This window comes from Myroides sp. N17-2 (assembly GCF_002286775.1).
Taxonomy (GTDB): domain Bacteria; phylum Bacteroidota; class Bacteroidia; order Flavobacteriales; family Flavobacteriaceae; genus Flavobacterium.
This window is the reverse complement of sequence record NZ_NSGJ01000009.1, coordinates 57,672-115,342: the sequence shown is the minus strand read 5'-3', so window position 1 is coordinate 115,342 and position 57,671 is coordinate 57,672. Positions and strand designations below refer to the sequence as shown.

50 protein-coding genes (1 of these 50 only partly in view) are annotated in these 57,671 nt (G+C 35.9%); 28 read left to right on the top strand and 22 right to left on the bottom strand.

What is annotated here, in order from left to right; translation table 11 throughout:
• From CF599_RS06395 to CF599_RS06315, 16 genes are all read left to right on the top strand, one after another.
• Positions 1-61 carry the 3' portion of a P-loop NTPase fold protein gene (locus CF599_RS06395; RefSeq protein ID WP_121965212.1) on the top strand. The gene continues 1,796 nt to the left of window position 1, outside the view, so the window shows 61 of its 1,857 coding nt (coding positions 1,797-1,857); the start codon falls outside the window, past its left edge; the stop codon is at positions 59-61.
• Positions 62-79: 18 nt separating this feature from the next.
• Positions 80-757, top strand: coding sequence for an HNH endonuclease (locus tag CF599_RS19710; RefSeq protein ID WP_216821867.1), 678 nt, complete (start codon positions 80-82; stop codon positions 755-757).
• Between the two features lie 95 nt (positions 758-852).
• Complete coding sequence (locus tag CF599_RS06385) at positions 853-1,341, top strand: PaaI family thioesterase (RefSeq protein ID WP_121965211.1); 489 nt, start codon at positions 853-855, stop codon at positions 1,339-1,341.
• 115 nt (positions 1,342-1,456) lie between these two features.
• A complete protein-coding gene (locus tag CF599_RS06380; protein ID WP_121965210.1) occupies positions 1,457-2,041 on the top strand; it encodes a DNA alkylation repair protein in 585 nt (194 codons plus the stop codon).
• Positions 2,042-2,841: 800 nt separating this feature from the next.
• Positions 2,842-3,477, top strand: coding sequence for a LysE family translocator (locus CF599_RS06375; RefSeq protein WP_121965209.1), 636 nt, complete (start codon positions 2,842-2,844; stop codon positions 3,475-3,477).
• Positions 3,478-3,693: 216 nt separating this feature from the next.
• The gene (locus CF599_RS06370) at positions 3,694-4,200 is read left to right on the top strand and encodes a hypothetical protein (protein WP_143824799.1); all 507 of its coding nucleotides are present in this window, start codon (positions 3,694-3,696) and stop codon (positions 4,198-4,200) included.
• Positions 4,201-4,624: 424 nt separating this feature from the next.
• Entirely contained in the window at positions 4,625-6,694 is a 2,070-nt protein-coding gene (locus tag CF599_RS06360) for a S41 family peptidase (RefSeq protein WP_121965207.1), read from the top strand.
• Between the two features lie 669 nt (positions 6,695-7,363).
• Complete coding sequence (ilvD, locus tag CF599_RS06355) at positions 7,364-9,049, top strand: dihydroxy-acid dehydratase (protein WP_121965206.1); 1,686 nt, start codon at positions 7,364-7,366, stop codon at positions 9,047-9,049.
• A 158-nt stretch (positions 9,050-9,207) separates the two neighbouring features.
• Positions 9,208-10,902, top strand: coding sequence for a biosynthetic-type acetolactate synthase large subunit (gene ilvB, locus CF599_RS06350; RefSeq protein ID WP_121965205.1), 1,695 nt, complete (start codon positions 9,208-9,210; stop codon positions 10,900-10,902).
• Positions 10,903-10,943: 41 nt separating this feature from the next.
• Positions 10,944-11,444, top strand: coding sequence for an acetolactate synthase small subunit (gene ilvN, locus CF599_RS06345; RefSeq protein ID WP_121965204.1), 501 nt, complete (start codon positions 10,944-10,946; stop codon positions 11,442-11,444).
• A 394-nt stretch (positions 11,445-11,838) separates the two neighbouring features.
• A complete protein-coding gene (gene ilvC, locus CF599_RS06340; protein WP_121965203.1) occupies positions 11,839-12,885 on the top strand; it encodes a ketol-acid reductoisomerase in 1,047 nt (348 codons plus the stop codon).
• Positions 12,882-14,126, top strand: a complete 1,245-nt coding sequence (gene ilvA / locus CF599_RS06335) for a threonine ammonia-lyase IlvA (protein ID WP_121965202.1) — start codon at positions 12,882-12,884, stop codon at positions 14,124-14,126. Before ilvC ends, ilvA begins: the two co-directional genes overlap by 4 nt.
• 731 nt (positions 14,127-14,857) lie before the next feature.
• The gene (locus tag CF599_RS06330; RefSeq protein WP_121965201.1) at positions 14,858-15,589 is read left to right on the top strand and encodes an isocitrate lyase/phosphoenolpyruvate mutase family protein; all 732 of its coding nucleotides are present in this window, start codon (positions 14,858-14,860) and stop codon (positions 15,587-15,589) included.
• Between the two features lie 34 nt (positions 15,590-15,623).
• Positions 15,624-16,697 carry a bifunctional transcriptional activator/DNA repair enzyme AdaA gene (locus tag CF599_RS06325; RefSeq protein ID WP_173835518.1) on the top strand — a complete coding sequence of 358 codons (1,074 nt, stop codon included), beginning with the start codon at positions 15,624-15,626 and terminating at the stop codon, positions 16,695-16,697.
• Positions 16,698-16,922: 225 nt separating this feature from the next.
• On the top strand, positions 16,923-17,693 hold the full coding sequence (locus tag CF599_RS06320; RefSeq protein WP_121965200.1) for a hypothetical protein: 771 nt from the start codon (positions 16,923-16,925) through the stop codon (positions 17,691-17,693).
• A 98-nt stretch (positions 17,694-17,791) separates the two neighbouring features.
• Positions 17,792-18,400, top strand: a complete 609-nt coding sequence (locus CF599_RS06315) for a Type 1 glutamine amidotransferase-like domain-containing protein (protein ID WP_121965224.1) — start codon at positions 17,792-17,794, stop codon at positions 18,398-18,400.
• 263 nt (positions 18,401-18,663) lie between these two features.
• Here CF599_RS06315 and CF599_RS06310 read toward each other — a convergent pair whose 3' ends face one another.
• Complete coding sequence (locus tag CF599_RS06310; protein ID WP_121965199.1) at positions 18,664-19,377, bottom strand: LytTR family DNA-binding domain-containing protein; 714 nt, start codon at positions 19,375-19,377, stop codon at positions 18,664-18,666.
• Entirely contained in the window at positions 19,374-20,414 is a 1,041-nt protein-coding gene (locus CF599_RS06305) for a sensor histidine kinase (protein ID WP_121965198.1), read from the bottom strand. The genes CF599_RS06310 and CF599_RS06305 overlap by 4 nt, the downstream gene beginning before the upstream one ends.
• Before the next feature lie 157 nt (positions 20,415-20,571).
• On the opposite strand from CF599_RS06305, the gene CF599_RS06300 reads away from it, so the two are divergent.
• Entirely contained in the window at positions 20,572-21,396 is an 825-nt protein-coding gene (locus tag CF599_RS06300) for a DUF5694 domain-containing protein (RefSeq protein WP_121965197.1), read from the top strand.
• 258 nt (positions 21,397-21,654) lie between these two features.
• On the opposite strand, the gene CF599_RS06290 is transcribed toward CF599_RS06300, so the two are convergent.
• Genes CF599_RS06290 through CF599_RS06265 form a run of 6 tightly spaced genes read right to left on the bottom strand, consistent with a single transcriptional unit; the run spans position 21,655 to position 27,831 of the window.
• The gene (locus tag CF599_RS06290; RefSeq protein ID WP_121965195.1) at positions 21,655-23,361 is read right to left on the bottom strand and encodes a bifunctional alpha/beta hydrolase/class I SAM-dependent methyltransferase; all 1,707 of its coding nucleotides are present in this window, start codon (positions 23,359-23,361) and stop codon (positions 21,655-21,657) included.
• 27 nt (positions 23,362-23,388) lie between these two features.
• Positions 23,389-24,678: a phosphatase PAP2 family protein gene (locus CF599_RS06285; protein ID WP_121965194.1), complete on the bottom strand. Its 1,290-nt coding sequence runs from the start codon at positions 24,676-24,678 to the stop codon at positions 23,389-23,391.
• Positions 24,660-25,415 (bottom strand): SDR family oxidoreductase, encoded by a 756-nt coding sequence (locus CF599_RS06280; protein WP_121965193.1) that lies wholly within the window; start codon positions 25,413-25,415, stop codon positions 24,660-24,662. The genes CF599_RS06285 and CF599_RS06280 overlap by 19 nt, the downstream gene beginning before the upstream one ends.
• Complete coding sequence (locus tag CF599_RS06275; RefSeq protein ID WP_121965192.1) at positions 25,412-26,446, bottom strand: patatin-like phospholipase family protein; 1,035 nt, start codon at positions 26,444-26,446, stop codon at positions 25,412-25,414. The genes CF599_RS06280 and CF599_RS06275 overlap by 4 nt, the downstream gene beginning before the upstream one ends.
• Entirely contained in the window at positions 26,434-27,225 is a 792-nt protein-coding gene (locus CF599_RS06270; RefSeq protein ID WP_121965191.1) for a phosphatidate cytidylyltransferase, read from the bottom strand. The genes CF599_RS06275 and CF599_RS06270 overlap by 13 nt, the downstream gene beginning before the upstream one ends.
• Complete coding sequence (locus CF599_RS06265; protein ID WP_121965190.1) at positions 27,226-27,831, bottom strand: CDP-alcohol phosphatidyltransferase family protein; 606 nt, start codon at positions 27,829-27,831, stop codon at positions 27,226-27,228.
• Positions 27,832-28,386: 555 nt separating this feature from the next.
• On the opposite strand from CF599_RS06265, the gene CF599_RS06260 reads away from it, so the two are divergent.
• Entirely contained in the window at positions 28,387-29,862 is a 1,476-nt protein-coding gene (locus tag CF599_RS06260) for an anion permease (protein ID WP_121965189.1), read from the top strand.
• An 89-nt stretch (positions 29,863-29,951) separates the two neighbouring features.
• Here CF599_RS06260 and CF599_RS06255 read toward each other — a convergent pair whose 3' ends face one another.
• From CF599_RS06255 to CF599_RS06240, 4 genes are all read right to left on the bottom strand, one after another.
• Positions 29,952-32,075, bottom strand: coding sequence for a TonB-dependent receptor domain-containing protein (locus tag CF599_RS06255; RefSeq protein WP_121965188.1), 2,124 nt, complete (start codon positions 32,073-32,075; stop codon positions 29,952-29,954).
• 168 nt (positions 32,076-32,243) lie between these two features.
• Positions 32,244-33,452, bottom strand: coding sequence for a PepSY domain-containing protein (locus tag CF599_RS06250; RefSeq protein ID WP_121965187.1), 1,209 nt, complete (start codon positions 33,450-33,452; stop codon positions 32,244-32,246).
• A 250-nt stretch (positions 33,453-33,702) separates the two neighbouring features.
• Positions 33,703-34,095, bottom strand: coding sequence for a RidA family protein (locus CF599_RS06245; RefSeq protein ID WP_121965186.1), 393 nt, complete (start codon positions 34,093-34,095; stop codon positions 33,703-33,705).
• Between the two features lie 124 nt (positions 34,096-34,219).
• On the bottom strand, positions 34,220-35,074 hold the full coding sequence (locus tag CF599_RS06240) for an AraC family transcriptional regulator (RefSeq protein ID WP_121965223.1): 855 nt from the start codon (positions 35,072-35,074) through the stop codon (positions 34,220-34,222).
• Between the two features lie 81 nt (positions 35,075-35,155).
• Between CF599_RS06240 and CF599_RS06235 the strand changes: the two genes are divergently transcribed.
• Positions 35,156-36,517 (top strand): MFS transporter, encoded by a 1,362-nt coding sequence (locus tag CF599_RS06235; RefSeq protein WP_121965185.1) that lies wholly within the window; start codon positions 35,156-35,158, stop codon positions 36,515-36,517.
• Positions 36,518-36,733: 216 nt separating this feature from the next.
• Entirely contained in the window at positions 36,734-37,126 is a 393-nt protein-coding gene (locus CF599_RS06230) for a hypothetical protein (protein WP_121965184.1), read from the top strand.
• Positions 37,127-37,283: 157 nt separating this feature from the next.
• Here CF599_RS06230 and CF599_RS06225 read toward each other — a convergent pair whose 3' ends face one another.
• Complete coding sequence (locus CF599_RS06225; RefSeq protein WP_158221769.1) at positions 37,284-37,793, bottom strand: DinB family protein; 510 nt, start codon at positions 37,791-37,793, stop codon at positions 37,284-37,286.
• Between the two features lie 110 nt (positions 37,794-37,903).
• Between CF599_RS06225 and CF599_RS06220 the strand changes: the two genes are divergently transcribed.
• A complete protein-coding gene (locus tag CF599_RS06220) occupies positions 37,904-39,148 on the top strand; it encodes a transposase (protein ID WP_143824798.1) in 1,245 nt (414 codons plus the stop codon).
• Positions 39,149-39,257: 109 nt separating this feature from the next.
• On the opposite strand, the gene CF599_RS06215 is transcribed toward CF599_RS06220, so the two are convergent.
• Positions 39,258-39,902 (bottom strand): suppressor of fused domain protein, encoded by a 645-nt coding sequence (locus CF599_RS06215; protein ID WP_121965181.1) that lies wholly within the window; start codon positions 39,900-39,902, stop codon positions 39,258-39,260.
• 615 nt (positions 39,903-40,517) lie between these two features.
• Here CF599_RS06215 and bshA point away from each other — a divergent pair.
• Positions 40,518-41,654, top strand: coding sequence for an N-acetyl-alpha-D-glucosaminyl L-malate synthase BshA (gene bshA / locus CF599_RS06210; RefSeq protein ID WP_121965180.1), 1,137 nt, complete (start codon positions 40,518-40,520; stop codon positions 41,652-41,654).
• Positions 41,655-41,818: 164 nt separating this feature from the next.
• Positions 41,819-42,475, top strand: a complete 657-nt coding sequence (locus CF599_RS06205; RefSeq protein ID WP_143824797.1) for a hypothetical protein — start codon at positions 41,819-41,821, stop codon at positions 42,473-42,475.
• A gap of 108 nt (positions 42,476-42,583) precedes the next feature.
• Here CF599_RS06205 and CF599_RS06200 read toward each other — a convergent pair whose 3' ends face one another.
• A complete protein-coding gene (locus CF599_RS06200) occupies positions 42,584-43,234 on the bottom strand; it encodes a DUF6266 family protein (protein WP_121965178.1) in 651 nt (216 codons plus the stop codon).
• A gap of 331 nt (positions 43,235-43,565) precedes the next feature.
• On the bottom strand, positions 43,566-44,417 hold the full coding sequence (locus CF599_RS06195; RefSeq protein WP_121965177.1) for a DMT family transporter: 852 nt from the start codon (positions 44,415-44,417) through the stop codon (positions 43,566-43,568).
• 876 nt (positions 44,418-45,293) lie between these two features.
• On the opposite strand from CF599_RS06195, the gene CF599_RS06180 reads away from it, so the two are divergent.
• From CF599_RS06180 to CF599_RS06170, 3 genes are all read left to right on the top strand, one after another.
• A complete protein-coding gene (locus CF599_RS06180) occupies positions 45,294-46,166 on the top strand; it encodes an AraC family transcriptional regulator (RefSeq protein ID WP_121965175.1) in 873 nt (290 codons plus the stop codon).
• A gap of 77 nt (positions 46,167-46,243) precedes the next feature.
• Entirely contained in the window at positions 46,244-46,948 is a 705-nt protein-coding gene (locus CF599_RS06175) for an ankyrin repeat domain-containing protein (RefSeq protein WP_121965174.1), read from the top strand.
• A gap of 20 nt (positions 46,949-46,968) precedes the next feature.
• A complete protein-coding gene (locus CF599_RS06170) occupies positions 46,969-48,306 on the top strand; it encodes an amidohydrolase (RefSeq protein WP_121965173.1) in 1,338 nt (445 codons plus the stop codon).
• Positions 48,307-48,628: 322 nt separating this feature from the next.
• Here the strand turns inward: CF599_RS06170 and CF599_RS06165 are convergent, their stop codons facing one another.
• The 4 genes from CF599_RS06165 to CF599_RS06150 form a co-directional block, all read right to left on the bottom strand.
• Positions 48,629-48,976, bottom strand: a complete 348-nt coding sequence (locus tag CF599_RS06165) for a DUF2853 family protein (protein WP_121965172.1) — start codon at positions 48,974-48,976, stop codon at positions 48,629-48,631.
• A gap of 67 nt (positions 48,977-49,043) precedes the next feature.
• Positions 49,044-50,699 (bottom strand): 2-succinyl-5-enolpyruvyl-6-hydroxy-3-cyclohexene-1-carboxylic-acid synthase, encoded by a 1,656-nt coding sequence (menD, locus tag CF599_RS06160; RefSeq protein WP_121965171.1) that lies wholly within the window; start codon positions 50,697-50,699, stop codon positions 49,044-49,046.
• A gap of 60 nt (positions 50,700-50,759) precedes the next feature.
• On the bottom strand, positions 50,760-51,356 hold the full coding sequence (locus tag CF599_RS06155) for a glutathione peroxidase (protein WP_121965170.1): 597 nt from the start codon (positions 51,354-51,356) through the stop codon (positions 50,760-50,762).
• A gap of 70 nt (positions 51,357-51,426) precedes the next feature.
• Positions 51,427-51,873, bottom strand: a complete 447-nt coding sequence (locus CF599_RS06150) for a GNAT family N-acetyltransferase (RefSeq protein ID WP_121965169.1) — start codon at positions 51,871-51,873, stop codon at positions 51,427-51,429.
• A gap of 464 nt (positions 51,874-52,337) precedes the next feature.
• On the opposite strand from CF599_RS06150, the gene CF599_RS06145 reads away from it, so the two are divergent.
• The gene (locus CF599_RS06145; protein WP_121965168.1) at positions 52,338-53,177 is read left to right on the top strand and encodes a prephenate dehydratase; all 840 of its coding nucleotides are present in this window, start codon (positions 52,338-52,340) and stop codon (positions 53,175-53,177) included.
• Positions 53,178-53,228: 51 nt separating this feature from the next.
• Here the strand turns inward: CF599_RS06145 and CF599_RS06140 are convergent, their stop codons facing one another.
• On the bottom strand, positions 53,229-53,813 hold the full coding sequence (locus CF599_RS06140; RefSeq protein ID WP_121965167.1) for an O-methyltransferase: 585 nt from the start codon (positions 53,811-53,813) through the stop codon (positions 53,229-53,231).
• A gap of 138 nt (positions 53,814-53,951) precedes the next feature.
• Here CF599_RS06140 and CF599_RS06135 point away from each other — a divergent pair, with 138 nt between their 5' ends.
• Positions 53,952-55,874, top strand: coding sequence for an OmpA family protein (locus CF599_RS06135; RefSeq protein ID WP_121965166.1), 1,923 nt, complete (start codon positions 53,952-53,954; stop codon positions 55,872-55,874).
• A 1,245-nt stretch (positions 55,875-57,119) separates the two neighbouring features.
• Here CF599_RS06135 and CF599_RS06125 read toward each other — a convergent pair.
• Complete coding sequence (locus tag CF599_RS06125; RefSeq protein WP_121965165.1) at positions 57,120-57,662, bottom strand: NADPH-dependent FMN reductase; 543 nt, start codon at positions 57,660-57,662, stop codon at positions 57,120-57,122.
• Positions 57,663-57,671: the final 9 nt, after the last annotated feature.

Here is a 57,671-nt window from a genome sequence, read left to right as displayed (position 1 = left end):
TAATAATGAAATTAGTAAAATAAAAAGATTTGTTTTAGGGAAATTACATAAAGTTTTATAAAATAGTAGAATTCAGGAAATGACAGAATCAGAATATTATAAAGTTAGTAAGGATAATAAATGTTCAATGCGTTGTCCTATATTAAATTATTGCGCTAGACGCGCATATACTATATATTTCTATTCAGATTATAGTAAGGAGGATTATAATAATAATGTAATTACTACATTACAAAAAGATGGAGTTATACCGTTGGATTTTAATGAACATAGAATTTCTTTACAAGGCGAAGCACCTGAATGGAGTAAATCAGCTGATAATAGTAGTTTGTATTTTGAAAATATGTGCCCTGAAGTAAATTTGTTTGATAGTGGTAATTGGTTACCCTTTTCAAGGGGAATTGCTAGTACTTCAGGAATGTATGATAAGGAAGAAAAAGTGAAGCATAGAATATATAGAACTAAACATTTTTCGGAATGTCAAGAATATTCATACGTGAATTTTAATAGAATATTACAGAAATCAACTGTTGGAAGAAAAAAGGCTGTTAGAAAAAACCTACCTGCAACTATACGTTTTGCTGTTTTAGAAAGAGATAAATATCATTGTAAATATTGTGGAAGAGGAGTTGAAGATGGTGTGAAATTGCATGTTGATCATATTTTAGCTGTATCTAATGGAGGAAGTGATAGTTTGAGTAATTTAGTTACTTCATGTCAAGATTGCAATTTAGGGAAAAGTAATAATAGATATTAGTGGATAGAGAGTTGTGATTTGTGTTTTTTAAAGAGTTAGTGTATTATCTCTCTAGTTTCCCTACCTTGTAATCTTATTAATAAACCAACCAAATTATGACTACAAATAGAACACGTACCTTCTCTTGGGAGGATCCTATAAAAGCATTAGAAGAAGCGAAGAAGTTAAATGGATATGACTACCTAATGAATGTACTCGAGGGTAATCTACCGATGGCACCTATTCAAAAGACTATATCATCACGACTAGTCTCTGTGGAAAAGGGGCAAGTAGTATTCGAATTAAGAGGAGAGGAGTTTCACTATAATCAGATAGGAACTGTACACGGCGGGACTATCAGTACAATACTAGACTCAGCCATCGGCTGTTCATTATTAAGTACCTTAGAAGTAGGGGAGAGCTTTACGTCTCTAGACTTGAAAGTAAACTTCTTGCGTAAGATAACTGCTGAGTCACCTGCTTTAAAGACTAAAACGAAGATTATTCACAAAGGTAAAACTACTGCTTACTTAGAATGTGAGTTAGTAGATGAAGAAGGTAAGCTATATGCGCACGCAGTTTCAAACTGTATGATCTTTAGATAATATAATAGCCCACTCCTCACTGAGTGGGCTATTTTTTTGCACTAATAATTCGCAATCAAAAGAACGCTGAATAACAAAAAATAAAATACCTTTCGATCTGTAAATTGCTAACGCTATGAAAGATATATTAAATGATGTTCGACAGACTTTACAGGATCATATAGAACCTGAGAGAGTGCTTATCTCTGACCGATTCTTTAAAGAGAACGAAAAGGCGAAGGTCTATGGTGTGTCTAAAGAGATCCTTAGTAAGATCGGTAGAGAGCTGTATAACGACCTTAAAGGGCAACCGAAGGAGGAAGTATATGCGCTGTGTAATGAGTTGTGGAAATCGCTTTATTTCGAAGAAGGGTATATCGCGTGTATATTGACAAAGAAACTACTGAAGCAGTATGAAGCAAAGGATATCAAACACTTCCGTCTTTGGTTAGAGAAGTATGTACAGAATTGGGCGAGTTGTGATACGCTGTGTTGTTCTACTATAGGACCTTTATTGATCAAGTTTCCAAGTGAGGTATATCAACTTACACAATGGGCAAGTTCTACTAACCGATGGATGCTAAAAGAAGCGTGTAGACTACATCAGGAAGAGGTGTATGACTTCATTATGGAACATAAAGTAGTGATGCCTCGTACTACACTGCGTTATGCTATCGAAAAGATGCCATTTGACCTAAAGGCTAATGCGATGAAGAGGTAGGGATTTATAAGCTTATTAATGCTATCAATGTATAGAATATCCAGTAGAGACACAATACTTTGTGTGTCACATCATACATATCACCTTATACATCGAAGTGCTTATTAGGAGGGTACTTTACCTTAGTTCTTTGTAAGGGTATTAGGTTGAAGTAGGTCGTGTTATACGCTACGCGGCTTCTTCTTTTACTTTTTTGCTTGATCAAAAAAGTAAACAAAAAAATCAAGGCTTTAACTCCTAAGCGGTCAATTACGGCACAAATTCCGAAACAAAATGAACTCCCTTCGGTCACTTATAAGATTTTAAAACCTTTAAAAAATATTAAGTTTTAAATCGTTAATCACTGAACACCAATAAAAAAATAACAACTCGGTGAAGTAAACAGAATTTTGTTTCTAGGAATTAGCACCTATTGACACTCGTTGACTAGCTTAGGCCGTTAGGGACTTCGTAAGAATACTTTCGGTTATATAGTCTACTCCATAAATCACTTCGTAAGGTTATTAAGCTTTTAACCGCAGTCTAAAACCGTTAACTGTACACCGCCAACCGTCCACCATTACTCCTATAATATTTTAAAAACAAAATTTATCTTTTCTAATTTTAGAACTACATTTGATATACCTTAAATTTGTAAACAACGTTTAAACGAGAATTAATTGTACAAAGCAGAGTAAGATTAGTGATTGAAGCGCACTGTAGTGTGGTTTTAGAGCTAATTGAAACTATGTGAAGTAGAATTTATTCGCAGTAAATGGTAGTTGCAGATTTAAGGATATAGACTAAACCAATCCTTATTTATGATTCCAATACAAGATTTACTGTTATTCGCTATGGCAGCTATAGTGCTAGCGATAACACCAGGACCTAATATGCTTTACCTGATCTCTAGAACGCTATCTCAAGGCAAGAAAGCAGGGCTTATCTCACTGATGGGAGTGATGAGTGGGTTCTTGTTTCACATTGTGTTAGTGTCTTTTGGGTTGACAGCTATTTTATTTACCATTCCATATGCCTATGCTATTTTAAAGTGGACAGGTGCCTTGTACTTGGTGTATTTAGCGTTCCAAGCCTTAAAACCAAACAGCAAAAATATGTTTGATGTAGAACAAACTATCAAGACTGATTCTCCACGTAAACTGTTCTCTATCGGTTTTTTGACTAATGTATTAAACCCTAAAGTAGCAGTGTTTTACTTGTCGCTATTCCCTCAGTTTATAAAGCCTGTATATGGTTCTATCTTCTTACAAAGTTTGACATTGGGGACAACGCAATTGGTAGTGAGCTTTATCAATAACCTATTGATTATATTATTTGCAGCGAGGATGGCAGCATTCTTTCAAAGACAACCGCTATGGGTAAAGATCCAGAAGTGGTTTATGGGAAGTGTATTGTTATTCTTAGCCTTTAAAATGGCTATTTCAAAAGGGAAGTAAGAGAGTTTATTTGATTAAAATATTAAGCCTATCTATGTATTAGATGGGCTTTTTTTATTGTTTAACATAATTTTATTAAATTATAATCATTTTGTATATTTGTCTTGTCTTTGTATGAGTTTTAATATAAGTTGAATAACACGCTATTAAAATCCATTACTTGCCTTTGACAGGTTAAGACTAATAAAATATTATAATTTATAAATCAAAATTAGTATGATAGTACCAATGAGTACATATTACATCATCATAGGTGTAATAGTAGCAATAGCAGGTATACTTTATCTGTTATTTAAAAGACGAAATAAGGGAGGAATAAGCAGTGTAATTATGATCGGAACAATTATCTTATTAGTTGTTATCAATCTTAATGTACCGAGGTGCTTAACAGTAGAAGCTTGTGAACAGTATACAGAAGAAGTAATCTTGTTTCCTACTACCTTAGGTGATGCAAAAACGAGTTATGGTAAATTTACTTATATCGTTAATAATTCGGAGCAACCACTAGGGCTTGAGTATGTATATTACGGTTCGAATGTAGCTAAAGATGATGAGGAAGACGTATTGATTATGCCTAAAGAAGTACAGAGAGTTAAGGGAATTACTATAGATTACTTATTTACTGAACCCGAAAATACAGTCAGTACAAAATCAGACGGAGTTACTAAAACACATCTTTTATGTTTGAGCTTAGAGGATTTTATGGAAGAGTCTGAAGAATAATTAGACAATCTTATACACAAAAAGGACACTTTCACGAGTGTCCTTTTTGCATTTTTAGTGAAGTAGTATTTGTAAAGTTCTGTTAATGTTTAAGTTCACTTAGCTTAGTAAGGTGAATGCTTAAATAGTTGATGTTCTTTGTTTAAACAGTTTGATTGACTATAACTGTCATGTTTTGTTGTGTTTAGCCTTTTTTGAAAGATATACTTTAAGTGAATTTGTCGGGTTAGTATTAAACCCAGGTTAGGCAATAGACATATAAACGAAAAGTAATTATACAAAATAGGTCTGAAGTAGTGATAAAAGCATACTGTAGTATGGTTTTAGAGCTAATGAAAGAGCTATGAAGTAGAATTGCTTTGTAGTATTTGGCTAATGCGTAATGTGGGTTAAAACAATTTAACCACAACAAAACTTTATAATTATGATGAAAAGAGTGAGTATAGTAGCCTTATTACTATCTGCATTCAGTTATGCACAACAACCCTTAAACTTAGGATTTGAAGAAGTGATTCATGGAACTAGCCAACCATTGGATTGGAAAGTTAAAACAGGAAACGATGAAAACTATAAAATCAGAGTTGATAGTGACGCTAAAAAAGGTAAGAACTCTTTACTGATAGAATCAAAAGAAGGTAGTCAAGAATATGCTACTGTTCAATACCATATTCCCAATAGGTACAATGGTAAAAAAATGGTAGTTACAGGTTTTATCAAAAGTAAGAATGTGAAGGGGAAAGCAGGGATAGCATATAGTCTGAATAGACAAGATAGAATGCTTACTTATTCTGCTATGATAGATAATGCTGTTAGTGGAACGACTGAATGGACTGAATATCAATTAGAATTAGATCTACATCCCAAAGCAGAAGCGATAGTATTAGAGTTAGCGCTGTATGGTGAAGGACAAGTATGGTATGATGATCTTAAGGTGTTTATCGATGGAAAGAACATTGAGGAGTTAGAACCTAACGCACTCCCAAGAGCAGTAACTGACAAAGAATTTGATAATAGCTCTAACTTTAAAGTAAACAGTTTAAGCCCTAAAGAAATAGATAATTTAGTGGCGCTAGGCAAGGCTTGGGGGAAGCTAAAATATAGCAACCTCAAGATAGGTAATGGTGAGTATAATTGGGACTATGAGCTATTTAGAGCTTTGCCTTTAATACGTGATAAGAACTTTGATAAAAAACTAAAACAGTGGAAAGAGAGTTATGGAGAAGAAAGCAACTCAATACCTGAATACCATTACTATGTTGATTTTTTAAAAGGAAGTAATGCTTTTTTGATTAATGAGAAAACGTATGAAGATAGTAGTTATGACGATCAAGGATATCGTTTGTTAACCTTATTTCGCTATTGGAATGCCGTAGAGTATTTCTTTGCCTATAAAGATTTGCTTAAAAGGGATTGGGATGAGGTATTAAAAGAGTTTATACCACGCTTTTTGTTTGCAAAAGATGAGGTAGCCTATAAGTTAGAAATAAAAAGGATGGGAGTAGAGTTAGAGGATAGTCACGCTATTTTTGTGGATAAAACTGATGCTCTTTCAGGAAAATTGTATGGACCTAACACAGTGCCAATAAAAGTTGCGTTTATAGATGATAAACTAGTAGTAACTGAGGTATTTGATAGCTTGTCTAAAAGTTCAACTATTCAAATAGGAGATGAGATAATAGAGATAGATGGAAGGCAATTAGCTGATGTAGTTGAAGAGAGGATTAAGAATGTCGTAGGGTCTAATAGGTCTTATAGACTAGCTATTCTAACGTATTCTATCTTAGTAACTACTAAAGACAACTTGCCTTTAGTATTAAAAGGGAAACAAGGTACCTTCTCAGAAAATACGAGTACAGTAGCTAGTACAAGTATTAATCTTGCTGATAAGCCTAGGTATAAGTCAATGCAAGAGTTTAATGGTGATATTGGCTATATTCATTTAGAACAACTAGAGAAAGAGGATTTAGATACTATTAAATCTAACTTTATGAGTAAAAAGGGGATAGTTATAGACTTACGTGGTTATCCAGCAGATTTAGCCTTAAATAGAACCTTAGTTCCTTACTTTCTATCTCATAAAGAACCATTCGTAAAGTTTACGGCACCTATTACAAGCGAATTAGGTAAGTTCGAATTAAATGAAAACGTATATGTAGGATCTGATAATCCCAACTATTTTAAAGGAAAAGCTGCGTTGTTAGTTAATCATAGAACTATGAGTCATGGTGAGTTTATGACTATGGCATTTCAAGTACTACCTAATGTTAAAACCTTCGGGACTCAGACAGCAGGTGCAGATGGTAATGTGGTACTCCTAGATTTGCTTAAAGGTGTTCAAGTGTATTTTACAGGAATAGGTACTTTTTACCCTGATGGAAGACAGACCCAACAGGTAGGAATACATATAGATGAAGTAGTTAAACCAACTATTGAAGATATACGAAGTGGTAGAGATACTAGTTTAGAACGAGCTTTAGAGTATTTAAGAGAGTAATTAGACAATCTTATACACAAAAAGGACACTTTCACGAGTGCCCTTTTTGCATTTTAGAACTATTCAGTAAAATTATTTTTACTTTTTTTAGTAATATTTATAAATAGACCTTAATGTTTGTTTTTTGAAATAAATCGAAGTGATTTAAGGCTGTTTTGAGTCAAAATAAGCTTAAATAGATACTTTTTTGACTGTTAGGTAAAGTTGAGGCAAATCGAGTATAGCACTAGCTTCAGCCTAATGACGTGCTCTTGATAGGAAGGTGATTAGAGTTGTAAATGTTAAAAATATTTTAGACTGATGTTAGGTGTATTGATATTTTTATATTTTATACTGTATTTGTTTGGTTTTTATTGTGATAAAATGGTTGTTATTTGATTAAAATGTAAGTTGTTGTGTATTTTTTGTTTGGTAATGTTAAATCAATTTATATCTTTGACCTATAATTCCGAAAGTAAAATGAGAAATTTAGTAAGCATTTTAGTGGTCCTAATTATTGTGATTGTGGTAAACACATTTGCACGGGAGCTGCTATGCTAATTTTTTCTATCTAGAGATAAAGAATATTTGAAGCCTCCCATAACGGGAGGCTTTTTTTGTTTATAGTATTAACCTCTATAGCATTGAATATCAAATAGGTCGAAGAGAACATAACCAAAAACTAGAAATATGAATGTTTTAAACAAATACAGCCGTGTAATCACACAAGATCAAACACAACCTGCCGCACAAGCTATGCTCTATGGTATCGGGCTTACGGAGGAAGATCTAGATAAAGCACAGGTCGGTATCGTTAGTATGGGGTATGAGGGCAACACGTGTAATATGCACTTAAACGACCTAGCTAAGCAGGTGAAACAAGGGGTGAAACACAGTGATCTAGTAGGGCTAATCTTTAATACCATCGGTGTAAGTGACGGAATATCGAATGGTACAGAGGGGATGAAGTTCTCATTGGTATCTCGTGATATTATCGCTGATTCTATTGAGACTGTAGTGAGTGCACAGTGGTATGATGCTGTTATCGCTATCCCGGGTTGTGATAAGAATATGCCAGGGGCTATTATAGCGATGGGAAGGCTTAACAGACCGTCTATTATGGTCTATGGAGGAAGCATCCACTCAGGTAAGTACAAGGGAGAATCACTAAACATTGTCTCTGCTTTTGAAGCATTAGGCAAGAAGTTTAGCAACTCTATTTCGGATGAAGATTATAAGGGGGTGATTAAGAATGCTTGCCCAGGAGCAGGAGCTTGTGGTGGGATGTACACCGCTAATACGATGGCATCAGCGATAGAAGCATTGGGAATGAGCTTGCCTTACAGTTCTTCTTATCCTGCCTTGAGTACAGAGAAGAAAGAGGAGTGTCTACACGCAGGAGAAGCCCTAAAGAACTTGTTAGAGAAAGACATAAAGCCAAAAGATATTATGACACTAGAGGCTTTTGAGAATGCGATGACGATGGTTATAGCACTTGGTGGTTCTACTAACGCTGTACTACACTTGATCGCAATGGCTCATTCAGTAGATCTAGAGATTACGCTGCTTGACTTTCAGAAGATTAGTGATCGAGTACCTGTATTGGCAGATTTAAAACCAAGTGGAAAATACCTAATGGAAGACTTGCATAAGATAGGTGGTGTACCTGCCATTATGAAGTATTTGTTAGAGCAGGGGTTACTACACGGAGATTGTTTAACAGTTACAGGCAAGATTGTTAGAGAGAATCTAAGTGATGCAAAAGACTTAACTGCAGGGCAAGACGTGATAGTGGATTTGACTACTCCGATTAAGGAAAGCGGACACTTACAGTTCCTATATGGAAATCTTGCTGAGCGCGGCAGTGTAGCGAAGATAAGTGGTAAGGAGGGGACGTTCTTTAAGGGACCAGCCAGAGTGTTTGATGATGAGTATGCAGTGATCACAAGTGTCTCTGCTAAGGAAGTACAGCCAGGAGAGGTAATCGTGATACGCTATTGTGGCCCTAAAGGAGGCCCGGGAATGCCCGAGATGCTTAAACCCACTTCAGCTATTATGGGTGCGGGTCTAGGAAATAGCGTAGCCCTAATCACGGATGGTCGTTTCTCAGGAGGAACACACGGCTTCGTCGTGGGACACGTCACACCTGAAGCTTATGATGGAGGAGCTATTGCCTTAGTGGAGAATGGCGATATGATCAGTATTGATGTAGAGAATAGGAGGCTTGATTTACTAGTGGATGCAGAGGTATTAGAAGCTCGTAAAGCAAAATGGCAAAGACCTGAACTAAAGTTTAAAAAAGGGGTATTGTATAAATATCTAAATAGTGTAGCAGACGCATCAGAAGGATGCATTACAGATAAAATTAAGAATTAAGAATGAACGTCACGGATTACAAATCCGCGCCAGCGTGATTACGTGTTTGTGACGCCATAACGGTAGGGGCGTATTACTATACGCCCACCTACAACATCTTTAGATGTTTTCATCATATCACGACATCACGACATCACAACATCACAAAAAAACAAATTATGCAACAAGAACAAATAACAGGAGCACAGGCGGTAATATCTTCTTTGTTGTGTGAAGAAGTTCAGACAATATTTGGGTATCCGGGAGGAGCTATTATGCCTATCTATGACGCACTTTATGACAAGATGAATGAGTTAGAACACATCTTAGTGCGTCACGAACAAGGAGCAATACACGCAGCACAAGGCTTTGCACGAGCATCAGGTACGGTAGGAGTAGTATTTGCTACTTCAGGACCAGGAGCCACTAATCTGATCACAGGACTAGCAGATGCTTATATTGATTCTACTCCTGTAGTATGTATCATAGGGCAGGTCGCCTCTAAGTTATTAGGGACAGATGCTTTCCAAGAGACAGATGTGATTGGTATTTCTATGCCGATTACCAAGTGGAGTTATCAAGTGACGAAAGCCTCTGAGATTGCACCGACTATCGCTAAGGCATTTTATCTAGCTAGGTCAGGAAGACCAGGACCAGTGGTTATTGATATCACGAAGGATGCGCAGTTCGAGCTGACTACTTTTAAGTACGAGAAGTGTGTTGGGGTGAGAAGTTATAACCCGCAACCACAACCAGATTTGGCACAACTAATCAAAGCATCTGACTTAATTAATAATGCGAAGAAGCCATACTTGTTAATCGGGCAAGGAATACTATTAGGTCACGCAGAGCAAGAGTTAAAGGAGTTCGTAGAGAAGACAGGTATTCCCACTGCATCGACATTATTGGGATTAGGAGCATTGCCTAGTAACCATCCTAATTTCTGTGGTATGCTAGGTATGCACGGAGACTACGCTGCGAATATTAAGACCAATGAGTGTGATGTACTAATCGCTATTGGGATGAGGTTTGATGATCGGGTGACGGGTGATGTGTCTAAATACGCTACACAGGCTAAGGTCATCCATATTGATATCGATGCGGCAGAGTTAAATAAGATTATCAAAGCGGAACTACCCATACAGAGTGATGCCAAGGAAGCTTTGAGAACGTTGATCGGTTTAGTAGAGTCAACTACACACACTGCTTGGCTAGGAGAATTTAAACAAGGCAAAGTGTATGAACAAGAACAATTAGCCAAACACAGACAGGAAATAGATACAGATAAAATACTGATGGAGGATGTGGTGCAACTGTTGACGGAGATGACTAATGGTGAGGCAATAGTGGTAACAGATGTAGGGCAACACCAAATGATTACAGCTCGAAATAATAAGTATAATACTGCCAAAACGAATATTACATCCGGTGGATTGGGAACTATGGGGTTTGCACTACCTGCTGCGATGGGTGCCAAACTAGGTAATCCTAAACAAACAGTAGTTGCAATAGCAGGGGATGGTGGTTTTCAGATGAATATACAAGAGTTAGGGACGATTATGCAAAGTGATATTGCGGTGAAGATCATCATCCTAAATAATAGTTTCTTAGGGATGGTAAGACAGTGGCAGCAGATGTTCTTTGAGAAGAGATATAGCTTCACTGAAATGAACAATCCAAACTTCGTAGGTATAGCGCAATCCTATAATATAGAAGGCAAAAAAGTAACTCAGTCTAGTGATTTAAGACAGGCCTTAGAAGAGCTATTAACTCATCCGAAGGCATATTTATTAGAAGTAGTGGTAGAGAAAGAAGAGAACGTATTCCCAATGATTCCTACAGGAGCGAGTGTATCTGAGGTGTTATTAAGTTAAAATATGGGATAGATTGACAATTGTATAAACCAAAAGAAACTATGAAAGAAGAATTCACATTATCAGTATTTACAGAGAATAGCATCGGTATGCTTACGAGGATAGCTAATGTATTTACCCGCAGGCATATTAACTTAGATAGCTTGACTGTATCAGAGTCAGAAATAAAGCAAGTGTTTAAGTACACTGTTGTCTTTAAAAGCACGCAAGAGCAAGTCAATAAACTAATCGGACAACTCGAACGACTAGTAGAAGTTTTTAAAGTGTGTGCTTATATGAATGACGATATTATTTATCAGGAGCTAGCATTATATAAAGTCAAGACAGAGCTGATGTCTAATAAGGAAGTCGAACAGATTATTAGAGAGAGCCAAGCGAGAATATTATCTGTAGATAAGGAGTTTATCGCTATCGAAAAGACAGGGTATGTTGAAGAAATAGAGAGTCTATTCACGCAACTATCTAGCTTCGGGATACTAGAGTTCACCCGATCAGGCAGAGTAGCGATTACCAAGCCTATGAACTGTGAATTTAGAATTTAAATAGGGGGAACAGGAAACAGGGAACAGAAAACAGGGAACAGGGAACGGGAAACAGGGAGCAGGAAACAGGGAACAGGAACAGGGACAGGGAACGGGAACAGGGAACAGAAAACAGGGAACAGAAAAACAGGGAACAGAAAAACGGGGAACAGGAAACAGGGAGCAGGAAATAGACCATCTAGATAAGGTACAGACGCAATATTTTGCGTGTCACACAAAACAAGAAACAGCAAACGGGGAAACGGGGAACAGGAACAGGAACAGGGAACAGGAAACAGGGAACAGGAAACGGAGATGTTTAGGTAATTCGTTACGGTGTCTCGACATCACGACATCACATCATCACGACATCACAAAAAAACAAAAAATAAAAATCATAAAAAAAACTATAAAAATGGGACAAATCAATTTCGGAGGAACATTAGAAAATGTTGTAACAAGAGAAGAATTCACACTTGAACAAGCAAGAGAAGTATTAAAGAATGAGGTACTAGCTGTAATCGGTTATGGAGTACAAGGGCCAGGTCAAGCTCAGAACCTTAGAGATAATAAGATAAATGTAATCGTAGGTCAACGCAAGGACTCTGATAGTTGGAATAAAGCAGTTGCAGATGGATGGGTAGAAGGCAAAGACTTATTTGATATCGAGACAGCGTGTCAGAAAGGGACTATCGTGATGAACCTGTTGTCTGATGCAGGACAGATTCACACTTGGGATGCAGTGAAGGCAAATCTAACAGCGGGTAAAGCACTGTATTTTTCACACGGTTTTGGTGTTGCATTTCACGAGAAGACGAATATCATTCCACCTGCAGATGTAGATGTGTTCTTAGTAGCACCTAAAGGGTCAGGTACATCACTGCGTACGTTGTTTTTAAAGGGGTGTGGGTTAAACTCTAGCTATGCCATCTTTCAAGATGCAACAGGCAAAGCACAGGAGCGCGCCTTAGCAGTAGGTATTGCTATCGGTTCGGGTTATATGTTTGAGACGACTTTTGAGAAAGAAGCGTATAGTGATTTGACAGGAGAGAGAGGAGTATTAATGGGGGCTATCGCAGGTATCTTTGAAGCGCAGTATAACGTATTAAGAGCTAAAGGACATACACCTAGCGAGGCATTTAATGAGACAGTAGAAGAGTTGACACAGAGTTTAATGCCTTTAGTAGCCGATAACGGAATGGATTGGATGTATTCTAATTGTTCTACTACTGCTCAGCGAGGAGCTTTAGATTGGAAAGACAAGTTTAGAGATGCCACTACACCTGTATTTACAGAGTTATATGAGAGTGTAGCTTCAGGACGTGAAGCCGAAATCGTAATCACTGCCAATAGCAAGAAAGATTACAGAGCTAAATTAGAAGAGGAATTAAAAGAATTAAGAGAAAGTGAACTGTGGCAAACAGGTGTTGCAGTGCGTAAACTAAGACCATCCAAAGCATGAATCTATTAACGAAAGTATATCAAGCACAACAAAACATAGCGCGAGTCGTCGTGCAGACTCCTCTTATCAAGAATCTCAATCTAAGTGCGCTTTATCAAGCTGATATTTATCTGAAGAGAGAGGACTTACAACCCGTAAGGTCTTATAAATTAAGAGGAGCCTATAATAAAATCACCACACTTACTCCGGATCAAAAGTCCGGAGGAGTAGTGTGTGCTAGTGCGGGTAATCACGCGCAGGGAGTAGCCTTCGCTTGTCAGCAACTAGACATACACGCGACTATATTTATGCCTATTACAACTCCAAAACAGAAGATAAATCAGGTCAGATTATTCGGAAAGGACAAGGTGGAGATTGTGCTAAAAGGAGATACTTTTGACGCTTGTTTTGCTGAGGCAAGCCAATATTGCAAAGAGCATCAGGCTGTATTTATACATCCTTTTGACGATGAGGAAGTCATAGCAGGTCAGGGAACAGTGGCTTTGGAGATATTGCAGGCTGTGAAAGAGCCCATTGACTATGTATTCGTCCCTATCGGTGGTGGAGGTTTAGCCTCAGGTGTGAGTACTGTATTTAAACACCTTAGCCCTTATACTAAGATTATCGGGGTAGAACCTGTAGGTGCCGCATCGATGCACAAGTCAATACAAGCGAATGAGAACACGGCGCTAGATACAGTAGATACGTTCGTAGATGGAGCTGCTGTAAAGAGAGTAGGTGATTTGACTTTCGCTATCTGTAAGGAGAATTTGCACGAAGTGATTACAGTTGCTGAAGGGAAAGTGTGTACGACTATTCTCAAGCTTTATAATGAAGAGGCGCTAGTAGTAGAACCTGCAGGAGCTTTGAGTATCGCTGCCCTAGACCTTTATAAGGATAAGTTAGTAGGGAAGAAAGTAGTCTGTGTAGTTAGTGGAAGTAATAATGATATAACGAGAACGGAAGAAATCAAAGAGCGTTCGCTATTATACGAGGGATTAAAGCATTACTTTATTATCAACTTTCCACAACGACCGGGAGCACTTAAAGAGTTTTTGAATGAAGTATTAGGGGAGTGTGATGATATCACTTACTTTCAGTTTTCGAAGAAGAACAATCGAGAACGCGGACCTGCTGTGGTAGGCATAGAGTTAGCGGATAGATTAGATTATGATCTCTTAGTGGAGAAGCTAGAGAAACGCAAGTTTAGTTATCAATATTTAAACGATAACGAAGCACTGTTTACACATCTTGTTGGGTAGTCAATGTCTTAAAAAAAAAAAGGTTTTACATCGTTGTAAAACCTTTTTTTATGAATTGATGGTATCTCGTATACTTGTTTTATGAATTGATGGTATCTCGTATACTTGTTTTATAAGAAATGTATCTCGTAACCTGTTTAGTAAAGAGGAGAATGGATTAGAGTTCATTTTGAGTTGTTTGTAATTGATATTTTCATTTTGAGAATGATTGTAAAACGGTTTTTTATAAAAAAAAACAGCATATTGGTATTTATTACTTATTGTTAAAATTTTAACAAACAACTGTTTTTTGATGATTTTGTAAGTGCTGTAAACCTAGTGATAGCGTGACTTGCGAGGGGTTTGTTTGAGAGTTGTTCGGGGATTGTTCGGAGCTTCTTCGGAAAATAGGTGTTTTTTCCGAACAAGCCCCGAACAAACCACAAGTGAGACTGTATGAATGCTAGGTTTTAACTGTTTTTAGTGTGTTAAAATAGTTGTTAAAAAAATAAATAGAAATTTTTGTTGTTTGACTTTTTTACCTCTTTGATTGAAGTTGCTAGAGGTTTTTATTTGCTAAAGAATGTGCAAATTTTGAGAATACATATACAATGTAAGTATTTGTATAAAGGACAAATATACGGATTATAATGATAAGTTTATAGAGGGTGTATTGATGTGAAAAATACTTGTTAAGTTTTCGGTTGTATGTGGAGCATTGTGCCTATTAGATTTGTAGAAAATAACTAGAGATGACAGATTACATAAAATTTAAAGAATTGCATTATAGAGAGACACCTTTAATGCTTGGCAATGTTTGGAATGTACAGAGTGCACGAGTTTTTGAACAATTAGGATTTAAAGCGATAGGTACTTCTAGTGCTGCGATGGCTCATTCATTAGGTTATACTGACGGAGAGCATATGCCTTTTAAGGATTTATTATTCCTAGTTAGTCGTATTCGAAGCTGTGTATCCTTGCCTTTGACAGTTGATATTGAAGGAGGTTATGGCAATACGGTAGAAGAAGTGTTTTGTAATATCCGAGCGTTATCTCTTTTGGGAGTTGATGGGATTAATATAGAAGATTCTTATGTAGATAACAATACTCGTATACAAAAAGGAAAAGATGATTTTACAGTATTTCTAAGGGGTGTTCTCAATAGAATTAAAGAAGAAGGAATTGAACTCTTTGTCAATGTGAGATGTGATTCATTCTTGTTACAATCTTCTGCTTTAGAGGATGCTATTACTAGGATAAAAAGCTATCAATTATTAGGTGTGGATGGAATGTTTTTGCCTGGATTAACTAGTATAGAGGATATTAAAAAAATAAAAGAGGTATTAAAGATTCCTCTAAATATAATGGTTCTTCCTAATTTGCCTAGTTTAGCTACGCTAAGTAATGTAGGGAGAGTAAGTATGGGTAATTTTCAAAATGATTATATTATACCGTTTTATCTGAGCTTAATACTGAGATATTAAACAAACAATCTTTTAAAATGCTATTTGATAAAGAATGAATTTGACTAAAGAGATTATGTATAAGGCTATCGTTGAGAAAGATACTTGTTTTGAAGGCGTGTTTTTTACAGCTGTGATAACCACAGGTATATTCTGTCGCCCTTCTTGTACTGCTCGCAAACCAAAGATAGAGAATGTAGAGTTCTTCCCCTCAGTAAAACAGTGTATGGATGAGGGGTATCGTCCTTGTAAAGTATGTAAACCACTAAGCTATTTAAATGAAACTCCTGATGAGATTAGAGTCATCTTAGAAGAGCTGCGTCAAGATTCGTCCTTAAAGTTAAAAGATGTAGACTTAAAGAAACGTGGTATAGAGCCTAGTCAGATAAGAAGATGGTTCTTAAAGAATCACGGAGTTACCTTTCATACTTATCAGCGTACAATGCGTATTAACTTTGCCTATAAGAAGATAAAAGAAGGAGAACGTGTTGGAAATACAGCCTATGATATGGGATATGAGTCACTAAGTGGATTTAATGAATCATTTAAGAATGCATTTGGCGTATCTCCTAAATATGGTAAAGATCAGCAAGTAATAGACTTACAGCATTTAGAAACTCCATTAGGAACGATAGTAGTCTGCGCTACAGCTAAGGGAATTTGCCTTTTAGAGTTTGCAGATATTACAGGATTAGAAAAAGAGTTTAGTAGGCTTAGTAAACAGAAGCAAGCTGTAATATTACAAGGAGATAATAGTCATATCACTCACCTTCAAAAAGAGTTGGCAGTTTATTTTAGTGGAGCGTGTACTGTATTTACAGTTGCTCTAGATCTTATAGGGACTGAGTTTCAGCAGAAAGTGTGGTATGGACTTCTCTCTGTTCCCTATGGAGAGACGAGAACATATAAAGAGCAATCGGAATATCTAAAAATTCCTAAGAGTATCCGCGCAGTAGCCAATGCTAATGGGATGAACAGAATAGCTATATTAATCCCTTGCCATCGAATTATAGGTGCAGATAGTGGTCTGACAGGATATAGAGGAGGAATATGGAGAAAGAAGTATCTATTAGACTTAGAAAATAGAGATAGTAATATGAACCATCAATTAGTCTTAAACTTAGAGTAACTAAGTTAGTGTTTTACTATATCTATAAAAGGGTTTAAACTACCTTTTGTTGATTGATTACCTTAAATAATTAGCGAATTTAGCGATTATGTAATTGGTAACTAAACCCTTTGTTTGTCTAGTGTTAAAAGAAAGTTGAGTAGCCTAATATGTCTTGATTTTACTAGCTAAATGAGGTTTGTTATTTTATATTAGAGCCTTGTTAATTTTGTTAAAATAGAAGAGATGAAGAATTTATACTTTTTGTTTGTAAGTAGTTTGTTATTAATAGGGTGTGGTACTGCTGTTAGTGTTAAGAGAGCAGGGGCTAAACAAACACCTATCGCTAAAGCCCAAGAGGTAAGTGTATATTTAATGAAGGATTCTATACCTAAGGGATCTATTTTTATTGGTTCTGTTAATGTGGGAGATTCTGGTTTAACGAATGTATATGCTTGTGATTATCAGTCAGTCTTAGTAGATGCTCAGGTACAGGCTGCTAAAATGGGAGGTAATATGCTACAAGTAACTGAAGTAAAGATGCCTACAACCTTTGGAAGTAATTGTTATAGAATTAAAACGAATGTTTATCGCAATGAAAACTTAGTAGCACAACAAGTAAATGGAGATAGCAAGAGGGTAGATCACTTCTCTAATAAGAGATATTTAGGAGATAATGTAGACTGTGCTTATATTACTTTTTATAGAGGTAAAGGGTCTTATTCGGCTGATTCAGAGAAAGTATTTGATGGAATGGGGAATGATGTAGCGACCATAAAGAGTAATGACTATTACTCTTATCAGATAAAAGATTATGGTATGCATCGATACATCGCTGATACAAGAGGGCGTGTGTGGACAGAGTTACAAGTAGAGAAAGGGTATGAGTATTTTATGAGAATTAAGGTGCAGAATACAGGGACTAGTATTTTTACAAGATTAGCGATAATGCCTGTTGATATTGCAGAACAAGAGATCGAAATTATAAAGGAATACAACCGCTCTAAGAAGAAATAGACTTCGTCTATAACTGTAAAATAGCTATAATTATTAGCTAAAAGGTATCTGTAAGAATTGTAATTTAGGCACTATATAATTTGAGTAGTATGATAAAGATGTTTTTAAGTTCATCGTTCTGCGATGTGGTTAGTTTGTTCAAGGATTTTGCAGGGGAAGAGGTAGCAGGTAAAAAGGTGACTTTTATCCCTACTGCAAGTATCGTAGAGGAGTATGTAGGGCACGTAGAGAATGATAAGAAGGCTTTTGAGAGTCTAGGTATTATAGTAGATGTATTAGAATTAAGCACCGCGAGTAATGAAGATATTAAAGAGAAGATTACGTCTAATGACTATATCTTCGTTTCGGGAGGTAATTCGTTTTATCTGCTTCAGGTACTACAAGAAACAGGTGCAGATCTATTGATAAAAGAACAGGTCTCTAATGGGAAGTTATATATCGGTACTTCGGCAGGTAGTGTAGTGATGTCTCCTAATATACAGTATGTAGAGCTGATGGATGACAAGTCATTTGCTCCTAAGTTAGCAGATTATCAAGCGATGGGGATGACTGATCAGTACCCATTAGTGCATTACAGTAGTGAGCCTTTTGCGTCAGTAGCAGAAGAAGTGTACCAAGAATATAAGGATAAGTTGCCTTTAGTGTTGCTTAGTAATTACCAAGTTATGATTGTCCAAAATCAGGAAGTAAGTGTGTTATCTGTATAATTCAAAGGTTGTAAATAGAAGAAATAATATTAATCTTTGATATTGGTTAGTTTTTCTGGTTTTGTAATTGGTTAATAATTAATAGATTGCAAGTGTCAAAAAACTAAATATTAAGAAAAGTTGATGAAGTGCACAAAACTTATTTTTGTTGATTTTTTGTTATACATTGACCTTCATTGAGAGAGAATGGTTAATACTAAAGTGTTAGAAAAGTAAAAAGGCTACAGTTTATGTAGCCTTTTTTGTATGAAGTAGTGAGGCAGTTACTCCTTAAGTAACTGTCCTAATACTGTCTTTTTATATGTATCACCTATCGGGATAATCGCTTTGTCAATGTAGAGTCTATTTCGCTCTATGGTGTCGAGGTGTTGTTTGTTGATAATGTATGATTTATGTACGCGTATAAACTGTTGGTTTGGAAGTTTATCTTCCATTTCTTTTAGTGTACTTAGCGTGATAAGACGTTCGTTCTTTAGATGAAGTACAAGGTAATCTTTTAGCCCTTCTACGTACTTCAGATCATCAAATAGTACTTTGATGTGCTTGCCATCCGATTTAATGAATAAGTGGTTCTCTTGCTCTGTTTTGACAGCAGGAGTTAGTGGTACATTATTTTGTTCTACGATAGGCATTGCTTTTTGTATACTCTTAAAGAATCGCTCATACGTAATAGGCTTTAAGAGATAGTCGATGACATTATGCTCATAGCCCTCTAAGGCGTATTGATTATAGGCTGAGGTAATGATAAAGTATGTTTTTCTGCCTAGTAGGTTCATAATCTGTAATCCTGTCAATTCAGGCATCTGTATATCGATAAAGCACAAGTCTACTTCTAACTGCTGTAAATCCGCTAAAGCGGTTAGGGCAGAGGTAGAACTACCTACTAACTCTAGCTGGGGAGACTTCTGTACATAGTCACTTAATAGAGCTACTGCTAGTGGCTCGTCATCTAAGATATAGCATCGGATAGACTTCATAATTCGATCGATAATTTACACGTAAAGATATTCTCTTCTTCTGTAATAGTCAAGTTGTGTTTAGTAGGAAACTGCAAGTCTAATCGCTTGCGGATATTGGTCAAACCGATACCACTAGTCTTATCTTTATTATACTTGTTTGATTTGTTTTGAGTATATAACTCTAGGCGATTTCCCTTTTGTGTAATTAGTATTGTAAAGGGATGTTCTGTTTCTGTTAATAGCCCGTGTTTAAAGCCATTCTCTATGAAGGGCAGTAATAACAAAGGAGGAATTAGTAGATTGGGATTCTCTATGTCAATGGCTAGTTTTAGTTGTACCTCTCCTGCGATACGCATTTTCTCTAAGTCAATAAAGTCTTGGATATAGTTGATTTCCTTTTGAAGTTCAACGTTATTATGTTCTGTTTCGTAAGTCATATAACGCATTAGTTGACTTAGTTTATCTATAGCAGGGAGTGCTTTATCTGATTTTCGGTAGACTAGCGAGTAAATATTATTTAGTGTATTAAAGATAAAGTGAGGGTTTATTTGAGATTTTAAGAAACGCAATTCAGCATCATTCTTTTGCTCCTGTATGATTTTGTTTAATTGTAAGCTGCGTATTAAGTGGATGATAATATAGGTGATCGTAGCCATAGCGATAGGTATCATACTAAAGTAGATATTATCAGTTATATAAAACCACGCTGGTGTACCTGGGAAATAGTTTTGAAGCCCCCATATCCATACTGTGATTACTTGTTCTATTATAGCTCTTATTAGCGTAAAGAATACATAAGCGGCTAGTAATCCTAAAAACACTCTTTTCCACGTGAACTTCTGCATTACTCTAGGCATAATACACAGATAATGGAAGTAAAAGACAGTGACAAAGATTATCACAAAGGTGTTGTTAAATAAAGAAAAGTCTGTAAACGTTACCAAATAAGGAGCATTATAATCTAAGTGAACATAGCGTGCATAGATTAAGAATAACCATAGGAATGCGTGTAAACGCACTTCTTCTTTTGTTGATAATACTTCTATAGGCTTCATAAATAATGTTTTTGTAAAGCTATTAAAACTTCGCTTTCTATTAAAGGGTGTTGGTCGGATAAAATAAGGTGTTGGTCGAAAAAGAAAAAAGAGTAAGTATGAAGTACCGCATCTTTGTCCTGTAATCAAAACAACATCACAAAAAAACAAACCAATTATGAAAACTAAATTATTCAGCTTACTTGCAATGTGTTTAATGGGAGGGCAAATTGCCAATGCTCAAATAAACGAGGACTTAAGATTAAATAAGCGTATCCCTGTGCTTAATATGGGAACGTTCCATATGGGATATACCTCGGATACCAATAAGACAGAGTTCGATGAGAACAACGCTAAGAATAAGGCAATGGTTCACGAAGTGGCAAAAGCGATAGCGGAGTTTAAACCTACAGTAATCGTATTAGAGCAAAAAGCGAATACGATGGAAACTTTAAATGCACTATATCAAGCTTATCTAAAAGACCCTAATATAAAAATAGTTGATCCTAATGAAGTTCACTTGTTGGGATTCGAATTAGGGAGATTAGCAGGAGTGAAGAAATTATACGGTATAGATTATAGCAAAGGATATAACTATATGGTGAATAAGAATATCCCTGAGTATAATGACAAAGCAATATATGAGGATTATATGAATGTTGTGTTAAGACAATTAAGAGCTAGTGATGAAGCAGGGGATGTAAGAAAAATGCTATATAACACCAATACAAAGAAATCATTAGATGCCTATATCAATCTAAATGCGGATATGCTGACTCACGTATCTTCTCCTGGTAAATCTGAAGGAGCAGATGAGACGGCTAAGTACTATCACAGAAACCTGATTATGTACTCTAACTTAAATCAGATACCATTAACAGAGAACGATAGAGTATTTATCTTAATGGGGTCATCTCATACAGCTTTCTTTAATATGTGGTTAGAGCGCAGTCCTAAATATGAACTAGTGAATACGTTAGATTATTTAAAAAAGTTTAAGTAAACAAGGGACAGGGAACAGGGAAACAAGGGACAGTGAACAGGGAAACAAGGGAACAGGAAACAGGAAACAGGGAACAGGGAACAGGGAACAAGGGAACAGGAAACAGGAAACAGCGATTTCACGACATCACAACATCACAAAAAAAACAAAAAAGGGACATCACAAAAAGAGTTGATAAAAATACGTTAGGCTACTCGGAGCAATCTGAGTGGTAATAAAGAAGCCCTCAGAGATGAGGGCTTTTTGCTTTTATGTTATTTATGACTTAACGATCTTAGCGACTGATACAGTAAAGATACCATAGTTGTCGATTAGCATATTTTGTTTAAATACGCTATTGTAAGCAAATAGTTTATCTAACTCATACTGAGAGCGACGACGCATCACCCAATCAGTATCTCTGTGACTCTTTAGAACAAAGGCAATCGTCTTAAGTTGAGGATGCCAAGGCTGTCCTGTATAGACGATGCTACTGTTATTCATTGCTATAGAGCTGATTCCCTTAATGGTGTTACAGATCATATCATTGTCTTCAAATAATTCGAAGATACCAGAGATAATTGTGATATTCGGTTCGAAGTTGAATAGTGGATACGTATTCGGGTCAAAACAATCATAGTTAGTAAAGCGAATACCTGTAAGATTATGCTCTTTAATATACGCTTCACCGACCTCAATATTAGAGCGTTTAAAGTCGTTAATCACTATCTCTGCATCGGGATACTTAGCTTTTATATCAAATAGATAGTTACCTGTACCACCTGCTACGTCTAATATTCTGATAGGTAGTCCTTGCTCTTGTAGTAATAGTATCTGTTTGTCTATCTGCTGTAATAAATGTACTTTTCGTTGGCGTATACCTGCCCATCCTATAGCATTTAGATAGTTCTTATCCATCATCTTACCAAAGCCTAGTCTACCTTGTGGGGTATTCTTATAAACATAGTCAAGAGATATCCCCGAGTCAAAGCCATATAACAGACCTAGACGCATTCCTTCAGATAGAGGACCGATAATACCTAATAGACTCTTCTGTATCTTATACGATAGAAGTTCGACAGTAGGGTATAGTCCAAACATCATTTTATAATATTCGTCAGTGGTAAACTTATCTGCTTTTAAGTTTATTTTGACCTTAGGAGCAGTGAAACTCTTATTCATAAACTTGGCAATATCTCGGTAAACTTGTTCACGTCCTTTCTCAAATAGAATACCGTGGAAGCTACCTTTAAGCATTTTGAACTCTCTCAAATCACTGCTTAGATTATGGAAAAAGCGCTGTTGCGTTTTGTTTTTCACAACATAGTCTTTCTCAGCGGCAAATAAGATAGTTGGGATAGTGATCGCTGAAGCATCCTCTACGATACGCTTTCCTGCATCAAGAAGATCAACAAGCATACGCCCATTAATAGACTTGGTAATTAACGGATCACTATCATAAGCTACTTGCTGATCTTTCTCGTGTGTTAGCACTTTAGATTTGACATAGCTTGTAACGATCATCTCGGGTTTTAACTTCGTTCCTAGTGCAATCATTTCTTTTGCAAAAGGCACATATAGTTTAATCTCAAAAGCAGGGGCTAATAACGCCATACCTGCGATAGGAATAGCAAAATCGTGTACCCAAGCACTTAGGATCACACCTGCGATACTATTAGCTACGACGAACGTATCGTGATAGTGTATTTGGTATTTATCGTTTAGATAATGTGCAAAGGCATCTAAGTCACGGACGTAATCCATAAAGTTAGGCGATACCTCTTGCTTGGTGTATCCGTGTCCTCTAAAGTCAAAACTAAATACGTTGTAATTAGCAAATGGTGCACTCTGAGCAAACTCAGCTAAACGCGCTGAGTGTTCGTGACCGCGGTGAAGGACAATTATCGTCTTCTGTCCTTCTTTGTAATTCCAAGCTCGATAAAATATTGACGCATCATCAAAGCTAGTGAATGTTCCTTCTATCATAGGTGTTTTTTGTTTTATAGCAATTTATTATAGTTTAAAGATAGCATTTTGATTAATAGATTGTATATATATCTGTGCTTCTTTTTTAGTGCACTGTGCACATTGTGAGTAAACTAATGCAGATACAGCCATACTTCTAGACAGCCCCATCGCACAGTGTATATAGATTAAGGTATCTGTATTTCTTGTATTATAAGTAGTGATAATATGTTGTACTATTTGAGCTAAGTACTCCTCATTTGCCTGTCCGATGTCTAGCAAGGGAAAGAAATAATAGGTAGCCTGACTTCGTATATAGGTATTCTCTGTCATTTCTGCAGACAGGTCATAAACGATGATATTCTTGTCTTGTGCCAAGTGTTTTTTAGCCTCCTCAGTAGACAGTAATGCCCCGATATATAGTTGAGGTAGCATTTCAGCAAAAGGAACAGGATTATAACGTCGATTCAACTTTCTTAGTATAACATACGTCAGTAGGTAAGGAAATAATAAGATGTATTTCCACCAAGCTATTTTACCCTCTTTATTCTTGATGAAGTAAACGTTGTTTTGGATATATGCTTTGCCTATGTAAATGAGGTTAAAACTTATCCACAGTAGAATTGCCGTAAAGGGATTAAACCAAATAAACGCAATCAGGATGAATAATGAAGCTAGGATAAAGTATACTAATCCCTTTTTGATATTGAGATACAGTCTATTCTCTTTGTTAGGCACAAAAAAGAAAATGAGCAAGCATACTATCACAGCTGTAAGTACATCGATACTGTGATGTTGATAGACAAATACCGTAGATAGCGCAACTAAAGTTAACCATAGATACAGTAGCACCTTTGTAAAATTGCTGAATCGGGTAGTCTGTTCTACTACTGTCATAAAGATTACAGCATAGGCTACGTGTAGAGAGGGAGCCTGATTATAATGAGTATCCCAAGCACTGATAAAATCAAAGAACACATCAAATATTCCAATCGTATGTGGAGGTCTATCAAGTGTAAACTGTATAGGAAAGGCTATAAACCCAATAAAGGCAACTAGTGTAACGAGTAGCATTCTCTTGGTAAGTACTCTTAGTTGCTCCATGGTGTCGACCCAATAAAACACCAATAAAAAGAATGGTGCGCTAGTGGCATAAGGGATAATCATCCACTCTACAAAAGGGATGTGCTTATCTATCGGCAGCACACATGACCAATCTAATGCTCGGAATACAGCATAGTATTGGGCAGTCATATAAGCGGTGATAAATACTATATAACATAGTATCATCGAGGTAGTACGTTGTTTAAAAGTGGGGGTTATTTGTTCTTCTGCCATTTTGCTTTTTTATGCATAATACGTTGTAGTAGTCCCTTTGGCAAGATTTGCAAGAAGCGGATAAGTCTGTACATATTCTTAGGGAATACGATAAGTTGTTTGCCTTTAGCGAGGTCAGTATAGATAATATCAGCCGCCTCACTTGGACTGATTACATATTGCTTTTTAGATAAGTCATCTTTGTTAAGAGCTAATAATCGAGGAGTAGCGACATAACCGGGATGTACAGTGACTATATGTATTCCTTTGTCTCTATAAGCGCGTTGATATGCTTTAGCTACAGCTACTACGGCTTGCTTACATCGGGTGTATATCGTAGCTTCTGTATAGTCTAAAAAGGTCGAAATAGAAGCAATGCACACTACTTTCCCTCCTTTATTCTTCATTAATTCTCTTGCTACTTCTAGCGAGTTAAGCGTAGCTTTGATATTGTTATCTATCATTGCATTTGTTTCTTGCCAAGAGATAGTCTCTAATGCACTGTCAGTATAGTTACCCGCCGCGGCGATGAAGAGATCTAATTGTCCTTGACTGAACTCTCGGGCAGCTTCATATAAACTGATAAAGTCAGTGGCATCTACTGTATATACAGATAAGTTGGCGTAGGTATTAAAGTGATGATCCTCTTTATATGGCATACGACTGCCTATCCCTACACGATAACCTTCCTGTAAGTAACGCTGTGCTAATGCCCATCCTATACCTGATGTACCACCTGTTATAAATACTGTTTTCATTGTTTTAAAGCATTTAAGACTACTTGATAGCCGTAGTCAAATTGTCTTAATATCTGTGTTTTACAGTCTTCTTTAGACACGGGAAGCTGTATCTCTAAGGCAAACTTTCTCCAATTAATCTTGCGACTTAAATAACCTCCTGCAAGCTTACTTCTCATATCACTAGTATCTAGTCTATTTGCCGTCACAGTAGCCGCTGTGTTTAATCGTGCATTACCACTATATCCAAATACTGCTCTTACTAACCCCTCTTCCATAGCTGAGTATGGAGCCTTGTGTTCTATCCATAACTCGTTACCTAATGTAGAGGCTAGTTCTGTTGGGATTAAGTCTATCGCTCCACCTAGATAGTGCTTCTCTTTATAAAAAGCAGGTGCCATATAGAACATATCTGATGTACTAATACGCATCGCTCTTAAAGGTTCTACATCTAGTAATAAGGAAGTGTCAGGGGCTACAGCGCTATTTGCATCCTCTTTATAGGTGTCGATATACTGATTTAAATATGCTACAGGTACTTGTCCTAAGGGAATAAGTGCTTTTCTAAAAGCTTTCTCTCCATTTCTCTTTTTGCCTGTCTTATCCGGAGTATAACATATTTCCGAACCTATCGTGATCATATCAGGAGATTCAGGTAGTGCCTTTATAAGCGACGGAAACTTACTGTCTAGATTCTGTGGTTGATCTACAAAGTACTTGCTAAACAAGTCAAGTAGGTAAGGAGCGTTCTCTTTCTTCTTACTGTGTTTGATACAGTAGTATGGCAGACGGTCTAAGCGAGTTTGATTAGTCAAGAATGTATTCATTGCTGCTGTAAGAAACTCGTCTGATACAAGGTATTCTCTTATCGCCTCCGGAGTATTAAAACTTCGGATAATAGAGACAGAGATACTCGCTCCACAAGTAGAGATGATTAAGTCAGGACGGATGTTATGCTCTACCATCGCGACATACATACCACAGTACATCACAAAACGACTTCCGCCACCTGAGAATACTGCTACGCGATTATAAGGTTTTACTTCAGCCATATTAGTGTTATATAAAATAGGGGTGTGGTGTAAAGTAGACTATCTACTCGATCTAATAAACCTCCGTGTCCGGGAAGTAAGGTGCCTGTATCTTTTACATTAGCTCTTCGCTTGACTAAGGAGAACGTTAGATCGCCTAAGAAACCAAGTAGACTAAGTGCCATGGCAAGTAGTATTGTCTTGGTTGTTATGGCTTCACTAAATAGTAAGTAGTACATCAGATTAAAGATAATAGTCGTCATCACCACTCCACCTATAACGCCTTCTACTGTCTTATTAGGGCTGATATTAGGGGTTATTTTAGTCTTGCCAAATAGTTTGCCTGACAAATACTGACTCACATCATTTAGTTCCATAGGGACTACTAATAAGATGAGGTATTTATACCCTTGTGCTTGTATGCCTATATAAAATAAGATAGAGATTGACAGCAGGTATAGCGTCATTATTACTAGATAAAACAGATACTGTCTATACTTAAGATATATAAAAGAATACATGATCATACACAATCCAAGTACTGTTAATAGATGCTCCTGAATAGGTAATTTATAAAGACTCAGCGCGATGATAACAGTCGTCAGAATAGAGAAGATACTTTTTAGTTTTCCTATAGGGATAGCGATAGTATAGAGTTCTCGTTGACCCCAATAGAGTAAGAAGAGTGTGAAAATAAGCAGATTAATCGGATGCAATAAGGCTATGGCAAATACCACAATGATATAACCCCACGTTTTGACGCGAAGTGGTACATCGGCAAACTTTCCTTCTTTAGTCATCTATTGTGCGTTTTTAAGTGCTTTGCGACACCTTGTTATAGTACTTAAAAGTAATAATAAATTAACAATGATAAATAGGTAAAGAGAAACTCCACTCATATTAACGTGTAGAAACATCAGTAAACCATATATTCCAAGGACTAATGCTCTGTCACTTTTGCCCATCGGTCCATCATAGCGTCTTTCTCTGCCTAGTACCTTGCCCATTAAACCTGCAAACTCATTGATAATACTCAGCCCAATAAATATGACGATTAGGTAAAGACTCTCACTTTGAAATTTCAATAAGGGAATGAATAATATAAAGTCAGAAAAGATATCACCTACTTCGTTTAGCAGTTCGCCTTTTTTAGAGGTTTGATTAAACAGTCTAGCCATCATTCCATCAAGCGCATTAAGTGCCATTCTAATTAATAGCCCTATTGGTAATAGCAAAAAGAAGATGTGATATAAATCTGCATACCAAAATAAGATGGCTAGAACTATAGAAAAGAGTATAGCGAATACTGTTATCTGATTAGCTGTAATATTTCTTCTGTGTAATGCATTAAGTATGGGCATTAGCGACTTCTGAAAGTATGGTTTTATTTTATAAACGGATATCATAAGCTCAGTGTTTTTAAAGTTTAGTTTTTTTTATAAAAAATGATATATGTTTGTTTTTTGTTGAAAATTACGTTGTATTTTATATGTTATTGATATGAGTAATATTATATTTTTTGCAAAAAAGTGATTTAAAAACAAATATTCTCTTTGATTATTTACTATCTTTAAACTGTAAAAGATTTTAAGTCTACAATGATTACTTACTGCAAATAGATGTATTGAATATAGCTTTAGTTAATTTTAAATCATACTACGGTGTGCTTTTCTCACTAATGTCTCTCCATTTAGTTTAATTTGTTTTTGTTTAGATAATTTCTGTGAACTTAAAAGACTATCAAAAATAAGGAACATATATTCTAATAACGCTTATTGCGAATAATTTGTTTACATAAATTATGAAAAATAATAGGTTAAAGAAACGTGTTTGGCATTTTTGTTGATTTTACATTAAAAAATAAAAGTAGTAGATGTTATCCTTCGAATACCTTTAAAAGATTAGTAAGAGCAGAGGCATAGTGAGGACAGCATAATTACTGCAGTAATAAAATTACTCGTATGGCAAGTAAATTAGAACCTATCAAACCCGTACCAGCGTTAATCGCGGTCGCAATCACATTAATTATTTGGTTTGTTATCCCTGTTCCAGAAGGCGTTAGTCCTAATGCGTGGCAGTTGTTAGCATTATTCGTTGGAACTATCGCCGCTATTATCGGTAAAGCTCTTCCTATCGGGGGAGTATCCATTATAGCTATTGCTTTAGTTGCTATCACAGGAGTTACTAATCCAGGTGACTCTAAAGCTGCTTTAGCAGATGCACTAAGTGGTTTTTCAAATGATCTTATTTGGCTTATTGGTATAGCCGTGATGATCTCTATCAGTTTAAAGAAGACCGGTTTAGGCTCTCGTATAGGATATTTCCTTATCTCTCTTTTTGGTAAGCGAACTATCGGTATTGCCTATGCGTTATCTTTTGCGGAGACTATTCTAGCTCCTGTGACTCCAAGTAATACAGCGCGTGGAGGAGGGATTATTCACCCTATTATGCGTTCTATTGCTAGTAGTTTCGGATCAAAGCCTGAGAGAGGCTCTACAGAGAAAATAGGACGTTACTTAGCGCTAGTAAACTATAATACCAACCCTATCACATCAGCGATGTTTATCACTGCTACAGCGCCTAATCCACTAATCGTGAGTTTGATTGTAGCAGGAACAGCGACAGGTGTGACAATAACGTGGGGAATGTGGGCATTAGCCGCTTTAGTACCTGCTTTAGTAGCGCTATTAGTTATGCCCTTAGTTATATATATGATCTATCCACCCGAAATTAAGAAGACTCCGGATGCTCCTAAGTTTGCAAAAGCACAACTAGAAGAATTAGGACCTATCTCTAAGCCTGAATATATCACGATGGGAGTATTCTCTATCTTGTTATTCTTATGGGCAGGTGTACCCGCTATGTTTTTTGGAGATGAGTTCGCAGTACAGCCTACTGCAGCAGCCTTCTTAGGGTTAGCTATTCTGATTATCACAGGAGTACTTACATGGGATGATATTCTTAAGAATACAGGAGCTTGGGATACTATAGTATGGTTTGCCGCTTTAGTAATGATGGCAGGTTTCTTAGGTAAGCTTGGTCTAGTAGGTTGGTTAGCAACTACAGTAGGTGGAGGTATAGCAGGATTGGGATTATCATGGATACCAGCTACTATATTACTGTTGTTAGTATATGTTTATTCACATTATTTCTTTGCGAGTACTACAGCGCATATTACTGCTATGTATGGAGCTTTCTTTGCAGCAGGATTAGCCTTGGGAGCACCAGTTATGCTATGGGCACTATTACTTGGTTTCTCATCATCTATTATGATGTCATTGACACATTATGGTACAGGTACAGCACCTATTATATTTGGGTCAGGTTATACAACATTAGGAGAATGGTGGAAGGTCGGCTTTGTAATGAGTGTCGTGAACTTAATCATCTTTATTGTTATAGGTGGACTATGGTGGAATGTACTTGGATATTGGTAATCAATGGACAGAAGTAACGATATAAAATAAACAGGGCTACCTTTTTTGAGGTAGCCCTGTTTATTTTATTCTAGGTTCAAATGATAAGATTAGAACTTATAGTTAAAAGATAGCGTAGCGATACGGCTATCTAAATCATATTTCTTGCGAATACGAGAGTTAAAGTTATCACCTGTGATATTATAGTCAACAGTCTTTAATACGTCTGTAACGGCTAGCTTAATTGTTGCTTTATCACTTAACAAGGCTTTAGAAAGTCCTATTGTTAAGTCAAAATAACCATCTCTCTTATATAAACCTAAGTTAGCTTTAGAGAAGTACTGTGCATTTACATCTGCTTTTAACCCTTTGACAATCGTAAAGTTGTTTTGCGAGTTAAAGGTAAACGCTACTTGTGAACTGTTAATCTCCGTACCTTGGTAAGATCCTTCATATTTGTTGTTAAACAAGTTGAACATATTACTCATCGACCACCATTCAAATGGGCTTACAGTACCTGTAACATTAAATCCGTAATGGTAAGACTTGTTTAAGTTCTCTTGTGTATTGACTAAGATACCAGTATCTTGTTGGTAGTCATATACATTTGTCATTACATCATTCGTTACACTAAAATACACATTTGCGATAAGGTATTTACTCCAAGTATAACCTGCTTCAGTAGCGTGTGTAATCTCCGGCTTTAACTTAGGATTACCTTGCCAGTAGTTAAATGGATCGTCATAGAAACGGAACGGATTTAAGTCAAAGTGACTAGGTCTATTAATACGCTTGCTATATGAAGCATAGAACCCGTGTGCATTATCTGTTTCGTATTTGATAGAAGCACTCGGGAAGAACTTCGTATAGTCATTTTTGCTGTATTCTTTACTTGTTTTTTGGTCTATCTCAGTTTGTGTAAACTCAGAACGTACTCCTACTTGAAAACTCCAATGATCTAAACTTAACTTGTAGTTAGCATAAGCAGCGTGTATCTGCTCATTGTATTTATAATGGTTAGTAGAAGCGGGGTCTGTTAACCAATTTGCTCCCTCTTGAAACCCATAGACAGAAGGATTGTCATTAGACTTAATGTTTGATTTCCATCCTGTTTCTAAGTCATTTTTATCATCAAGAGGTAAAGTAAAGTCTACTTTTCCATTAAATACTTTTAGTTGAGAAGGAATATGTCCACGTCTATTTTGATAAATTGCTTTAGAGGTGTTTAATACTACATCAGACAACTGTAATTGGTTTGATTTAAACTTAGATGATTCATATTCTAAATCAACATCTACTTTACTCCCTTTTTCATTAAACAGGTGAGTAGCTGTTAGGTTAAACGTATAGTCATACCAATGTTCGCTGTTGTTATTATCTGTATTCACGTGAGAAGATAATACATCTACAGGGGCATAAATCTTATTATATCCATTAGAGAAGTCTTCATATCGACCTAACTTAGCATCAAACAAGAAACCAATAGTCGTCTTAGACGAGATCGCATAGTCAACTCCAAACTTAAAGTTGTTAGAGGTCAGAGGTTCATTACTAGTAGTGCGTTGTTCACTATGCCTGTCTATGATAGAAGGATTTGTAGTATTATAGAAGTCTTGCAAATAGTATTTGTGTTCTTCTTCTCCTCTGAATGTATAACTATAATCTCCGAATAGACTAAGTTTATTATGTGTATAACCAAGGTTCATTCCTGCATTCATACGGTTCTTACGCCCTCTTCCTGCATTGACATAAGAACTTCCTTTTAACCCTTCCATCTTGTACTTCTTCAGCACGATATTGATAATACCTGCGTTACCTGCTGCATCATATTTAGCTGAAGGGTTAGCGATAATCTCAATATTCTTCACTTGAGAAGAGTTAGTGGATCTCAATAGGTTAGCTAGTTCTTTTGCAGAAAGAGAACTCAGTTTGCCGTTTAGCATCACACTAACACCCTTTTTACCACGTAGTGATAATTCACCTTCTTGAGATACAACTACTCCTGGAGCTCTTCCTAATACTTCTAGAACTGTACTTCCGTCAGATAATGCACTGTTCTCAACGCTAAATACCATCTTATCTGCTTTCTGTTGAAATACAGGGGTAGAGGCATTGATAATTACCTCTCCAAGATTTGTGTTAAATGCATTGAGTAGGCTGTCTAATTGCGCTTCGGTTTGGGCATAAGTACCCAAGCTACATAGTGAAAGTAGCCATATATATGATCTATTCATTATAGTTTAAATTAATTAATATCTTAAATATGCAGATAACATTTAAATGAGAATGAATTGTACAAAACAGAGCAAGATTAGTGATTAAAGCACACTGTAGTGTGGTTTTAGAACTAATTGAAGCTATGTAAAGTAGAATTTATTCGCAGTAAATAGCAGTTGCGGATTTTAGGTAATTGTCTTTTTCTTATTTCGTCTACCCCAGTAGATTATAAAACCTGTGATAGGAAGTGATGCACAGAATAAACTCATGATAAAGGCAAGTATCTTACCTGTCATCCCAAAGAAAGCACCTACGTGTAAATCATACGTAGCACTAGTAGCACGGTCAGCTAATAATCTTTCTTCATGAGGTCTATTAAATAATACTTCACCTGAGTGCTCATCGAAGATCATTAGATTTCCTTCACTATAAGTAAACTCTCGATCTTTAATCCAAATACTCATATTATCGTGATGGTGATCCGCTTCTTCGTGATCTTCTAAATCAAGACCAAATGAGAAGGCGTTAGGGTAGTATTCTCTTACTTTCTCTGCTATGCGATCTATGGTAGTCTCTGTTTCCATTGATTCAGGAGCTACTGTCTTAAAGTGACTAAAATCGGGTGAATGTGATGAAAAGCCATTTATTAAAAAGTAGACCCAAGTCATCGTAATGCGGAATGAATACATAATCCCTGTTATAGCAACTATTAGAGCTAAGAATGAAGCATAGAACCCTAGTATATTATGAACATCATAGTTCTTACGACGCCATCCTTTTACTTTCTTCCATCTAAACCAGAAGCGTTGCTTACGCATATTCTTATTCTTTGGCCACCATAGGATGATACCTGTTACTAACATAATCACAAATATGATAGTAGATACACCTACGATAGTTCCTCCTACTGAACTACTTAATAGTAATGAGCGGTGTAAGATCATCGTAAAGAAGAAAGGGCTCTTTCGAAGATCCTGTATAGCTATTACTTCACCTGTATATTGGTTAACGTAAACTGATTTAAAGACAAGATAAGTGTCGAAGTAGTTCCACCCATTGCGATTCACTTTGTCAAGTCCAAATTGATAAGAGCGGTTAGGGTCTATGGGAATGGTAACGCTTTCGGCAGGTACTTCTTCATTGACTAACTGCGCATTGACCATATCTTTTAGTTCCTTAATAGGAATGGGTTTCTTATTTGCAATATCTGTTTCTCCGTGAAAAATCTGTTCTTTATTAAAGTAGGCTGAGATATCTTCATTGAAGACAAATACAGCACCTGATAAGGATACGATTAGTACGATTATTCCTGACAATAGTCCTAGCCATAAGTGAATTTTAAGCATATACTTTTTAAAAACTCCCTTACTTTTTTTGGGCTTATCAGCATTCATTATATTTTATTATTTAGATTAGTTAAACTTAATTAGGTGAGGCAAATATATAATTATTTATAATGATTCTAAGTATAACCTTTCTTATTTTGAGAATATTTTTATAACTAACTGATAATTAATTGTTAAATAAAATATGGTGAATGAGTTAATTCTAAATAAGGGAGTGATTAGTATAAAAAAAGAGTTGCACTATGGCAACTCTCTAATTAAACCTTAAAGGTTTATATTTTGTAAGTTATGTATTGGTTTATTTGGCAGCCCATATTTCTATTTCTAAGTGAATCTCCGGCAATCCTAATGCAGTGATATAACCTACCGTCATAGATGGATACTCTGTACCGAATGTATTATCCCATACTTCATAGAAGAAGTCCCAATCAATTTCTTTAGTTGCCCAGATGTTTACTTTGATTACATCTTCTGCTTGTAGCTTTTGACTAGCTAATACTTGGATGATATTCATAAAAGTATTTTGCACTTGCGCATTAAAAGTCTCAGGGATATTTCCCATAGCATCTGTGCCTATCTGACCAGAGAATGTATATAGATTAGCACCTTTAGGTACTACTGTTACGTGAGAATATCTTCCTACAGGAGCGGCTAATGTACTTGGGTTAAGTCGTTGTATTTTTGTACTCATTTGCTGTCGTTTATTATTTCGCGGACGAAAATAACATTTCCTTTTCTCAATTTGAGTTTCCTAACATATTTTAGCTTTTTTATATGATGATTGACAATCTATTGATGACGACCTGCTGTATTACTTAACCCCTAAACTTCTCCCTATACTGCGAAGGTGTCATTAGCTTGTACTTTTTAAATAACTTAGACAGATGACTCTCATCATTAAAGTCAAGTTCGAACGCTATCTCTTTCAGTCGCATAGTACTGTATTTTAACCTTGTCTCTACTAACTTTAGTTTATAGTCTAAGATGTAATCTTGCAGAGAGACACCCACTTGCTTTTTAAAGTATTCCCCAAAATAGTTTTTAGAAATCCCAAATGCCGTAGCTAAGGCATCAATAGAGAGTGACTGTTTATCGCCGATATGCTGTTGTATATAGGTAATAATCTTCATTACATCTTGTGCCGTGCTGTTATCCGCTACTTGCTTGTGATCACTTTGTATAAGGTTTCTCGCTACTAGATTTAGTAAGATAGAGACACACTGTCTGATGATTAAGTAATCTTGTGTGTTAGTCTGATACTCTCTTTTTATGCTCTGTAGTAGTGTAGAAGCGAATAACTCATCAGTCTTATCTCTAAACACACATCCCGCCTTTGAGTGATAGTTATGGGTGATAAACGTAAGTTTGTTGATGTTGTCACAAGTTTCTATACGATCTGCCTCTGTGCGTATCTGCGTAATAAAAGAAGGTGGACACTCAATAAGAAGTAAGGAACAAGACTTGCTCTTAAATACATATTTGGTATCAAAAGGTATCACGAACAACTTCCCCTTTTTAAAGGGAACTTCCTGTGTATCGTACACGCTTGATCCTTTTCCCTCGTGTACATAGATAATCGTCAACTGTGCTGTAGGCTGTACTTCAAAGACTTCGTCTTTAAGCTCAATCTCTTTCACAACAATCGGTTCAAACAAATTCTTACGTACCATAGCATACTTATAAAACCTTTTAAAGTACAAGATTATTTGTACTTAGGGTGTTTACTTTGCAAAGTAATAAAAAATAAATATATGAACGAATATAAGAATAGATGGAGTATACTCCGCTATTTAGTTATCGGAGCTTTTTTATCTCCTTTAGATTACTTTATTGTCAATATGGCGCTACCTGCTATTAAGGCATCGTTTCACGCTACAGAGAATCAGTTGCAGATGGTTATTGCTATCTATGGATTGACTTATGCTGCCTTAGTGGTGTGCAGTGGAAAATTAGGTGATATGTATGGAAGGCGTACCGTGTTTACGACAGGACTGTGGATCTTTTTATTGTCTTCGTTAGCATGTGCTTTTTCACCAACTATAGGATGGCTGATCTTCTCTCGTTTCTTACAGGGAGTAGGCGCTTCTTTGCTTGCACCACAGGTATTAGCGTCTATCCGCATCCTGTTTGACGAATCAGAACGAGCGAAGGCATTGGGTGTTTTTGGTTCTGTTTTTGGCTTAGCGGCTATCGTAGGGCAATTATTAGGAGGAGTACTACTAAATATACACTTGTGGGGACTGACTTGGGAGATTATCTTTTTGGTTAATGTACCTGTAGCAGCAGTGTGTTTATATGGTATTTATGCAAATATGGAGAAAGAACAAGTACAGAGACAGAAGCTTGACTATATAGGCGTAGTCCTTGTGATCAGTGCCTTGCTTTGTTTTATTACGCCACTTATTTACGGGAGAACGTATGATTGGGCATGGTGGATATTCGCGCTTGTCGCCTTGAGTTTAGTCTTGGTAACTTTATTTGTCAAGTATGAACAGTATAGAGAAAGACAAAGCAAATCAGTACTCTTATCTATTGCGCTGTTTCAAAACAAAAGCTTTGCTTATAATTTGCCAATTATCTTGTTTTACAACTTTACAGCAGGGCTATTTATTTGTTACCCTTATTACCTTCAGTCTTACCTTGGTTGGGAAGTGCTAACTGCGGGTATTGCTATCTTGCCTTATGGTGTAGGGTTTTTCTTGGGACCTGTATTATTTGCAAGAATAGAGAAGGCAACTGCCTTTTGGGTGAAATTAGGTTTGGGGCTATTGTTAATCTCTTTTGTAACTTTAGGGGGATTATTTAGTCAGTATAACGAACCTAATGTAATGATGCACATCATGTTTTTATCTGCAGGGTTAGGACACGGAATACTAATGCCTGTGATGATGAAAGAGAGTATACGCAGCATAGCAGTAGAGCAAGTAGGGCAGGCGTCAGGTATCGTGAGTACTACTATTCAAGTAGGGAGTGTATTAGGAGGTGCTATTATCGGAACAATATTCTTTAGTTTAAGTGGAGTAGTAGGTTATCCTACAGCATTTGCTATAGCAATATCCGTTATCGGATTCGTACAATTAATAAGTATAGGATTTTATATAAAAATGAATTAGGTGTTTTGTTGTTTTGGTCTTTTGTGATTTCGGTTTTTTGTTTTTTCGTAAAGAGAAATTGTCGATTACAAGAACACAACATCACGACATCACAGGGCCAAACGTTAAGAAAATGTCTAGTAGACATTTTTAGTGATGGAGCCAGCCGGCGCGCGAGGGTATTAATCACAGAACAACAACATCACGACATCACGACATCACAAAAAAACAAAAAATATGAATAATTTAGAATTAGGAAAACAACAGGTAATCGACTTTCACGTCAATATACAAACTTGGTTTAATGGAACTGCAACAGATAAGGAGTCAGTATATAAGGCTATAGTAAGTACATTTGATCCATCATTTGTAATGACGAATGGCGATGGTAAAAGTATGGGGTATGATACGTTCACACAATGGCTAACCACTGCTTATGGAATCTTTCCAACAAGACAAATAGAGGTTAAGGATATAGCAGGGTACGCTACTTTCGGGCATATCATAGTGGAGTATATAGAAATACAACAGACTGATGAGGTAAGAACAGAAAGAGAATCTTCTGTCGTATTTACCTTAAAAGAAGGTAAAGCAATGTGGTATCACTTAGTAGAGCGTTGGGTTTTTTAGGTTTTAACAGTTAACGGTGGACAGTTAACAGTTCACGGTTTTTAGTCTTGCGTTTAAACGGCTATTAACCTTACGAAGTGATAAAGTGAAATGGATGTGATATAGTGTGCGGGTATTTGTGTGAAGACGGAAGACTTCATACAGCAGGTTAGTGTGACTAAAAATAATGTGAATGTATAAAGTTTATATGATGAATCTGATGACCTATCATATTGAATCCCATCGCTTCTACAGAGATTCTATGTTTCCAATTAATACCTGATTTTCTAAAATCACATTGATCAAATGCATTAAAAAGAGCTATAGTTGCTTTTCTAACAACTATTAGCTCTTCTATAATTTGTTCTAAAGACCTATTGTTAGCTTTAGAATGACTAGCTATAAGTTGTTCATCGAATGTTATTACATAGTTTTCATTACCTCTTACGAATTGAAGTGTACCAGAACATAGTATTCTTTCTATGTCTGCAATATGCTGGAATACTTCATTAATTGTCCATTTATTAGGAGCATATGTTTTTAACCCAATGTTGTTTAGCAATGAGTAATTGACAGATTCTAGTTGTTTTAAACTTGCGTCAAATGCTTCAAATAGATCAATGTCTTCAACTAAGTTTATGTACTTGTCAAAGTATTCGGGCATATTAGTTATTTCACTTTTTTTCATATAACAATAGTCCGCTAAGAAGTAGCATAAACGATTGATTAACAATAAAATAAAGTAAAAAAAGAGTAAATAAAAATAGGGTAACTCGCTGATATTTAGTATCTTTAGTCTTGCGAAAAAAAGGACAAACATCGGAGTTACCCTGCATCAAAAGTACAACTTTAGATCAAAAGGGCATAGGAAAAGAAAAGAAAGTTGATATCAGAACCACAAAAGGTTTTATGGTAGTTGCATCTCTGTTTTTAAGTATTCGTGGTAGAATCAACTTTTTACAACTAGAGCGTTATTCTGATAGAAGTGAGTCGGGATTTCGTGTGTTTTTTGAAAGAGACTTTGATTTTCTTTCATTTAATATCGCATTACTCAAGCCACATTTAAAAGGTAAAACTGCACTAGCTTTTGACCCAAGTTATATTTCTAAATCTGGAAAAATGACACCCGGAGCAGGCTATTTTTGGTCGGGTTGCGCTGCCAAATCAAAGTGGGGATTAGAGTTTAATGGAATAGCAGTACTCGATTTAATACGTAAAACAGCCTTTCATCTTGTAGGTTTTCAAACCGTAGAAATACTGGAACAAGAGAAACAGTTAGAATTTTATGCTCGAAAAATTCTTGAAAATAAAGAAGAGTTAAAAGATGTTTCTAAGTTTTTAGTGGCAGATGCTTATTTTTCAAAGTACACCTTCATAGAACCTATGTTAGAAGCTGGTTTTCAGGTAATATCACGACTTCGAAAAGATTCTGTTCTAAGGCATTTTTACACAGGTGAACAGAAAAAAGGGAAAGGAAGAAAGAAGATGTATACCAATAAAGTAGATTATAAAGATATTGATAAGAGCTGTGCTAGATTGGTCAGAGACGATAAAAAGGAGAAAATATATACGCTTAAAGCGCATTCAAAATCACTGAAAAGAGAGATAAATATTGTTATCGTTTACACACGTAATAGCAAAGAAGAGTTCACACACAAGACATACTTCTCAACTGATCTTACTTTAGAGTGGGATGAAATATTAGAGATGTATCGTCAGCGTTTTCAAATAGAATTTCTATATCGAGATGCTAAACAATTTACTGGGTTAAATCACTGTCAAGCTAGAAGTGAAAAGAAGCTACATTTTCATTGGAATATGTCTTTAACAGCTATTAATTTGGCTAAAGTTGAGCATTGGATTGCTTTAAAAGATCAAGAACCTAATGCAGATGTTCCCTTTTCTATGAGTGATATTAAAACACATTATCACAATGAGTTACTGCTGAAACGATTTATTTCAATGTTCGGTATAAACTCCGAACTCGCAAAAAATAAACGTAAAATAGACCAACTACTTGATTTCGGGAAGATAGGATGCTAGAGTTAGTAGCGGAGTATTGATATAATGCTTAAACAAATTACTTCTTTGTTGATATATCGCAACATCACGCTCGCGCAGATTTGCAATCTGTGTGATCACAACCCAAAAACTACTTCCTATCAAGGTCTGTAATCAACAAAGGATTATCTTGACGCAACTGTTCGATTAACTTTTCTGTCTCTGTAGTCATAGGATTTGCTAATAGAGTATCATATTCTTTCTGTGTAATTCCCACCATCTGTAAGAAATCTATACGTCCATTAGGTGTTTCTAAAGTACCTAATTCAGGATCTTTTACAAAAGCGATAGCTACTAAATCGGTATCATAGTCTAAGCGAATAGGGCCATTAGCCGGAATAAAGTGAAACTCTTCAAACCACTTACCTGAGTTGAATACGTATTTTGCCAAGTTGTTCATTAGGTTCATTGCCCAATGGATATTCTCATCACCCTGTTTCTTTAGACGCATCGTCATTTCAAAACCATATCCACTGTAATCATTGTTTACTCCTTCTTCATTGTAATACAAATCTGAGAAACCAAAAGTAGTAATATGGAAGTGGTCAGTCTGCTTGTCGCTTTTATATACACTTAGCCCATCTAATGGATTCTCTCCACCTAAAGAATATGGGATTGCATTACCGAAGTGCTCAGGCTGTTGTTCTCCGTATAATTCTTCTAGGTGATCAGATATAGCATCCCATCCCACAGGATCTTCTTCATTATATTTTTGTTTGTATTCTTCTAAAGTCATTGTTCTACATTTTTTGCGTTAAACAAATATAACCTTAAATATGTAACTACCATTTACTGAAAATTAATTTCACTCTTTTTTGTATAGTTCATCCTCTATAAGGCTTTGTAATTTAGTAGTTAACAGTTTTAGACTTATGTTTAAAAGGCTATTCATCTTACGGAGTGATAAAGTGAATTGGACTGTTAAACTGATTATTCTTACGAAGTCTCTAACGGCCTTAACAGGGTCGAGCGTTATTAAAACATCTAGTAGATGTTTTTAGCGAAGAAGCCAGGCGTTGCGGAGGCAGAGTGTCAATAGGTGCAAATTCTTAGAAACAAAATTCTGTTTGACCGAAGGGAGTTAATTTTGTTTCAGAATTTGTGCCGTAATTGACCGCTTAGTAGTTACAGCCTTGATTTTTTTGTTTACTTTTTTTATCAAGAAAAAAAGTAAAAGAGAAACCGCGTAGCGAAAAAGCTTAGTAAGCAATATAAATTATTGATATGATTGCTCTGTAAACAATAAACGATTCACTAGCCTCTTCTGACATGCATCAAAACGTTAAAAATAATTTGTGTTACAAATAATAGAATTATCTTTAACCAATCAAAATAAGCAGTTATATACAATATGAAAATAGCCATCGTATGCTATCCTACCTTTGGAGGTAGTGGTGTAGTAGCCACTGAATTAGGATTGGAGTTAGCAAAAAGAAATCACGAGGTGCATTTTATTACTTATAGTCAACCTGTACGTTTAGCCCTGCTAAACCCTAATATATACTATCACGAAGTAAATGTACCCGAGTACCCATTATTCCATTATCAGCCTTATGAACTTGCCTTGTCAAGTAAGTTAGTAGATATGGTCAAATTATTTAAGATAGATGTGCTTCACGTGCATTATGCCATTCCTCACGCTTATGCAGGGTATATGGCGAAGCAAATGCTGAAAGAGCAGGGTATCAACTTACCAATGATTACAACACTACACGGAACGGATATTACGTTAGTAGGGAATCATCCTAACTACAAGTCAGCGGTGAGTTTTAGTATTAATAATTCAGACTATGTTACTTCTGTGTCTGAGTCGTTAAAGCAGTCTACACATTGTCTATTCGGTACAGAGAAAGAGATACATGTCATCCCTAACTTTATCGAAGTGAAAGGGGTAGATTGTGAAGATACTCCGTGTAAACGTAGTGCGATGGCAGGAAAAGACGAAGTCATTATCACGCATATCAGTAACTTCAGAAAAGTAAAGCGCATTGAGGATGTAGTCTCTATATTCTACGGTATCCAAAAAGAGAGACCTGCCAAATTAATGTTAGTAGGGGATGGTCCTGAGAAAGAGCGTGCTGAGCGTCAAGCCTTAGAGTTAGGTATCTATGATAAGATTATCTTCTTCGGTAACAGTAACGAGATAGAACATATCTTATCTTATTCTGACTTGTTCTTATTGCCTTCTGAGACTGAGAGTTTCGGTCTTGCTGCACTAGAAGCAATGGCGATGGGTGTACCTGTTATCTCAAGTAACACAGGGGGACTTCCAGAAGTGAATGAACCAGGTATATCAGGGTATTTAAGTGATGTAGGAGATGTCGAAGATATGGTTGCTAACTCACTGAAGATATTAAAAGATCACGATACATTATGTGGGTTTAAACAACGTGCACGTGAAGTAGCGAAGAAGTTTAGTATCGATAAGGTATTGCCATTGTACGAAGAGATTTACAAAGCAGCGATAGCGAAGAAAGAGGAGTTATAGAAGTTGTCTATATCATCTAGTCAATATAGTAAAAGGGAGTCAAGTTATTGGCTCCCTTTTTTTTGAGTTATTCAGAAATTATATTATGAAAATAGTTTTATAAAGTATTAATATATCGTAGTTTTATTAAAAAGTTGATTATAATAAATATTGGATACCTAATTATGAGTAAAATAAAATATTTAGTTCTTTTTATAACGATTGGCGTTGTGTTTAATGCTTGTGCATTTAAGGCTAAGGAAAAAGTTATCCCATATGATGAAAGTTCATTAGTAGATTTTAAGAAGATTCTATTTGAACGTTTTGATCCAAACTTAAGAGTGTGGAGACTAACTTTATGGAATGGAGAATCATACTCTCCTTCTTTAGGGGGAATAAATGTTCTTTATGAAACAAGTAGTTATGATGAAAGAGAAAGGAATTATTCAGTATTTAATGATACTGTAGTAGAGCATGATCCTTTTCTAATTCAAAGGGAAAGAGACGCACCTAAGCACACTAAAACTTTAAGTGATTTGGATTTAGATTGGATCGTTTCAGATTTTAACGAGGCTGTATCTCAAATAAAAAGAGATTCTGTTAAAGACTACCAAAGCTTTACATTGAGTGAATATATTTTTAACGTTAGTAATGATTATAGAGAACAAGATGAAGAAGAGGCAAAGAAACCATTTGGGAAATTAGAGTATAAAGTAGATGTTGTTTTTAAGATTGAGGCTTTAATAGAAAGAAAAGAAGGTGGAAGTACACTATCTCATAGATTTAAGTTTTCAAGAAAAGAAGGTGAGAAATTAGAATTGGATCCAAGTTATTTTAATTAGCAAGACACAATTGTTTAAAGTGCTTAGGATATTGTCAATATAGTAAAAGGGAGTCAAGTTATTGGCTCCCTTTTTTTATCTCTCTTTTTTGAAGATTTATAACAGTCCTTAATCTAAGTAAATTGCCTTGTGGTATATACTAGTACTATTAAGCGTCTTATCTTGATTCGTCCATACGGTCCAAAGATGTACAATACCAATAACCCAATCTTTCGGAAGAGAGACAATTCCCTCTTCGTCTTCACGCTGACCAATATTTTCAACGATGTGAAATGCATTGTTTTGATTGTGAAAAAACACAACAGATAATAGGTCATTTGCGTTTGTTAAGCTATTGTGACTATTGTCTTCCCATTGTAGATATACTTGTTTATCCTCTGTCAGTTTTATCTCTTTAAAGTGAGCGACGGGTAATATCCCTATAGCCACGGTTACCTTATTAATGAGGAGCAAAGGGGTATTATCTATGACATCTAAACCTTGTTTTAATAGTATAGAACTAGCCTGATCCGTACCTGTAAGCATACTCTTTTTTCCTTGAATAGGAGGAATGTGATTATTGATAAATGGTTTGAGCGTTTTTAAGAAACGCGATACTAAAGTGAGTTTAGCTCTTTGTAGTAGCTGTTTTTCTGATGCAGGTTTGCCATTTGACGTTGGTAGAGAGCGTAATATTTTTTTATTTCTCCAGCGTACTCCTACTACAGTACCTACTTTTCCTATAGGTGGGCTAAGAATCCCGTCTTTGATGTGGGCCATAATTTATTGATTTTAAATGATTAATAATTATGGGGAAGATATGTTTTTGGTTATTGCAGTTTTACAACTAGGGGAGTAAACAGGAGTAAAACGGAGTAAAAGGGAGTAAATATAATTTATAAAGTTAATTCGTTGCCTACTTCGAGAAGGTTGTTTGCCCATTTCTTGCTGAACGAGACCATCTGAGCAAGTATACCGCAGTGATTATGCATATACTCGGCTATAAAGCGCAAGGGGAAATTAGGAATAACATCTAAGTTTTTTTACACAAAAAAAGGCTGTCTATTAAAGACAACCTTTTTATATAGTGGTATTATCAGAATATCTATGACTAAGCTTCTTTCTTAGTACTAAACATCGTAGAACCTACACTAGCAGTGATGACACAGGCGATAGATATCCACTGTATGAACGTCAAGTGCTCCTTTAAGAATAGCAATCCTGACATCGCTGCAAAAGCTGGCTGTAAACTTGTCAAGATACTAAAGGTCTTGGCAGGTAATTGCTTTAAAGCGATTAGGTCTAATGAGAAAGGCAATGCACTAGATAGAATAGCAACTAATACTCCTAACCCTAAACTAGTCCAAGTAAGGTTCTCTAATCCACCTGTGAATAAAGCTACAGGAATTACGATAAGTGTAGCGAAGACTAGACCTACTGATACAGCATGGTTCGTATTCATCTCTTTAGATACTTTACTTCCCATCACGATATAGCACGCCCAGAATACCCCTGCTGTAGCAGCTAATCCTAGACCTATAATATCTACGTTATTGGTTTGCCAAGGTACGATAAGTAAGATCCCTGCACAGGCAAACAGCGCCCATACAATATCTAGTAATTTACGCGATAAGAATAAGGCCAAGAATAAAGGACCTATAAACTCTATAGTAACTCCTAGTCCTAATGGTATACGCTGTATCGCTAGATAAAAGATCATGTTCATCAGGGCGATCGACCCTCCGAATAAACCACAATACATCCATTCTTTTTTAGAGAATTTAGAGATTTTAGGACGATTGATGATATTAAGTAAGATAGCAGATATTCCTATTCGCAGTGCAGTAGTACCTGTGGCACCTACTACTGGGAATAATTGTTTAGCTACAGATGCTCCTCCTTGTACACACATCATAGAGGTTAAGGCAGCAGATACTGCAGACGCTGTGGTGTTTTTTTTCATTTATTAGGTTTGGTTGTTACATTTAGAATATCTAATGAGGATATGAACTACAACTACAGTCTTTAGGTTAATGCGTAAATCTAAAATAATTATCTATAATATTCAAATAGAAGTTGAGGTGTTATTTGAATGGCGTGTAGAAAAAACAATGGTGTTCTCAGTTGCTTATTTTAAAGCAATTTTGGTATTATGCCTAATGAAATATATTTCTACCATTTAGCGACATTTCATAGCAAAAAGCCTTCTGAAAAACAGTTAAGATTAGATGTTTTAGAGCAAAAAGTACTTTTTAATTTGGTAGTTCAATATATAATTGTTTTCTTTGGCGTCGGTAATAGGAAAATAATCAACTTTTTAAGTTGTTTTTGTCTGCAAATGAAGGGAGATTACAGGAGAACAAAAAGGAGATAATATTACCCACTTCAATCAGAATAATTAATTCATCTACTAAATTAATATCACAGTTAAAGCTCATCCCTAGGGATGAGCTTTTCTTTTTTATTCCATTGCTTTCTGTGTGTATTTTTTATAACAATTTATCTTTAACCCATAATCAGCATTAGCCAAATACTACAAAGTAATTCTACTTTATAGTTCTTTCATTAGCTCTATAACCATACTATAGTATGCTGAAATCACTAATTCAGACCTATCTTGTATAATTGCCTTTCGTTTATCTGTCTATCGCTGATTCTGGGTTTAAGAAAGGCGTTTATAATGGGTCGTTGTACTAAAAGATAGTTACTTTTCTATTTAAAATATTCTCAATACGTGAAGTTTGCTATGTTTTAACTAAAAATAGTTTAACATACAGTTGTTTTGATTATTTTTAGCGACTAATAATGACAAACAAAAGTAATTAACCATACTAATCACGTGAAGAAAACTACCAAAATCAAAACACTGTCGACCTCTACTATCCTTGGGGAAGATACTTCTGACATTACATTATTTAAACATATAGAGAAAGGAAAGAATGATCTCATTGCTCCCCACAAGCATGACTTTTACTTTATTTTCTTCGTAGAAGAAGGAGGAGGTTTCCACGATATCGATTTCGAGAGAATAGATGTTGTAAATTATCAAGTATTCTTCCTTAGACCGCAACAAGTCCATTATTGGCTATTAGAGAACCATACTATAGGTTATCAGCTAATGTTCTCGCCTACGATATTACAGTCTTTAAATACATCATATAGCCCTTTAGCTTACTTTCAACTTGGTGCACCTAACCAAATGTTATTATCAAAAGATGCTTTTGAGAAGTATAAAGCGGACCTCAATGAATTAGAGGGTAGGTTGGCTAAGAACCTGACTATTGATAGAGAGATTTCGCTACTGTCTTTTCATTTGCTATTAAAACACCTTCATAAGGATTATTCTAATTATCATCAGGGAGTAGACTCTCAGAGTATAGATAAGAATATCTTAAAGTTCGAGGAGTTATTAGAAATACACTTCAGAGAGCAAAGTAGTGTTGCTTTCTATGCAGGGATACTAAAGATTACACCTAATTACTTAAATATACTATGTAAGAAAGTGTTGGGAACTAATGCAGGGTCACTTATTCAGAATAGGATGTTGTTAGAGGTGAAGAGACTTTTGATAACAACGAATACATCTGTAAAAGAGATTGCTTTTTCACTTTCGTTTAACGATACAAGTTACTTTAATAACTTCTTTAAGAAACAGATGGGTATGACTCCTGGAGAATTTAGAACAAGTTATAAAAAGTCCAATAATCTTTAAAGATAATACAACTTCTTTTCTGTCTGCGCTTCTATCTTTGTCAAGTGGGTTATTATTACTAACTAAATCAAAGAAATATGAGAAAGGCAAGACGAGTAGCTTTATTGGTATGTATTGGAATGATAGGCGGGACTGTTATGGCCTGCAATTCATCTGATGATACTAACGCAAAAGAAGTTGTAGATATGAAAGAAGATTCAATATATAATGCAATAAAGCAGAATGATGTTGTTCTAATTCAGCGTTTACTCAAAAGTAATGTTGATTTAGAACAACGCAATGCTAAGGGAGAAACTCCTTTAATGAGTGCTGTGTACTTAGAACGCAACGCTATTGCCAAGTTGCTAATAGAAGCAGGTGCAAATGTAAATGCTCAAGATAAAGTGCTTAACAGTCCGTTTTTATACGCTGGCGCTGAAGGCAATTTAGAAATAGTACAACTATCCTTAAAGCACGGTGCTGACTTCGCTATCTTTAATCGCTATAATGGGAGTGCACTTATTCCCGCGGCAGAGAAGGGGCATCTAGAAGTAGTCAAAGTACTCGTTAACTATCCTAATTATCCTATCGATCACGTTAATAGATTGGGTTGGACAGCCCTTATGGAAGCTATTGTCTTAAGCAATGGTGGAGCTGTGCACATCGCTATTGTGGATGAACTAATCAAAGGTGGTGTGGATGTTAATATTCCTGATGCAGATGGAATAACTCCTTTACAACACGCAATCAATAGAAAATATACCGCTATTATAACTCTACTTAAACAAGCTGGAGCCAAATAAGTCCTAATACTTTATGTCAAATGAATAGAAAACAGTTTCTAGGTTTAACGACTGCCGCAGCAGGTGGATTGTTTATGACCTCTTTTAACTCTTCTGAAGAGCAATCACAGAAGGGAAGCGATAAAACGCACGGTCAAGAGTTCGTGTTAATCAATGTACTTCTTGAAGATGGGTTTGATTATAATGACCAAGGTCAAGTAAGGTTTACTAAGACATCTTTATATGATCTTCATATTGCTAAGGGGATGATCGTGTCTATAGATATTGCAGGTACTAAGAGTTATGATATCCCTAAGATAGATGGGGGTAAGTTCTTACTATTACCAGGCTTTAGAGATATGCACATTCACATCGATAAGACATTCTACGGAGAACGCTGGTATGGTGAACATAAACCAGGTAGAACGGTAAAGGATATGATTGATTTAGAACGCAGAATAATACCTGGGTTATTAGTCAAGTCAGTAGAAAAGGCCGAAATGGCAATTGATCTAATGAATAGTCAAGGGACATATTTTGCAAGATGTCAGACAAATGTAGATCCTACAAGCGGACTGAAGAGTTTAGAGAATCTAAAGATAGCACTGGAGAACAAGAAGAATGTGATAGGAAGTGAGATAGTTGCCTTCCCACAACACGGTATTGTATATTCAGAGAGTGAAGCCTTGTTAAGAGAGGCAGCGCAGTTAGGTGTTGACTTTATCGGAGGCCTTGATCCCACTACGGTAGATGGTAATATGGAGAAGTCTCTTGATATTATGATACAGGTGGCTTTAGATTATAACAAGGGAATAGATATACATCTACACGAGGGAGCTAAGACAGGTATTCCCGCGATACAGTATATCTTAAAACAGGTAGAAGCAAATAAAGCCTTACAAGGGCGTACTTATATAAGTCACGGTTTTGCACTAGGACAAATAGAAGCAAAGGAATTAGCTGTTCTATCAGAGCAGATGAGTGCTAATGGAGTGGGAGTAATATCAACAGTGCCTCTAGGGCGCTCTATGATGCCTATTCCGACATTTTATAAGCATAAGGTAAGTGTTATGACAGGTACAGACAGTATCGTTGATCATTGGCAACCTTTTGGATCTTGTGATATGTTAGAGAAAGCGAAGCATTGTGCAGAACTTTATGGCTGGACAGATGAGTTGAGATTAAGTAGAGCATTGCAAATAGCAACAAAGGATCAAATACTTCCTTTAAGTGAGAATGGAGAACGCCAATGGCCTAAAGTAGGTGATTCGGCAGACTTCGTCTTGGTTAAAGCAAGTTGTTCTGCTGAGGCAGTAGCCCGCACTCCTGATAGAGAAGCAACTTTCTATAAAGGAAACAAAGTGTACACTAGGGTTTAGTGTTTTTTTGTGATTTTGTTTTTCTGTGATGTTGTTTTTTTGTAGGAGAGTATTACTCCTTTAAAAGATAATTAGACTTTCTTAAGCGTTTTTTTGTGGTTTTGTGATGTTGTTTTTTTGTGAAGTTGTTTTTTTGTGAAGTTGTTTTTTTGTGAAGTTGTTTTTTCGTTCAACTACTGTGCTGTCGCGGATTTGCAATCCGTGACGTGTATTTACACCCCATCACAACTTTGCTGTCGCGGATTTGCAATCCGTGATGTGTATAAAAAAAGGAGTTGCTCCTAAAAACAACTCCTTTTAAAGTACATATAACTATGTTACATTATTTTTTCTTGTAAACACTTTCTTTTTTGAAGTGTACAGTTAATAAATAATATACAACTGCTCTGTATTTATGCTTGTTTGATTGACCATATTTGTCCATCACAGCTTGAATACCTTTATCTAAATCTGGTCCGTCTTTAAGACCTAACTTTTTAATTAAAAAGTTATTCTTTACAGTAGCTAATTCAGATTCTGAAGAACCTGCTACAGTAGATGAATCTTGGTTATAAATAGATGGCCCACATCCGATAGTTACAGCAGTTAATAAGTCCATATTAGCTGTTACACCACACTTTTCTTTTAAATCAGCAGCGTACTTTTGAATTAATTCGTCTCTTTTACTCATAATTTTCTTTTTTATTGAGGACAAGATACGCAAAATATCAATACGTGTGAATTAATGGTTGTTAAAATTACATATTGCGAAAATATACACTTAAAACTGTATTATTAATCTCAGTTGGCGTAAATACTTCTAGGATACAAGGTGAATTATTTGCTTCAAAAAACGCTTTACACGCTGTGTTAAGCTCTTCTTCATTCTGTGCGGTAAGGTAATTAAACTTGTACATTTTCGCTAGATGCTCCGCAGTCAGGCTGTGACTTGTTTCAAAGAAAGTATTGAATACAGGCGTTTCTTTATGGCCTGGTAATATTCTAAAAATACCACCACCACCATTATTCAGTAATAGTATCTTAAAGTTAGCAGGGATGTAGTTATTCCACAACCCATTGCTGTCATATAAGAAACCAATATCTCCTGTGATTAGTAATGTAGGCTTATGAGAAGCTACAGCAGCACCTATAGCCGTAGAAGTACTACCATCTATTCCGCTAGTTCCTCTATTACAATAAACGTCATTAGACGCATCTATTTTGATTAATTGAGCATATCGGATAGCAGAGCTATTGCTAATTTGCAATTGTGTCTGTTGAGGTAGATGAGCGAATAATATCTCGAATACCTTCAGATCACTAAATGGGATAGTCTCTAGATAGGCATTGTGTTTCTCTAGACGAGCTTCTACGATAGCTTGTATCCAAGGGTTATAAGTTGACTCAACACTTGGAAGAACGTGTTCTTTGATGCTTTGGAAGAAGTTCTCAGGTGTATCTAATACGGTTTTATTTAGCGCATTATACGTGTCATAGTGTCTTAACGTATCTATATGCCAATGCTGAGCAGGCTTATATTTGCGCAAGAAAGCTTTGATACGCTTACTTACAATCATTCCTCCGAACGTAATCAATATATCTGGTTGGAAAGCTAGGAAGTCCTCTTCTGAGAAAGTAGTGATAATCCTATCGATGTGCTCTACGTAAGTAGGATGGTGTAGGTTAGAAGTCGTTTCTGTCATCACGATAACAGAAGGATCACTTGCTAACCAATCAATGACAGCATCACTCAGTACTCCTGGGTTATTAACTCCAACCAATACTAGTTTTTTAGAGGCAGCCTTATAGTCTGCTATATATTGGTCATATTCTGTAAACTGAAGAGGTAGTTCCTCTATCTCTAGGAGAGTAGGGGACACAGTCAGTGTATCTACTGTGTTGTATAACGGCTCTTCAAAAGGAGCATTGATATGCACAGGTCCTTTCTGAGCTATCGCAGTATTAATGGCATTATTAATAAGGATATCATTCTCTTGATTAGCTTCTTCAGATAGATTGGCATTATAGATAATGTGATTCTCATAGACATTGCGCTGTCTGATAGTCTGTCCATCTCCGATGTCTATCTTAGAGGTAGGTCTATCAGCAGAGATGATGATCATCGGTATCTGACTGTAGAATGCTTCTGCCACTGCTGGGTAGTAGTTTAGTAGTGCTGATCCTGATGTACAGACTAGGGCTATGGGAAACTCCCTTTGTTGAGCGATACCCATACCGAAGAATGCTGCACAGCGTTCGTCAGCTAAACTATAACAAGTAAAAAAAGGATCACTAGCGAACCCTATGGTTAAAGGTGCGTTACGTGATCCTGGTGATATGATTATATGTTGAATATTCTTTGCTTTACAAATTTCAATAATGCTTTGTGCTAGTTCTATTTGTGGATAGTTCATAATTAAAAAGTAAAACCCAAATATACGAACAAACGAGCTGTATTGAATAGGTAAACCAACTTATTTTGTCTTAACCCAAGCTTTGATTTCTGGATCGTCAGGTAGTGTTCTAGGGCTGATAACTTTAACTAGGTGACCTGATTCGTCGATTAAGTATTTTTGGAAGTTCCACGTTACTTCGCTGTCTTCTAGTCCGTTTTTAGATTTCTTCGTTAGGAAGTCATAGATAGGTGCAATATCAGCTCCTTTGACAGATATTTTGTTCATCATTGGGAATGATACACCGTAGTTTTGCTCACAGAAAGTAGCGATTTCTTCATTGCTACCTGGTTCTTGTGATCCAAAGTTATTAGCAGGGAAACCAACGATAACAAAGTTGTCTCCTCCGAACTCGTTATACATACTTTGAAGTTGTTTGTACTGAGGAGTTAATCCACATTCAGAAGCTGTATTTACGATCATTATTTTCTTCCCTTTAAGCGTAGCGAAGTCAAATTCATTACCTGAAAGGTCAGTTACTTTAAACTGGTAAATACTCTTTTTGTCTTTTGGGGCTTGTGTCATAATGGGTGTTTTGGTATTAATATTTGTAAGGTGTGTATTTGCAAATGTTGGTGCGAAAGCTAAAACAGTAGCTATTGCCAATAACTTTTTCATAGTGAGTTGAGTTTTAAATTGATGTGAAAGTACAAAACGATTTTTAAACAGTTTATTTTTTAACGCATAATTACGAATGATAGCGCATTACATACATATCTAGCCCTGGAGCCCAATAGTCCTGCTGAACTTCAATTAAACTGAAGTTGTGTTTCTCAAAGAACTTGTAGACTACCTGTGAGGTGCGTACTTGTATGGTTTTGATTCTCTTATCTTGAGTTAGTATCTCTAGTCGATGTTTTAGCAGTAGCGAACCGGCACCTTTGCGGTGATAGTCAGGATGTAAGAATCCCCAACTTAATGCTGCTGACTCTTTATCAAAATCTCTATTGACCCCTGCGGCTCCTATAATTCTATTATTATCTATAGCAACGAAGTATAGGTCTAGATACTGATCTAGGTATTCTGCCAAGTCAGCGACTTCATCTTGTGCAAAATAAGTAGGGACATTGAGTTGCAAGATATCTAGTAGCTCTTGTTTATCTGTTGTTTGATATGGTCTGATGGTGATGTTCATAGGGTAAGAATGTTTTTATAAAGATAAGGTAACTTCTGTGTAATAATAATATTTTATAACGATTGTGTGCTGAATGGTTGTGATATATATTGTGGCTACTTGGTCACGACAATATATATATCATTTTTAGCCCATTACACTTTTCCTTTCATAAGTGTAATCTTCTTTTAAGCGCAAGTTAAAAACCGTTCACTGTAAACAGTCAACCGTAAACTATCAAAATAACCCACCACATTTTCCTTTCATAAGTGTAATCCTCTTTTAAGCGCAAGTTAAAAACCGTTCACCGTCAACTGCCCACCTTTCAATGACTATATAGACTTATAAAAGGAAATTGTATCGAACAAAAAACCGAAAAACCAGAATCACAAAATCACATAAATAAAACCTTTGATAATAATCAGAAACTTATAACTTTGATAGTTCACGTGAAGTGAGACCACAAGCCAATAAATTATTAGAATATGAAGTCAGTAGTCATTCAGGGAATTAAAGGATCTTTTCACCACGAAGCAGTGGGTAAGTTCTTTAATCCAGAACAAGTAGAGATAGTAGATAGTCCTACTTTTAATTCGTTAGTAAAACAAGTAGTAAGTAAAGAAGTAGATTATGGTATGATGGCTATAGAGAATTCTATCGCAGGGTCGATATTACCAAATTATTCCTTGTTGACTAAGAATGACCTGTATATTTTGGGGGAAATAGCCCTACCGATTAAACATCATTTGTTAGCCTTAAAAGGACAGAAGTTAGACGATATCACGGAAGTACGTACACATCCGATGGCTTTATTACAGTGTGAGAATTTCTTAGATCAGTATACAGATTGGAAACGATTAGCGATGGATGATACCGCAACGTGCGCGCGTAATATTCAGCAGAATCAGTTAACAGGCGTTGCCTCTATCGGATCTTCATTAGCTGCACAGATGTATGATCTGGAGATATTAGCAGATAATATCCACGATGTATTTGATAACTATACTCGCTTTTATTTGTTAAGTAGAGAGCCTAAGAAAGTAGAGGGGTTTAATAAAGCATCCCTATTCTTTTATACAGATCATCAAAAGGGAAGTTTGAATAAAGTATTAGAGATACTTGCTTCTCACGATCTAAACTTGAGTAAAATACAGTCGATTCCTTTGTCAGGAAGTGTGTTTCAGTATTCTTTTCACGCTAATGTAGTGTTAGTGAATCAAGACTATGATTTGTACTATAAGGCAATAGAGGAAGTCGCTAAAGCTACGAGATACTTAAAGGTACTTGGAGAATTTAAAGAAGATAAATTAGTTATATCAGAATAGAAATAAACAAAAAAGCGTGAAGTAATTCACGCTTTTTTGTTTATAATAACCTTATTGTTTACTCACTAATAATAATCCTGCTCCTATAGGAAGGATCACTTTTTTATACTCATCTTCCTTGATCATGTCGATAAACTCTTTTACCTCTTCTTCGTGAGAGACTACATTATCTACCACTAATAAGTTTGATTCGTTCTCGTCTAATAAGCGTTTTAAGTCTTTCCAGTAGCTTGTATAGTAACTGCGTTCTGCATCTAATAATATCATATCAAAATGAAGTGTAGTATCAGCTAAGTACTGCCCCGCATCGTAAGTCAATAACTCAACATAAGACTGTAAGTTGAACTGCTTTAAGTTCTCAAAAGCTTTATTCGTTCTGTCTCTTTCGATATCGATAGAGATTACTTCTCCTTTAGTGTGAGATACAGCCTCTGCTAACCACAGTGTAGAGAAGCCATTTGAAGTACCTAGTTCTAGTATTTTCTGTGCATTCTTAGTCTTGACTAATAGGGAGATAAACTCAGCAGATTCAGGCTCTATATTACGCCATTTGTCTAATCTATCTGTTTTTTGGGCGTCTTCTTGTTTAAAGGTATCGTATAAAGAAAGGAATTCTTTTTTTAGTTGAATGTTCATTGGGAAAGTTTTTGTCTGTTCAGACAACTAATTTACAGAAAAAGCGTTAGTATAATAAGTAATTAAAAGAGTATTTTTGATTAATGATTAGTAAGAATAGAGTATATTTATACCTATTCATCTATATAATAGAGAGATATGAGGATTTTCCTGATGGTATTACTGTGCAGTTTGAGTATCACTGTACAAGCAAAAAAGAAACCTAGCTTAAAGCGAGCTGACAAGTATTATAAAAATACGGAGTATACAAAAGCTGCAGAGGAGTATAAACGATTACTTAATGGTAAGCGTACAGCTAACTATATTTACTTGCAGTTAGCAGATTGTTACGATCGATTACATAAAGATATAGATGCATCTAGATATTATGGCAAGGCTATAGATCAGAATGACTCTACGCTGAAGCCTGAGGTATACTATAAGTATGCAAAGGTTATGGAACGCAATGGTCGTTATGAAACAGCTAAGGACATGATGCAGCAGTTTACTTCTAAAGCACCTACTGACTCTAGAGCGAAGGACTTTTTAGCCAAACCTGATGCACATAAAGCACTAAAGGATAGGGAGCCTAATTATATGTTTCAGGAATCAGGACTTAACGATTTTCAGTACGATGATTATGGAGCATGGCTAAGCCCAGGAGATACACTTTATTTTGTCTCTAATAGAACCAAGCAAGAGAAGAAGTGGATGCGCAAGATATTTGAAGTAAGAGATAAATGGGAACGCAAGCCTAACTTTGACTTATACACAGCGGAGTTTAAAGATAAGTATGAACCTATAAAAGGAGTAGCGCGTATCAAAGGGCGTGTTAATAGACGTTTTAATGATGGTACTACCGTCTTATCTAAAGATGGTAAGCGTATGTACTTCGCTTCTGAAGCCTACCGCAATCGCAAGTTTAGACGAAATGATAAGGTGAAGCAGAGAGATCATCTGATGAGTCTATTCTATGCACAGAAGAAGAAAGACAAATGGAAGAAGATAAAACCAATGCGTTTCACTCGTGCGGGATATATGTATACGAATCCTGCTGTATCACCTGACGGCAAGTTCTTATACTTCGCCTCTAATATGCCAGGTAGTTATGGAGAGTTAGATATATGGCGTACACCTATCTTAGAAGATGATGAGTTTGGCACACCTGAGAACTTAGGATCAACAATCAACTCAGGTACTCGTAATGATTATCCATTTATTGCCTCAGATAATAAAATGTACTTTGCCTCTGATCGATGGGGGGGGTATGGAGGAATGGATGTGTATGTAGTAGATCTAAGTAATACAGTGAGTACACCTGCCAACTTAGGAGAACCTATTAATACAGCTAAGAACGACTTTGCGTTTAGTTACTATCCCGCTAAAGAGATGGGGTTGTTCTCATCGGATAGGATAGGACGTACGGATATCTATAAAGCATTTCCTCTTTGTTTTGTTGAGTTTAGAACGATGCTGAAGAGCAAAGGCTTTAATCAACCTGTAGCAGATGCTAAAGTAGAGTTTATTAATACGAGAAGAATAGTAGAAGATAAAGGTGTATCTAGCAGAAGTGGAATGGCTAGAGGAGAGATTAAATGTAAAGAGACGTATAAAGTAAAAATCTCTCATCCTGATTACTTAGACGAACTTATTGATATCACTGCTAATGCTGAAGCAGGAGTGCAGACGATAGATGTATTATTAAGACCATTAGACGAATTAGTAATCGGAAAGGATAAGATCGAACTAGGAGATATACAGTTTGCCTTTAATCAAACAGAGATTACAGAGAATAGTAAGTTTGAGTTAGATAAGTTAGTAAAAGTAATGAAGAGATATCCTGCTATGAGAATTAAGATTAACTCTCACTCAGATAGCAAAGGTAGTCCTGCTTATAATTTAAAGCTGTCTAATGAGAGAGCTAAAGCTACATTAGAGTATATCGTCTCTCAAGGAATAGAGAATAGTAGATTAGAATCTCAAGGATACGGATCACAAGAACTAAAAGTAGAATGTGCACCGTGTACTGAATGGGAAGATGCACAGAATAGACGATCAGAATTTATTATTTTACAACGATAATAACATTTGATTAAAGAGAAAGGCAGTGAGTCAGTGATGATTCACTGCCTTTTTGCGTTAAACCCAAAATCAGCGATAGACAGATAAGCGAAAAGTAATTATACAAAATAGGTCTGAATTAGTGATTTCAGCATACTATAGTATGGTTATAGCGCTAATGAAAGACCTATAAAGTAGAATTGCTTTGTAGTATTTGGCTAATGCGGAATCTGGGTTTATGGGCATTATATTTTATTGTATTTGATAGATTGTATTCCTGATTATTGATGTGAGAGTTAAATAATTTATGTTAATTATAAGTTAAATATTGTGTTTTTAGGGTTCACGAATAGTGAATAGACTGCATGTAGTAGCTGAAGGTATATACTGTTATTTAGGGTATTAAGTTTAGTTAATTTGTGAAGTTCATGAAGAATGATTGTGTTTTTTATATTTTAATGTGGGGGGATTTAGTGTTTGTTAATTGTGAAAATTATCATAAAGAAACTGTTTTTTGTAATTGGTGATTATTGTTTTTAGTAAAACTACAATTGGTGAATTTGCTATAAAATGGCAATATTTAGAGGGTTTGCAGGGGGTGAAAACATTTATATATTTGCCCTGTACAAAAAACATAACAACATATTATTGATGTAAAAGAGTTTGTTAAATAGAGTGGTTTTTAGATGTTTATTTTTTATTATTCTTAGTAATAGTATTTTTTCATAGTCATTAGAAACATCAACTGTAGCCAAGTTAATCACATCTATATAATATAACGTTGCATCAACAGAAAGTCTTATTGTCAATATATAATCACCTTTTAAAAGGTTGATGATGTATAAAGGCTTTTAAATTTATAACCCTCTTCTAAGCTTGATTTAATTCTTTATATTATTGCTTATGAAAAAGAAATTTTTTTTTTGAAAGCTTGAAGAGGGTTTTTTATGTACTTAAATGAGAAGTGTTAATTAAAGAAAAGGACTTTAGTGGGGTCCGAATAAGGTGTTTTTCAAATTGTTTTATAGGAAAAGAGAGGCAGGGGTGCCTCTCTTTTTCTTTGTAGTAAAAAAGCCTATTTGAAACTCAAATAGGCTTTTTTTAAATTTAAATTATGCGATAGACAGATAGACGAAAAGTAATTATTCAAAATAGGTCTGAATTAACAATACAAGCATACTATAGTATGGTTTTAGAGCTAATGAAAGAGCTATAAGTAGAATTGCTTTGTAGTATTTGGCTAATGCGTAATGTGGGTTTAATTTGTTATCGCGATTGACTTTCTATTAATAGATCTGTCAGCATCGACATCTTCTTTTTATACACCTCAGAGAGGTCGTTATTCTCATACAAATCAGAATTGCTAATAGGTATAGCATAAGGCAGAGACCACGCTCTAAGTGCCTTAGCGATGTTATCTAACGCTTGTATACCTTGCATGGCTTGATTACCAGCTGACCAACAAGTAAACCCAACTATTTTATTAGTCAAGTAAGCAGGTGAGTCTTTGGCTGTTATTTCTAACCAATCTATTGCATTCTTCATTACTCCTGTTAGACTACCGTGGTAGAGGGGAGTAAGCCAAATCATTACGTCTGCTTCGCGAAAAGCATCTGCAAAGGTGATAACATCCGATGGGATATTATCCATTAGCTTCGCTTGGAATATAGGAATCTCAAAATCGGATAAGTGAATCTGTCGTACTTCAATATTAGAATTTATGAACTGATCTGTATAATACTGTGCAATGCGTCGCGATGTACGGAATGCTTCTTCATCTAAAGAACCATTAAAAATTAAAGCTTTCATAAAACTATA

Coding starts and splice junctions, on each gene's coding strand:
- CF599_RS06385 (WP_121965211.1), top strand. CDS start 853: ATGACTACAAATAGAACACGTACCTTCTCTTGGGAGGATCCTATAAAA.
- CF599_RS06145 (WP_121965168.1), top strand. CDS start 52,338: ATGAAGTCAGTAGTCATTCAGGGAATTAAAGGATCTTTTCACCACGAA.
- CF599_RS06230 (WP_121965184.1), top strand. CDS start 36,734: ATGAATAATTTAGAATTAGGAAAACAACAGGTAATCGACTTTCACGTC.
- CF599_RS06200 (WP_121965178.1), bottom strand. CDS start 43,234: ATGGCCCACATCAAAGACGGGATTCTTAGCCCACCTATAGGAAAAGTA.
- CF599_RS06195 (WP_121965177.1), bottom strand. CDS start 44,417: ATGAAAAAAAACACCACAGCGTCTGCAGTATCTGCTGCCTTAACCTCT.
- CF599_RS06380 (WP_121965210.1), top strand. CDS start 1,457: ATGAAAGATATATTAAATGATGTTCGACAGACTTTACAGGATCATATA.
- CF599_RS06205 (WP_143824797.1), top strand. CDS start 41,819: ATGAGTAAAATAAAATATTTAGTTCTTTTTATAACGATTGGCGTTGTG.
- CF599_RS06375 (WP_121965209.1), top strand. CDS start 2,842: ATGATTCCAATACAAGATTTACTGTTATTCGCTATGGCAGCTATAGTG.
- CF599_RS06155 (WP_121965170.1), bottom strand. CDS start 51,356: ATGAAAAAGTTATTGGCAATAGCTACTGTTTTAGCTTTCGCACCAACA.
- ilvD (WP_121965206.1), top strand. CDS start 7,364: ATGAATGTTTTAAACAAATACAGCCGTGTAATCACACAAGATCAAACA.
- CF599_RS06315 (WP_121965224.1), top strand. CDS start 17,792: ATGTTTTTAAGTTCATCGTTCTGCGATGTGGTTAGTTTGTTCAAGGAT.
- CF599_RS06285 (WP_121965194.1), bottom strand. CDS start 24,678: ATGGCAGAAGAACAAATAACCCCCACTTTTAAACAACGTACTACCTCG.
- CF599_RS06290 (WP_121965195.1), bottom strand. CDS start 23,361: ATGATAGAAGGAACATTCACTAGCTTTGATGATGCGTCAATATTTTAT.
- CF599_RS06135 (WP_121965166.1), top strand. CDS start 53,952: ATGAGGATTTTCCTGATGGTATTACTGTGCAGTTTGAGTATCACTGTA.
- CF599_RS06240 (WP_121965223.1), bottom strand. CDS start 35,074: ATGGTACGTAAGAATTTGTTTGAACCGATTGTTGTGAAAGAGATTGAG.
- CF599_RS06265 (WP_121965190.1), bottom strand. CDS start 27,831: ATGATATCCGTTTATAAAATAAAACCATACTTTCAGAAGTCGCTAATG.
- CF599_RS06150 (WP_121965169.1), bottom strand. CDS start 51,873: ATGAACATCACCATCAGACCATATCAAACAACAGATAAACAAGAGCTA.
- ilvA (WP_121965202.1), top strand. CDS start 12,882: ATGAATCTATTAACGAAAGTATATCAAGCACAACAAAACATAGCGCGA.
- CF599_RS06175 (WP_121965174.1), top strand. CDS start 46,244: ATGAGAAAGGCAAGACGAGTAGCTTTATTGGTATGTATTGGAATGATA.
- CF599_RS06165 (WP_121965172.1), bottom strand. CDS start 48,976: ATGAGTAAAAGAGACGAATTAATTCAAAAGTACGCTGCTGATTTAAAA.
- CF599_RS06330 (WP_121965201.1), top strand. CDS start 14,858: ATGACAGATTACATAAAATTTAAAGAATTGCATTATAGAGAGACACCT.
- CF599_RS06270 (WP_121965191.1), bottom strand. CDS start 27,225: ATGACTAAAGAAGGAAAGTTTGCCGATGTACCACTTCGCGTCAAAACG.
- CF599_RS06280 (WP_121965193.1), bottom strand. CDS start 25,415: ATGAAAACAGTATTTATAACAGGTGGTACATCAGGTATAGGATGGGCA.
- CF599_RS06310 (WP_121965199.1), bottom strand. CDS start 19,377: ATGAAGTCTATCCGATGCTATATCTTAGATGACGAGCCACTAGCAGTA.
- ilvB (WP_121965205.1), top strand. CDS start 9,208: ATGCAACAAGAACAAATAACAGGAGCACAGGCGGTAATATCTTCTTTG.
- CF599_RS06370 (WP_143824799.1), top strand. CDS start 3,694: ATGATAGTACCAATGAGTACATATTACATCATCATAGGTGTAATAGTA.
- CF599_RS06305 (WP_121965198.1), bottom strand. CDS start 20,414: ATGAAGCCTATAGAAGTATTATCAACAAAAGAAGAAGTGCGTTTACAC.
- CF599_RS06245 (WP_121965186.1), bottom strand. CDS start 34,095: ATGAGTACAAAAATACAACGACTTAACCCAAGTACATTAGCCGCTCCT.
- CF599_RS06275 (WP_121965192.1), bottom strand. CDS start 26,446: ATGGCTGAAGTAAAACCTTATAATCGCGTAGCAGTATTCTCAGGTGGC.
- CF599_RS19710 (WP_216821867.1), top strand. CDS start 80: ATGACAGAATCAGAATATTATAAAGTTAGTAAGGATAATAAATGTTCA.
- CF599_RS06360 (WP_121965207.1), top strand. CDS start 4,625: ATGATGAAAAGAGTGAGTATAGTAGCCTTATTACTATCTGCATTCAGT.
- CF599_RS06140 (WP_121965167.1), bottom strand. CDS start 53,813: ATGAACATTCAACTAAAAAAAGAATTCCTTTCTTTATACGATACCTTT.
- ilvN (WP_121965204.1), top strand. CDS start 10,944: ATGAAAGAAGAATTCACATTATCAGTATTTACAGAGAATAGCATCGGT.
- menD (WP_121965171.1), bottom strand. CDS start 50,699: ATGAACTATCCACAAATAGAACTAGCACAAAGCATTATTGAAATTTGT.
- CF599_RS06300 (WP_121965197.1), top strand. CDS start 20,572: ATGAAAACTAAATTATTCAGCTTACTTGCAATGTGTTTAATGGGAGGG.
- CF599_RS06325 (WP_173835518.1), top strand. CDS start 15,624: ATGAATTTGACTAAAGAGATTATGTATAAGGCTATCGTTGAGAAAGAT.
- CF599_RS06215 (WP_121965181.1), bottom strand. CDS start 39,902: ATGACTTTAGAAGAATACAAACAAAAATATAATGAAGAAGATCCTGTG.
- CF599_RS06320 (WP_121965200.1), top strand. CDS start 16,923: ATGAAGAATTTATACTTTTTGTTTGTAAGTAGTTTGTTATTAATAGGG.
- bshA (WP_121965180.1), top strand. CDS start 40,518: ATGAAAATAGCCATCGTATGCTATCCTACCTTTGGAGGTAGTGGTGTA.
- CF599_RS06125 (WP_121965165.1), bottom strand. CDS start 57,662: ATGAAAGCTTTAATTTTTAATGGTTCTTTAGATGAAGAAGCATTCCGT.
- CF599_RS06225 (WP_158221769.1), bottom strand. CDS start 37,793: ATGAAAAAAAGTGAAATAACTAATATGCCCGAATACTTTGACAAGTAC.
- CF599_RS06170 (WP_121965173.1), top strand. CDS start 46,969: ATGAATAGAAAACAGTTTCTAGGTTTAACGACTGCCGCAGCAGGTGGA.
- ilvC (WP_121965203.1), top strand. CDS start 11,839: ATGGGACAAATCAATTTCGGAGGAACATTAGAAAATGTTGTAACAAGA.
- CF599_RS06235 (WP_121965185.1), top strand. CDS start 35,156: ATGAACGAATATAAGAATAGATGGAGTATACTCCGCTATTTAGTTATC.
- CF599_RS06260 (WP_121965189.1), top strand. CDS start 28,387: ATGGCAAGTAAATTAGAACCTATCAAACCCGTACCAGCGTTAATCGCG.
- CF599_RS06250 (WP_121965187.1), bottom strand. CDS start 33,452: ATGAATGCTGATAAGCCCAAAAAAAGTAAGGGAGTTTTTAAAAAGTAT.
- CF599_RS06255 (WP_121965188.1), bottom strand. CDS start 32,075: ATGAATAGATCATATATATGGCTACTTTCACTATGTAGCTTGGGTACT.